We start from the raw sequence: 57,671 nt of genomic DNA on the forward strand, positions 1-57,671 counted from the left end.
CGCTCTTCGAGCGGGTCCGTATACGGCGACCTGACCCACCAGCCACAGCACCAGCATACCGATCGGGATGTAATACCAGTTCATCGGGTTCATCTCAAAGGTATTGACCAGCAAGATATTCAGGCCAATGGTTAAACCGGCACCGAGTACCACGCCAACGGAACTGATCAGGAAGTTTTCCAGCATAAAGTAACGCAGAATTGCCCCCTGACTGGCGCCCAGCGCCCGACGGGTACCGATTTGCTTGCGACGGCGGTTCACGCTGAAACTGGCCAGACCGACAATACCCAGCGCGGTGACGATGGTGAGGATCACCATTACCGTGGTCAGAATTTTGATCATTGCACTGTCTCCCCGGTAGCTGCGTTCGCGGTCCTCTTCGACGGTACGCATGCCCCTGATCACCCGCTGCTTGTTGCTGCTGGCAAGCATTTCTTCAACCTCAGGCATCAGGCGATCGCGCTGACCCGGTTGGGTGCGGATCAGGTATCGGGTCGCAGTGAACTCCATGCGTTCCGGTGACAGCATGGCATTTTCAACGTTATCCCAGCCGACCCACGGGGCCTGCAATTTGTCGATAATACCGCTGATGATCATCGGATCGTTGTCATTGATGTACACGGTTTTACCGACCGCATCCGCCCAGGGACTGTCCGGAAACAATTTCTCAACCATGGCTTTGGTCAGGATCACTTTGTTAGGCCAGGTCGGCGAACGGGACGCCCGCCAACGGATATCACTGGGCGCAAAGTTTTCGCCGGCAATCACTTCAACATCCAGTGCATTGATGCCGTGTTCATCGACCATGTAGACCGCCACGCCTGTACCGTCATGTTCAGCGCCAGGCTCGGTCTGCAGGCCCATCGACCAGCCGCCACCACTAATGGGTAAGGCGTTGATCTGGATGGCGTCCACGACTCCGGGCAGCGCCCGCAGTTGGGCGAGATCAGCTTCGACGGTGCTTCTGGGGTTAAAGCCCTCACCAAACCCAACACTGCTGATGTGAAAGGTGTTGGCTTCGTCCAGGCCACTCTGACGCTGCATTTTTTCATTGCGTTCGACGATCATGAACACCGAGTTGACGATGATGGTCATGGTGATGGCGATTTGGATCGCGATCAGCACTGCACCAACCTTGTTGCGCATCAATGCGCGGAAAATGGGGCCAATTTCTAACATGTCAGACTCCTATTGGCTTTTCAGTTGGCTGGACGGTGCGATGTTGCATGCCCGCCAGGTTGGATACAGACCCGCGGCGATACTGGACACCAATGCCAATAACAAGCCCACGATGACCAGGGTTATATCGAGGCTTGCCAGGTTGTCGACAAAGTTGCCGTACAGGGATTTGATCCCTTCCAGCCCCAGAAGCGCCAGTCCCAGGCCGAACAAACCACCGAGCACACCGATCAGGCCGGTTTCGACCAGGTGTTGGGCAAACAGATCTCCCTTGGAAGCGCCAACCGCACGACGCAAGCCAATCTCAGCGGATTTTCCGGTGAATTTGGCCAGCAGCAAGCCGATGGTATTGAGCAAACATACTGCCAGGAACATGAATGACAGCCACATCATCATGCGCGCATCGTCGGCAACCACTTGTTGATTTTCCATCCACTCCATCACATTGGACAGACGGTTATTCAGTGGGCGAGGGAAGCGGCCCAGCGCCTTTTGTTCCTGCGCATAGTTGTCCAGAAAGGCCAGATAGTCTGCTTTGTCAGCCTGAGTAGGTAACTCCACCCACATCTGGAAGTTGATGCACTCGGATTGCAGGAATGCTTTGAAACCTTCACCTTCCGGGCTCTTCCAGCAATTGGTATTGCCCCAGTTGGGGAGCTCAAGTTCTTCTTTGAGGTAGAAGGGCATATACACTTCTTCCACTTCGTCAAACGCACCGTTGTTAACGTCATAGAATTTTGGCGTTGGTTGCCAGTTATCCATGACACCGACAACACGGAAGGTTTTACCGGCCATCACCATTGAACGTCCAACCGAGTTTTCACCACCAAACACCTTGTCATTGATGGCGCGGGTCAGCACGATGACCTGCTGGCGCTCGTCGTCAGCGACGTCACTCCAGGCATTGCCGTACAGGAAGGGTACGTTAAACATGCTGAAGAAATCGTTAAATGCCAGACGAATGGACGCTTCGAACGGTTTATCATCCTGATTCACCGGTTCAATGATGCCGCCTGATTTGGCCATAGCGGTTTGCGCCGGTGCCTGTTTGGCGCGCATCAGGTTGGTGGCATCAGTCCAGGTCAGCTGATTGGGAGGATCGTTACTTTCATCATCATACGGATTGTTGGGATCCCAGCTGTCGACCTGAACGTAATATAATTGGTCACTTTTTTCCGGAATGGGATCCGCTGACATCAGGTAATTCACCGTAATGGTGGTCATACTTGAGCCGATGCCCAGCGCGATGGCTGCCACCATCAACGCGGATAAAATCGGGTTTCGACGCAGGCTTTTGAAGGCCAGGCGCAAATAATAGCTAAACATGACCGCTCCTTAGGCGTTAGCCGCGTCAGGAAGCTCCTGACCCACAGAATGTAATTCGCTGACCTTGCCGTCGCGCACATAGATGTTGCGCTTGGCATCGCGGGCCAAGGAAGGATCATGGGTCACCATGACAATGGTGGTGCCGGCCTGGTTAATTTCCTTCAGCAACTCCATCACGCTGTGGGCCATCTTGGTATCCAGGTTTCCGGTCGGCTCATCGGCGAGCAGGAAGCGTGGTTCGCCGGCCAATGCACGGGCAATCGCCACACGCTGCTGCTGACCGCCGGACAATTGTGCCGGCAGGTGCTTCATGCGGTTGGCCAAGCCGACCATTTCCAGGGCCGATTCGATGCGACGTTTGCGCTCGGCAGCGTTGAAACCTCGGTAACGTAAGGGCACATCCACATTGTCAAACAGATCCAGATCAGGGATCAGGTTAAAACTCTGGAAGATAAAGCCAATTTTTTCGTTGCGCAGTTGGCTGCGCGCCTTGTCATTCAGTTGGCTGACGTCCTGACCGTCGAGCAGGTACTGGCCGCCCTCAAAGGTTTCCAGTAGGCCAGCGATGTTCAAAAAGGTGGTTTTACCTGAACCGGAGGGACCGGTGACGGCGACAAAATCCCCCTCATCCACCTGCAGGTTAAAATCGCGCAGTGCATGGGTTTCAACCAAATCCGTTCGGAACACTTTTTTGATGTCGTTCATTACTAACATGTTGTTTTCCTTGAGTTCGTTGTCAGTGGGTAGTTCACTGGGTGAGCAGTACACGTTCGGCACCGTTAAACGGGTCTGTGCCGGACACGATAATGGTGTCGCCGACCGACAGGCCGGACATGATTTCGACGCTGGACAGGCTACGTGCGCCGGTTTCGATGGGGACCCGATGAGCGATGTCATCAATCACCCGGTAGGCGATGCGGCCACTGCCACTTTCCAGAAACTGGCCGCGCTGTACCATCAGTACATTGGCTTTGTTTTCCATTAAAATGCGGGTGGTTAAACGCTGATTCTGACGCAGGCCCTGTGGGCTGGTCAGGGCTGTACCCTGTGCATCATGGGTGGCGAATCGCACCCGACCGGTCACCTGATTGTTCTCAATCTCCGGGGAGATAGTGACCAATGTGGCCAGGTGCGTTTCACCATTGAGGGTTACCTGGGCATCCATTCCGATGGCCAGGTCGTCGGCGTAGCTTTCCGGAATATCCACTTCCAGTTCAAATTCACTCAAGTCAACCACAGACAAGATGGGTTGGTTCTTGGTCACCTGGTTTTTCTGTTCAACGGCCAGGTTGCCGACGATGCCGTTAACCGGCGAACGCAGTGTCAACTCTTCCACTTTGCGACTCAGTTCGTCCACCAACAGTGCCTGACGCTGCACCTGCAATTCGTTGGTCTGTATTTCGAACGCCAGGCTCTCCTCGTTCAGTTCGGCATCTTTGACCGCATGTTGATATACCAAACGGGCGTTCTCGAGGTCATCCTGGGCCTTTTCGTAGTCAATCTGGCTGATGGAGTTGTGTTCGTAAGCTTTGTCTGCACGGCGTTTTTCACGGTCGGCGGCAGTCAGTGCCACTTTGGCCAAATCAACCGCTTTCTGGTTTTCCAGGGTTTGTTTCTTGGCCTGTATTTTCTGGCGATCCAATGCCATGCGGGATTCCTGCAAACTGGCTTGTTCCTGCTGCAGTTGGTTGGTCAGTTCGGGGCTGTCAATGGTGGCCAGAACCTGATCTTTTTCGACCGCATCACCGGCATCGACGGTAAAGGTGATGGTGCCTTGTGCCGGGCTGTACAGCCGAGGACTGACGGCGGCAACTACCCGTCCCTGCACCGACAGATCGCGGGTCAGATCTCCCTGGGTGACCTGTGCCAGGCGCACGCGTTCGCGGCTGATGCTGACATCGGAATTTGACCAGTTACTGATCGCGGGGGCTAATGTTGTGTACAGCAGTGCACACAGAGCCACTGCCACGGCAGCAATGACATAGGGTTTCTTTTTGCGACTGGGTGCGATGACCACATCCTGTGCGCTGGTGTCTGCAATTTTCATCCGGTTTACCTTGCAAAATTTGAGAACAATCACCGCTTAAGTCGAGGCAAATGGGCAAAAGGTTTAAATCTCATGGGACTTTTTTTGTTGGCCGGATAAATTTGCGTGATGCTTGTCTATTTTGGACCTTGGCAGTAACGTGGTGATGTCAGGCAACAAAGGAAGTGATTATGTCCGCGCAATCCCATTACGCCACCTGTACGCTGTGCGAAGCAATGTGTGGTATCGAGGTACGCCACGATGGTGACCAGATCCTCAGTATTAAGGGTGACAAATTAAATCCCTTCAGTCAGGGGTATTTGTGTCCTAAAGCCTCTTCATTGAAAGATTTATATGAGGATCCAAAGCGCTTGCGTCAGCCCCATCAACGGGTCAACGGGCAGTGGCAGCCCGTGTCATGGGAAACCGCGATTGATAAAGTGGTCAGTGGGCTGTTGGCGGTTCAGCGCGCTCACGGTGATGATGCCGTTGGCGTATATCTGGGCAATCCGAATGCCCACAACATGGGCAGTTTGTTGTATGGGCCTGCGTTCTACAGGGCTCTGAATACCCGCAACCGCTTTTCCGCCACCAGTGTGGACCAGCTTCCTCATCATGTGGTCAGCCGACTGTTGTTCGGTCATCAATTGCAGATCCCGATACCGGATATTGATCACACCCAGTGCATGGTTATTCTTGGTGGCAATCCGCTGGCGTCGAATGGCAGCATCATGAGCGTGGCCAATGTGAGACAGCGCCTCAAGGCCATTCAGCAGCGCGGCGGTCAGGTCATTGTGATTGATCCCAAACGCACCGAAACGGCCCAGATGGCGTCGGATCACCTGTTTATCCGCCCCGGTGCGGATGTGTTGTTGCTGTTGTCGATGCTGTGCGACGTGTTTGAGCGTGACTTGGTCAATCCCGAACACCTCAGCGACTATCTGCCCGAATGGCAGTCGATTGGTGATTTTGTGGCGGCGTATCCGCCGGAACGCACAGCGATTCACACCGGCGTATCACCGGACAGCTTGCGTGCACTGGTCGATTGTTTTTGCCATGCGCCCAGTGCCGTGCTGTACGGGCGCATGGGCGCGAGTGTACAAGCGTTCGGAACCCTGAATCAGTACCTGATCATGCTGTTTAATATGTTGACCGGTAATCTTGACCGTCGCGGTGGAATGATGTTTACCCAGCCAGCCGCAGACCATTTGTCCCAAGGGGGGCACGGGGCTATGGCCCGTCATCACAGCCGTGTTCGTCAGTTGCCATCGTTTGCCGGTGAGTTTCCGGTAGCCTGTCTGGCAGAAGAAATTCTTACTCCAGGGGAGGGCCAGATCCGGGCGATGGTGATCGCAGCAGGAAATCCGGTTATTTCGACGCCGAATGCTGATCAACTGTCCAAGGCACTGTCACAACTGGATTTTCTGGTTGCCATCGATTTCTATCTGAACGAATCTAATGCGAATGCGGATATTATTCTGCCGCCGGTATCGCCCCTTGAACGGGATCACTATGATCTGGTGTTTCATAAGCTGGCAGTGCGCAACTTTGCTACCTTTTCGCCGGCCCTGTTCAGTACCAGCGAAGCGCACAAATCAGACTGGCAAATATACCTGATGCTGGCTGAAAAGTTGTTGGTCGAAAAATACGGTAACGCTGATCCGCTCAAGCCCTTACAACAGACAACGCCGAGCGGCATCATTGATAATTTGCTACGTCATGGTCGTTATGCCAACAGTCATGAGCTGAGTATTGATACCCTCAAAGCCAACCCTCATGGTATCGATTTAGGCCCGCTACAACCCGACTTACCCAACGCACTGTTCACAGAAAGCAACACCATTGAATTGCATCTGCAACACTTCTTTGCCGATTTGAAGCGGGTAGAAGAGGTCTTTTTTGACACGCCCTATGAGCCCCCGCACCATCTGTGGTTGATTGGTCGACGTCATCTGAAATCGAATAATTCCTGGCTGCATCACGTGGATCGTCTGGTTAAGGGCAACAACCGCTGTGATGTTCAGATGCATCCCCATGACGCTGCCAACCTCGGCATCGAGCAGGATGAAACGGTGATATTGCGCAGTGAGCGGGGTGAGATCCGGCTACCGGTCGACATTACAGAAGACATTATGCCCGGTGTGGTCAGTGTGCCTCATGGTTGGGGCCATGATGTACCTGAAACCTGGGGAGGGGAGGCGTTTGCCGTGAGCGGCGTGAATGTGAATCGCCTGACTGACGATCGGGCAATTGATGCCTTGTCTGGCAATGCGGTACTCAATGGTGTTCCGGTGACCGCACATAAAGTGCGGGCACCGGCATCTTCTTAACGGGGGATCAGGGGCGGTTACGGCCCATTTTGTCGTGACTGCTGACCCAGTGGCCGGCAATGACAGCACAGGCCAGAGAGATATCACCGGCCAATACCGTGGCGGCGACAATCTCGGCAAACTTGTTGGCCTTGCCTTTACCATAGCAACCGAGCATCTCCAGACACTCTTTTTGAGTCGGTAATCCGGTGCCACCACCGTAGGTGGCAACGATCAGTGAGGGTAGGGTCACCGACAGGTAGAAGTCACCATTGGGTAACAGTTCGTGGGACAGTAACCCCGCATGGGATTCCACCACGTTTGCCTCGTCTTGGCCGGTGGCAATAAACAAAGATGCAATGCCGTTGGCAGAGTGGGGACCATTGTAGGCCGCGCCCGCCATCAACGCGCCAGTGTTGGCTAACACGGTGGCGCGGGCCAGCAGCTTGGTATCAACCTTCATGATTTTGGCCAACACGTCTTTTTTCAACACAATTTCAGCGATGACCCGTTTGCCGCGTGAGTGCAGCATGTTGAGGTGACTGTGCTTCTTGTCGGTATCCATATTGCCTGACAGCAGGTACTCGCAGGCGGATGGGTAGTTGGCTTTGATCCATTCGCAGGCTGCCAGGGTCGCTTTGCCGACCATATTTTGTCCGGCGGCATCGCCGGTGGTGTAATTAAAGCGCAGGTAGCGGGTTTTAGACACTGACCATTGGTGGATGTGGGTGAGCTTGCCGATGCTGGTGGTGGATTCTGCTGCGGCGCGAATTTTGTCGAGGTTATCGTCTACCCACTGGCCGAATTCGCGGGCTTGTCGGGCATCTTCAAAAATAAACGCCGGTGCCCGTTGCATGAAACCTTCAACCACGGTGGTTTTCACGCCTCCACACTCATTGATTACGCGCATGCCTCGGGAATAACTGGCGACCAGTGTGCCCTCAGTGGTGGCCAGTGGCACATAGAACAGGCCGTTGGCGTGTTCGCCGTTAATCTGTACGGGACCCGCGACCCCAACAGGCATCTGTACGATACCGATAAAATTTTCCACGTTGCCAGGCAACACTGCCGGGTCAATGGTGTAGTCCCCGGTATACTTTAACGGGGAGCCGGTCTTTTCGGTCAAGAATTCACGGCGTTTCTGGGCCATTTCATTGGAATGGTCGTCCATGGAATTACGTGGGATGCGGTTTTCATCTACCATTTGCTTCAGTCCTCTTAGTGCTCGTGCGGATCAGTGAGGTTAACCTCCTGATTATAGTCACGATTCTAATTTATACACGGTTACGGACGAATGACAATGGAAATGTCTAAAACTTCACCATGGTAAAATAATTAGGCGTCGGTGGGTTTTTTACGCGTTCGGTTGTTGGTGTCCCTGGTTGCCTGAACCCAGCCAACGTTGTCCACCGAACAGGGACGTTTGGCCAGACGATCGTATAGCAACACATTGACGGTTGCTGCCAAATTCATACAGCCGTTGGTGGGGATGTAGACCACAGCGTCACAGCCATCCAGGGTCGTTTGGTCTAGCGAGCCATCTTCCGGGCCGAACAGATAGTAAGCATTGTCAGGATGCTCAAATGCCGGCAGTGGCGTGGCGCCTTCTACCAATTCTACTGCCACGATGCTCGCGCCGCGAGGCCGCATTGCCAACAAGTCATCGCAGCCGACGGTGGGGATTTGCCGAGCGGCCTGCTGAGTGTCGGTGTTGAAGCGGCGTGCATAGTGAAAGCGCTGACCGGTGAACCATACCGCGCTGACCCCGTAACACTTGGCTGCGCGTAGCACACTGCCCATGTTTTCGGCGTTTTTCGGGTTACTGATCCCGAGACTGACGGTACCAGGATCTGGCAGGATTTTGTTGTTGTCTTCAGCCATTGTGGTCTAGAGTAATGTCTTGTCATGTTGCGATTAAATGATGGCATGCGCCGACAGTGCGGCGAGCGCAAGCCTATCAGTACATGACGGGAAACACCAGCGTGAAACCTCAATGGAGAAAAAGATGCGCTTTGCCAGTTTTATAGAAGCTCTGGATATGGGACGTTGCGAAGATCAATTGCAACGTCAGGCACTATTGGAATTGATCGTTTTGTTTGTACACATTGACGGTGTTGTCACCGAAGAAGAAACCCGATTTATGCACCAATGGGTGGCGGATATACCCTGGAGCGGTGAAGTGGATCGCGATGTTTATCTGTCTGAAACGGAAGAAAAGGTTGAAAATGCAATCTTGCTGGGTGAGGTCGATGACTATATCGCACACCGTGCAAGGCAGTTAATTGACCAGTCGATCAAGGATCAGGCGCTGGAACTTGCCGAAGCGATCAGCCATGCTGACGGTGAACTGGCTGAGCAGGAAGCCAAGGCTATTGAGCAACTGCGTCAGTTGCTGGTACCGGCGATGCCTTAGTCGCGACAGTTGATTCAAAAAAGGGGGCTGCAGCCCCCTTTTTTTATTGTCATCAGGCGGATTTTAACACCCGCGCCACCATCGCTTTACTGTCATTGATCATCGCCACAGTGTTGCGACGCAACTTCAGCAACAGTAAGTAAGCCAATGGCACCAAGAACAAACTGGTCAGGGTTGAGAACAATAACCCCCCGATGATGGCGATGGCCATCGGCGAGTAAGGGGGGCCGTCACCGCCGATCTGGGTGTTGCCCAGGGCCAGGGGAACCAGCCCCAGTACTGTGGTTGCTACGGTCATGAGTATCGGTCTGACCCTTGATGAACAGCCTTCCAGGATAGCGTTGGGCACTGTCAGGCCATCACTGATCAACTGGTTTATCCTGTCCACCAGCACGATGCCGTTATTCACCACTATCCCCATCAGGATCAACATACCTATCATGCCCATGATAGACATGGGCGTCATGGTAATGAAGAAGGCCCAGAACACCCCGGTAAAGGAGAACAACAACGACGTGATCACGGCGGTTGGTAATAACAGCGACTCGAACAGTGCAGCCATGACCACATAAATCATGCAGATGGCCAGGATCATGTTGGTCAGCATGACACCATTGGCTTCATCCTGACGACGGAATCCGCCGTCCAGGGTCCACTGATAGCCGCTGGGCAACTGAATGTGCGCAAGGGTCTGCTCAATGCGTTCACGGGCCTCACCCAATGTCGTGCCTTCTTCCAGGTTGGCGCCAATACTCAGGGCGGTCTGACGATAATTGCGACGAATTTGCGTTAACCGCGGTTTGACCACCAGGTCGGCGACCATGTCGAGGGTGACGTTTTGGGTCTCATCCCGCTTAATGGTCAGATTGCGCAATTGCTCCAACGAGGTCTGCACGTCACGATCGAACATCAGACGGATATCGACTTCACCGTTGTCACCGTGGCGGAAGGTACGCAGGTTGCTGCCGCGCAACGCAGTGCTCACCACATCTGCCACCTGACGGGTGCTCAGGTCAAAACGATAGGCTTTCTGACGATCAATCAATACCTGCAGTTCGTGCTTCTGACCTCCTGTGTCGGCCTTCACATCGGTCAATCCTTCGATGTCTGCCAGCACCGGAACAATATTGTCGGCAATTTCCAGCAGAGTTTCCGAGGACTGGCCCAGCAGGGTCAGACGCACGCCGCCACCGTTACCACTGTCCCAGCGGAACGAGGGCTTTGCACGTACAAAACTGGGCATGGCATCACGGATCTTTTTCTTCAGCTCAGCCACCGGCATGGGTAAGTCAGGCTTCAGTGTGAGCCCTGATACGGCATAACCCGGGGTGTAGTAGCTGTAGACCTGCTTTAGGTGGAAGGCATCCTGGTTAGCGTACAGGAAGTTCTCCATCTTGGTGACCGTTTTCTCCACCTCTTCCAGGGTGTAGTTGCCCTGAATATGGTAGTTCAGCCAAATCTGTTCTTTGTCGTTGTTGCCTTCGTCATCCATGCTGACAAATTGCATCGGGATGGCAGTGCTCAGCAGGATCGCGACTGCTATGGCCAGGGTTTTGCGCTGGTGGGCCAGGGTCCATGACAGGACACGACGATACAGCGACAGCCACTTGCCCGGCCCTTGATCGGTTGTTGGTGGACGTTGTTTGATCCGCGAGGCAAGCAGGGGGATCAAGGTCTGCGCCAGCAACAGGGAGGCAAACAGTGAAATACAGATCGCAATCGCAACGTGCTCCAAAAACACCGTCACATTGACTTTAATGCCAATAATGTTGGGCAGGAACACAATGGCGGTGGTGGCCGTGCCCGCGATCACAGCAAGGCTGACTTTGGCGACACCGGACTTGGTGGCCTGTACCGCATTGGGGTTGTGTTCTCGCTCCTGAAAAATGCTTTCCGTTACCACCACGGCATTATCGACCAGCATACCGACTGCCAGCATGAGTCCCATCAGGGACAGAATATTGAGGGTGTAACCCATCAAATACATACAGCCGAGTGTGATGCAGATGGAAAAGGGTACCGACAGCACCACGATAAGGGTTGTCGTCAGCTGACGCAGGAACAGGTACAGCACGATGATGGACAGCAATGCACCCAACAGACCGGCGTTGAGCAGATCACTCAGCGAGGAGGTCACACTGTCGGCTTCATCCTGCATGATGAACAGGTTAATGCCATTGAATGCGGGGTTTTGCTTGGCATCGTCAATCACATCAAGCACGGCCCGGGAGACTTCCACCAGGTTGGCGCCGCTTTCACGATAGATGTTAAACCCGACAGCGTAGGTTTGGTCGAGGTGACGGCCTTCGGTACGCCGTGGCGTTTCATACATGATCTGGGCGATGTCTTTGAGGCGGATACCGGCGCTGACATGCAGGTTTTCAATGTCCTGGACCGAACGATATTCACCCTGTGGATTGACCGTGATCTTACGGTCCATATCAAAGAACTGACCGGCGGTCATGGAGAAATTGGCGTCACGCAAGGTTTTCGCCAGTTGGTTGACATCCACGTGCAATGCCGCAATACGGGCAGCATCCAGACGAATGGCGATTTGTTTTTTCAACACTCCGTACAGTTCGACTTTGGACACGCCATGCACCCGCTCAATGGGCATTTTCAGGTTGCGGTCGAGCAAATCGTAGGCGTTGGATAAATCCCGCTCACTGGACACCCGCAACTGGAAAATGGGCATGTCATTGGTGTTGAATTTGAACACCAGGACACGTTCCACATCATCGGGTAGCAAGTGCCGGATCGCATCGATTTTTTCCCGCGCTTCGATGCTTTTGGCTTTGATGTTTTCTTCCCACGCAAACTCGATCATGATTTCGGCTTTGTCTTCTGTCGACTCCGAACGCAGCCGTTTGATCCCTGACATGGTGGCCAGGGCTTCTTCCACTGGCCGGGTGATCATTTTCTCGATCTCCGCTGGGGTTGAGTCCTTGTAGGGGATCTGCACAAACATTTGCGGAATATCGATGGCCGGCCACTGCTCAAGGGGCAGCAGGCGTCCCGATACCACGCCAAACATCAGCATGGACAGGAAGACCATGCACACGGTAACCGGGCGCTTCAGGGCGAAACTGGCAAGGGCAGCCCCTGCCGAGGCGAACTTATCCATACACGGTCTCCTCAGCGACGCCGTCTGGGGCCTGTGCAACAATGTGCTTGCGATCGAACACGCTGTACAGCACCGGGATCACAACCAGGGTCAGCACGGTGGCATACAGCAATCCGAAGATCACGGTGACAGCCATCGGTGTGCGGATTTCTGCCCCTTCACCCAGTCCCATTGCCATCGGCAACAGACCGAGGGTGGTGGTCAGGGTAGTCATCAGTATGGGGCGCAGACGAGACTGGGCTGCTTCGCGGATGGCCTGACCTTTTTCCATACCCTGGGTACGCAACTGGTTAATCCGGTCAATCAACACGATGGCGTTGTTAACCACGATACCGGCCAGCATGATAAGGCCAATGAACACCACCACGGACACATGGGTCTGGGTCAGGAACAGGCCATAAATCGACCCAGCACACGCCAACGGAACCGTAAACAGGATCAGCAATGGGTGCAGCAATGACTCAAACTGCGATGCCATTACCAGGTACACCATGAACACCGCCAGGGCCAGAGCAAAGTACAGTGACGCAAAGCTGGCTTCCATTTCCTCACTTTGACCGGTCACAACTGCACGCATACTGAGGGGGAGTTGCAGGGTTTTAAGCAGTGCATTGGCTTCCGCCACCGCTTCACCCAGGTCACCGTAACGCAGGTTGGCTGAGACAATTGCCACCCGTTGCTGACCGATACGGCTGATTTCACTGGGGCCCGTGGTCATGGACAGTTCGGCAACCGCATTCAACGGAATCGACGGTGTCGAACCGGGATTAACAATGATTTGGCCGATGTCGCTGATGGAATCCCGCTGTTGCTCCTGGCTACGCACCAGTACATCCACTTTACGGTCATCGATGGCATATTGGGTGGCTACTTCGCCACCGACTTTGGCGGACACCAGTTTAGACACGTCCGGTGCGGTCAGGCCCAGTTGTGCCAGTTTGCTGTGATTAAACTGGATTTTGAGCTCAGGGCTGCCCGATTGCAGGTTGGTTTTCACGTCGGCGAAGCGGTCATTGCTTTCCAACAGGGACACCACCTGTTCACTGGTCTTTTTCAGGATGGCCAGATCATAACCACTGATTTCGATTTCCAGCGGCGTCGCAAAGGTAAACAAGGCGGGTGTACCAAACTTTGAGGTGACACCGGCTTGTTGGGAAAGAAAGTCACGTAATGCGTTGACGACTGTCTGTTGTTGGTCCTTCGTGGCGCCAGACGCCATGACCACGTTCAGCTTGCCCCAGTTTTCGCCACCCTGGTTGGGTGAAGCATTCATCAGTGCACCCGTTCCGGCCAGGGAGTAAGAGCGGCTTACGCCAGGTTGTACATCTGCCTTTTCGGCCAATGCCGCCAGTACCCGATCGGTCTCTTGCAAGCGGGTACCGCTGGGCAAGGTCACTTCGACAAAAAACTCGCCTTGTGCCATATCCGGGATCAATTCCATCCCCAGACGAGGGATTAGCATGACAGATGCGGCTGACATCACCACCACCAGGCCGAGAACCATCATTCTGGCCGACAGCGCGGCATTGAGCAGCGGCGTGTACAGGCGTTGGACAGCGGTGAAGACTTTGTCAAACCCCCACAAGATAGGTGAGAACAGTGCGCCCAACGCCTTTTTCAGCAATCGCGCAATAAATACCACCACTGAGACCACCAGCATTGGCAGGGCGTAGAACAAACCCTTAAACAACAGGCGCACGGGCATCACGGCGTAATAACCCACACGGGCCATTTTGCCATTGGGTTTCACTCGGGCCGGGCTGCGAGGGCCCAGATCCAGCTGTTGGGCGTTGGGGTCTTTGCTTTCCCGGGCCGCCAGCATGGGGATCATGGTCAAAGCGACAAGCAACGAGGCGCCCAACGCAAAGGTGACCGTTAGGGCCTGGTCACGGAACAGTTGTCCGGCAATCCCTTCCACAAACACTAATGGGAAGAACACTGCCATGGTGGTCAGGGTAGACGCCACGATGGCGGTTGACACTTCCTTGGTGCCTTCGGCAGCCGCCTGCCATTGAGACATACCACGTTGTTTGTGTCGGTCGATGTTTTCCAATACCACGATACTGTTGTCGACCAGCAAACCAATCGCCAGTGCAATACCACCCAGGCTCATGATGTTGAGCGAGATGTCATTGCCGTACATCAGATTGAATGTGGCAATGATAGAAACGGGGATCGAAATCGAGATGATCAGGGTCGGCCAGATGTTTTTCAGGAACAGGTACAACACCAGCATCGCCAGAATACCGCCGATAATACCGGCTGATTTGACATTGCTGATGGCATTGCTGATGAACACTGACTGATCGTAAACCGGCTGCAACTGATAATTGGCCGGCAACTCTTTTTGCAACGCATCGAGTCGTTGCTGGACGTTTTTGGCGACTTGAACAGTGTTGGCATCACCCTCTTTGTAGATGGCAATTTCAACCCCTTCGAAACCGTTGAAACGGGTAATTGAACTGCGGTCTTTGTGGGCGTCCTGCACTTCGGCGATGTCACCCAGACGAATGTGCTTGCCGTCGCGGGTGGCAATGAACAGATCTCGCATGTCATCCAGACTGCGGAATTCATTCAGCGTACGCACCAGATATTCCTGACTGCCATCTTCCACACGTCCGCCGGACGCGTTAACGTTCTCGGCTTCCAGACGGCTAATCACGTCATCCACGGAGATGGCTAACTGGCCGGTGCGCTGCTGGTTGATAAGAACTTGCACTTCGCTTTCCAGACCGCCACCCACTTTCACCGAAGCGACACCATCGACTGATTCCAGTTTGCGCTTAATTTGCTCTTCTGCATAAATGCGCAGGCGCTTCATGCCCTGAGTGTCCAGGGTGACAGGGGTCGCATCGATGGGGGCTGCGGATGATTCGCTGTTAACCGGCGTTTCGACGGCAACAAAACCAAACCGTAACACAGGATCCAGACTGGGATTAAAGCGTAACAGTAACGGCTTTTCGACATCCAGTGGCAGTTGCAGGACGTCAAGCTTTTCCCGTACTTCCAATGAGGCCAGATCCATTTCTGTACCCCATTCAAATTCCATGATGACATCGGATTGTCCGGCTTTAGACAAAGAGGTGACCTGCCGCACGCCTTTGACCACGCCGATGGCTTCCTCGATCGGTTTGGATACCAATTGCTCAATTTCGCCCGGTGCTGCACCCGGATAGTCGGTGCGGATCGTCAGCGTCGGGTAGGACAATTCAGGTAGCAAATTGATGGCCAGGCGGGACAGTGACACCATGCCAAAGAGCAAGATGGCAAAGGTGAACATCCACACCGTGACCGGCCGTTTAACGGCAATGTCGACTAGTCGCATGACAGACTCCTTAACCGTTAACGACGTCTACGGGGGCTTCGTCTTTGAGGTTTTGATGACCCGCAATCACCACTTTTTCATCACCTTGCAAACCGCTCAGAACTTCCACTGATTCACCTTCCTGATAGCCAACTGTGATCGAGACTTTGCGTGCTACGCCTTCATCGACAACGAATACATTGGTTTGATTGTCAATCGACAGAAGGGCTTTGCGAGGCAACAGGGTGGCGTTGGCATGGGTATCATAGTTAAGCGCTACCTGGGCAAACATGCCGGCTTTCAGTTGATGCTGTTCGTTAGGTACCCGTAACGTCACTTTGAAGGTACCGGTCTTGGCGTCAATTACCGGTGAAATGCGCTCAACAAAGGCGCGCACGTTTTCATCACCCAATGCGGTCATGGTCAGACGCGCTTCCTGATCGCGGTGCACCCGAGCCAGTTCTTTTTCCGGCAAATGTACGATGCCATACAGGTCTTGCTGAGACACAATGTGGAACATTCTTGCCCGTTGGAAAGATTCCGTCAGGTTACCCACTTTGGCGTTACGTTCGGCAATGTAACCGCTGATTGGTGCCCGGATGGTGGTTTCTTCCAAATCCAGTTCTGCCAGAGCTAAGCTGGCTTTGGCTGCTTCATACTGGGAGGTCAGTTTGTCATAGGTGTCATCACTGACCAGTTTCTTGTCGTAGACTTTATTGATCTTCTCCAGCTCTTTCTCAATGCCTTCCAGCTCGGCTTGCGCCCGGGCTAGGTTTAGGCGATAGCGGGACTGTTCCAGCTGCGCCAGTATCTGGCCTTTTTCGACAAAATCACCTTCTTCGACATTGATGGTCTGGATAATGCCCGATGCACGGGCGACCACAAACGCTTCATCTTTGGCTTCAAGCACGGCGGTAGTGGAGTAGTTGGATGATATGTCACCTTGTGACAGAGCGGCAACTTCGACCGGAATGGCGATGACCGCTTCTTTTTTCGCTTGTTCTGTGTTGGCACTGGCGCCTGCTTCTCCGCAGCCTGACAGTAAGGCACTTAGTGACAGAGCGGTACCGACCACTAACAGCTTCATTGTGGTTGTTGTTGGTGTGATCCGTGGCATGTTGGTTCCCCGATGAATTGTGATTGAAAACAACCCATACAAAGCAGAGTGTGTGCCACGTTTAAAAAGTCTTTAAAAACAGATAGATACACTATGTTGGTGAAATTGACGACAGGTCGTTGGTAAATCGTTTAGCGAATTTCACCACATAGTTGTGAGAATGACCAAAGCAGGTGTTCACCTGCCTTGGTTGGGTTTACTCGATAGTATAGCGGGTGTTTATGGTGACATTGCCGCGCAGCATCAGCATCACTGAGCAATATTTCTCAGCCGACAATTCAACCGCCCGGGCGAGGTGTTTCTCGCTGATATCATTGCCGGACACAATATAGTGGGCATCTATTTGTTTGAATACCCGCGGGGCATCGTCAGCTCGGATGGCTGACATTTCACAGCGGCAGGCTTGAATGTCCTGGCGGGCTTTTTTCATGATCTCAACCACATCGATGGAAGAGCAGGCCCCAGCTGCCAGCAAAACGGCCTCCATGGGACTGACGGCATTACCTTCGCCATCCATATCGATGTGATGTCCGGTGTCGGTGGTACCGCGAAATTGCATGGCTTGTTGCCATGAGACTGTTGCTTTCACTGATTTCTCCGTTTACGTCAGGGTTCGATCAAGGTGATCCGATCCTTTTCCAGGCGGATCCGTTGTTGTTTGTAGAGGTTGCCCAGGGCTTTCTTGTAGGCGCCTTTGCTTACCCCGAATCGCTGCAAAATGTCGTTCGGTGCACTTTTGTCGGTCAGGGTAGAGATACCGCCATGGGCGCGAAGGTCATCAATGATAGCCTCGCCCAGATCCTGACGTGCCTGTTCGTCGTGTAACTGCAGGCTAACATCAATTTTACCGTCATCGCGGATGCGTTTTATGAATCCATCGCAGCGCTCGCCGACCGACAATGGCTTGATCAGCTCATCTTTGAACAGCAATCCAAGGTGGGTGTCATTGATGATCACTTTCATGCCCAGATCAGTGCGCGCTACGGCGGTCAGTGTGACAGCCTGACGGGGGCTAAAATCCTGGCCTTTTTCGGACAGAAACCGGTGTAACCGGGTACTGCCGATCAGGCGTTCTCGCTGTGCGTCGAGTGTGACGTAGACCATGTAGGCCAACCCCTGTTGCAGAGGCTTGTCTTGCTCTTTGTGGGGCACCAGTAAGTCTTTGTCGTCCAGCCATTCGACAAACGCGCCAGCATCACTGATGTGTTTGACGGTCATCAGGGCACACTGATCACGCAGTGCCGTCGGGGATGCCTGGGTGGCAACCAACTGACCCTCTTTGTCATGATACACCAGCACATCAAGGCTATCGCCGATGGCCAGCGATGCGGGTGCAGCGTCTCGCGGCAACAGTACCCACTCGGGATCATCGCCTTGCAGGTAAAAGCCAAAAGGCAACGCATCAATGGCCCGTAATGTATTAATTTTTCCGATATGTAACATACTGTTAGGTAGGATCCGTGGTTAACAACCCTGGGTCGAATTCTGTTATAGTAACGACATCCAACAACGGGGGTGGTGACAGAACACCATTGTATCGAAAATGTCTGACACAGAGAAACAAAGCCTGCGATTAAATTGTGACTTGGGTGAAAGTTTTGGTCCATGGCAAATGGGCGATGACGATCGGATCATGCCATTTGTGGACATGGCCTCCGTCGCCTGTGGTTTTCATGCCGGCGATCCGTTGGTCATTCAGCGCGCAATCCGCTTCAGCAAGGTGCACGGTGTCGGTTTAGGTGCGCACCCTGCATATCCTGATTTGCAAGGTTTTGGACGACGTAGCATGCAACTGAGTCGCTCAGAGTTGATTGCCATGCTGCATTATCAGGTTGCCGCGCTCGACGGCATGGCCGCTTGCCAGGATGTCAGTCTGCAATACATTAAACCCCATGGTGCACTGTACAATGACATGATGCGCGATGAAGCCATTCTGCTCAGTGTGTTACAAGCCGTCGCCGACTACCATCGACCTCTGCCGCTGGTGGTGCAGGCCACAGAACAATGGCAACACCATCAGAGCCTTGCGCAGCCACTTGGGGTCATGTTGTGGTTTGAGGCATTTGCTGATCGCCGTTATGGTGATGATGGCCGGCTGTTGCCCCGTCATCAACCTGGTGCAGTACTGGGAATTGAACAAATGCTGGGGCAGGTTCAGCAACTGATGACAACACAGACCATCACCAGTCTGTCCGGCCGTACCTTGCACGTTAAAGCCGATACTTTGTGCGTACACGGGGACAATGATGATGCTATCGCCGGGGTTAAGGCCATTCGTGAGCTGTTGGCCAGTTCATGACCGTGAAGATAGTGACAGCGGGTGTCGATGGCGTGATAGTTTACGCCGCGGTGGATGGCCTGGAACAAGCCCATCAACAGGTGTGTGGATGGCAGCATACCCTTGAACAAGCGGCCCCTGCCTGGCTGCAGGACAGTGTGGTGTCGTACCGTTCCTTGTACCTTCAGTACGATGTGCAACGGGTGGACCATCTGTTTGTCAGGCATTGGCTGATGCAACATTGTGTGGGCACCGAAACAACGCCCGCTGCAAACGCGCCGCCTCCAAAAGTGCACACATTGCCGGTCTGCTACAGCTTGCCGGATGATCATGACAGAGCTCGCATTGCCGAGCATCACGGGATTAGCGAACAACAGGTCATCGATCGTCACTGCCAACAGGAATACCGGGTCTATGCCCTGGGCTTTGCGCCTGGTTTCGCTTTTCTCGGCGAAGTGGAGCCGGGGTTGGCCATGCCTCGCTTGCCAACTCCCCGGCAACGGGTTCCGGCTGGTGCGGTGGCGATAGCCGATCGTCAAACCGCTATCTATCCGACCCAATCGCCAGGGGGCTGGAACATTATCGGCCGATGTCCGGTGACCCTATTCAATGCTGGGCGCAATCCACCGGCATTGCTACGTGTGGGTGACACGGTGCGCTTTAAGGCTATCACGGCCGACGATTTTGAGCGTCTGTGGTCAGAGCGAGGGAACCATGACTGACAAGGCAGTGTTGCGTATCACCCAGGCCTCAATGCAGACCTTATTGACCGATCGCGGACGACAAGGGGCCGGGCGTCAGGGACTGAGTCAAGGTGGGGCTGTGGATGGCTACAGTTTTGATTGGGCTTCACACTTGGTCGGACAAGCGGCTGATAGTGCCGGTCTGGAAATCCTGATCGGACCTTTGGCACTGGATGTTCTGCAGGACTGTCAGGTTGCGATAACGGGCGCACCGGGTGACATATTGCTCGACGGCGTTGCCCAACCGTCGTGGCAAACCCTGTCACTCAAGGCTGGCCAACACCTGGTGATCGGCCAGTGTGATGCTGGTTTACGTCGCTACCTGGCGGTCGGTGGTGGTTTCCAGGGGTGCATTCAGTTTGGCTGTGTCACAACGGTACCCAGAGAACACTTGGGCGGCTTATGCGGAGATGGCGCTGCCCTGCAGCAGGGCGATGTCCTGACCCTAGCCCGGCAACCGACGTTTATCCCTCACTTGTCAGTGCCCGAGGCCGCACGGCCGGACTTTCCCGATCAGCTATGCGTGCAAGTGGTGATGGGGTATCAGTATGATCTGTTCAGTTCGAGTGCGGTGCGGCAATTTGGCCTGTCGCAATACACCGTCAGTCAGCGCGCTGATCGCATGGGGGTCAGATTGACAGGACCGGCGATTGAGAGCCCGGTGACGCAGATGGCATCGGAAGGCATCGGTCTTGGTGCGGTGCAGATCCCCGCGGATGGACAACCCATCGTGATGCTCAATGATCGGCAAAGCATCGGTGGATATCCTAAAATAGGCAGTGTATACCCGCGGGATTGTCAACGTCTGGCCCAGTTGGCACCAGGCGCTCGGCTACGCTTTTCAACCTGCAGTGTTTTTGACGCCGACAACCGGTTTCACCTCGAACGGGCACAATGGCAGCACTGGTTAGCTCAGATGATTTCAACGGCGGGAGAAAAGTAATGACGGATGTGTACCTGAACGGGACCTTTTTACCGCTGTGCGAGGCACATCTGTCACCACTGGATAGGGGATTCTTATTCGGTGACGGTGCTTACGAAGTCATTCCTGCGTTTGCGGGTAAACCTGTCGCTACTCGTTTGCACCTGCAACGGCTGGCCAACAGTCTTGCCGCACTGCGTATCGACATGCCTTTGTCACCCAGCCAATGGCAGGATATTATCGAACGCCTGTTGGCGGCCCATGGTGCAGAGGATGTGGCCATCTACCTGCACGTGTCCCGTGGCGTGGATAGTCGCCGTTACCATGGCTTTTCCAATCAACTGACGCCGACGGTGTTTGCGATGACCTACGCGCTGCCACCAAGACTGGCCGAGGGACAAGGGCTGCGAGTGATCACTGAACAAGATCAGCGCTGGCGGCATTGTCATATTAAATCGACCTCGTTATTGGGCCACGTGTTGCATTTTCAGCACGGCAAAGATCAGCACGCGGATGAAGTGTTGTTGTTCAATCAGCAGGATGAACTGACCGAGGCTGCCGCTTGTAACGCGTTCGTGGTGATAAAGGATGAAATCTGGACACCGGCGCTGGATCAACAGAAACTGGCCGGTATTACCCGACAGGTATTAATTGATTGTGTGCGCAAGGATGGCGTGTTTACGGTAAGAGAGGGTACAATCACCCGCCAGCAGGTGATGGAGGCCAACGAAGTGTGGCTTACCAGTTCAACCCGCAATGTTCAGCCGGTGATCAGCATCGATGATCAGCCCGTCAATGACGGTCAGGTGGGTGATATCTGGCGCGTGGTTTCGTCATTGTTTGAACAACATAAATTTTCCTATTGAGTGCCCACAGCGAGGGCGTTGATTGCCCCGGAGTAAAGCAGTTACCGATGAGTCGACCCACTGAAATTACCATCGATCTTCAGGCCTTGAGTCACAATGTCACCCTGACCGAAGGGTTGGCCCCAAACAGTCATCATATGGCCGTTATCAAGGCGGACGCATACGGTCATGGCGCCTGTGATATCGCCCGTGCGTTAGAGGGAAGGGTGCGGCTGTTCGCGGTCAGTAGTCTTGACGAAGCCGTTGTGCTGCGTGATGAAGGCATTCACACTCCCATTTTGCTGCTGGAAGGCTGCTTTGATGACGGTGAGCTGAAAACGGCCAGCGCGTTGGGTTTCCACACGGTACTGCATAACGAAAGCCAGTTGACGGCGTTGCAGCGGGTGCCCCTGAACAGCCCCATGCATGTGTGGCTGAAAGTGGATACAGGGATGCATCGGCTGGGCATTCCCAGTGAACGGGTACATCAGGTGTTTGAAAAACTGCGCGGCTGTGAAAACGTGGAGGATATTACTCTGCTGACCCACCTTGCCTGCGCCGACAGTGTTGATACGGCAATGACAGTGCGTCAATTAGACCGTTTCAGGCAGGTGATGTCGTCATTACCGACCGGACTGCCGCGCAGCATCGCCAACTCTGCAGCGATTCTGGCCCATCCACAGTCCCACACGGAATGGAATCGGCCCGGGATCATGTTGTATGGCTTAAGCCCATTTGAGCATGCACATCCTGCAGCCGACCGCCTTAAACCGGTGATGACCTTTCACTCTGAAGTGATCGCCGTTCGAGACATTCCCCGGGGTGAGTCGGTGGGTTATGGTGCCGTATGGACAGCCACGCGCCCCTCAACCATCGCGACCGTGGCAGTTGGGTATGGTGATGGCTACCCACGCAATGCGCGTAATGGCACGCCGGTGTTAGTCAAAGGCCAGCGGGCGTCGTTAGCGGGTCGTGTATCGATGGACATGATCACCGTTGATGTGACCGAGATAGGCGATGTGAAGGTCGGTGATCCCGTTGAACTGTGGGGCCAACAGCTCAATGCGAATGAGGTTGCCCAATGGGCAGATACAATAGGTTATGAATTGGTGACGCGGATGCCAAAGCGCACGCCGCGTCGTATAGTGACTTAGTTTTCGTCGCAGTTGCCGTCGGTGCATTCGCCGTAAAGATACAAGCTGTGGTGGGTGAGCTTCATTTTGTTCTGCGCAGCCACCGCTTCCTGACGTTCTTCAATCAGCGGGTCTTCAAACTCAATCACTTTGCCACACTTCAGACACACCAGATGATCGTGGTGTTCTTTGTGGCTGATTTCAAATACGGATTTACCACCTTCGAAGTGGTGACGGTTAAGGATCCCGGCATCATCGAACTGGTTGAGCACTCGGTACACCGTTGCCAGACCGATTTCTTCGCCTTGCTCAATCAGGATTTTATAAACGTCTTCCGCGCTAATGTGCTGGTTCTTGGGCTCCTGAAGGATCTCCAGGATTTTCAGGCGGGGAAGGGTGACCTTAAGGCCGGCTTTTTTCAGCTCTTTATTTTGATCCATGGGCATACACTTAACAAAAATGTGACGGTTATTATAGGGAACTGACACAGATTTAAAAGACAAACCGGCAGAAATTGCCCATCGCAGAAGTAGACTAAAGACGTGTTGTCTGTCGTTGCCGTAGGCGTTTCAATATTGAGGGTGTACAAATCATCAACAATTCGCCGCATTTTTCGCTAAGAACGCGACATTATTCAGTTTTTTTGCCGGAAAATGTTAAAAAATCGTTGCTTTGGGGCGATAATGAAAGCAAAGAAAAATGCATAAAAGTGGTATGAAGATTTCAGTTGTCGGAAAAATCATTTCGGGATTCGCGGTGTTGGGCTGCTTGCTGCTGTTCACCAATGTTATCTCTTATTTCGGTCTGGCAGACATTCGCCAGTCAGCGATTTCTGTTGTCGAACAGAAAATGCCGGTGCAGAGCCAGATGCTGGCGGTACAAACGGGCATCCTGTCACTTGCCAAAACCACCACCAATGGCTATTTCAAAAACCATTCCCAGGGCTTGCGTGAAAACCGAACTTTATTTGACCAGCAGGCCACAGCATTCGAGCAAGAGCTGGATACCCTGGGCGGCCTGATTGATGGCACAAACGGTGACTATTCGACCGGCAAGGAACAGGCGCAACGCTATTTGCAGTTCAGTCGGCAAATGTATCAAGCGCGACAACAACAGCTGGCCTTGTCCGAACAGATCCAGGCCCGTTCTCAGGACCTGCTGGCCATCGCCGATGAAGCCAGTGCGCTGGTGCTGGATTTGACCTATCTGGAAAGCGACTCTCCAAGCCTGGAGACCCTGATTGGTACTGGAACCAATATCGACAACAAAATCCTGCCGATTTTTAACTCCATCAAAGAATACGTCAAAGTCACCGATGCTGAGCTCAGCCAAACCATCCAGGGCGACATCGAATTTGCCCTGAGCAACATTGATGCAGATGCGCAGTACCTGAACCGTTTGGGCGAAGAAATCGAAACCGATGGCATCATCGACAGTTTTAACCAGCAGTTTGAGGCGCTAAAGCAAGGGTTTAGTGAGGCTCAGGGCCTGTTCGCTCTGCAGCAGCAGAAAATCCAGCTGATTGCAGAAGCCGAGCAGCATATGCTGGAGGCGGAGCAGGCCATGGACGGGTCGATTGACGCGTTTTCTGCTTTGTTTGGCGATATCAATACCGATACCTTGGCCGGCCAGAACGCCATTCTGGATGCGGTACAAAGCAACATTTGGAAAGGCGTTGTCATCATGGTTGTTGCCCTGGCGGCAGTGGTTTTGCTGGGGTCATTGGCGGCTCGAAGCATTGCCAAGCCATTGGCGAGAATAAACCGCAGCTTACGCATTATCTCCAGTGGTGATTTAACCCATAAAGCCCGCGATGACGGCAATGATGAGTTTGCGGTATTGGCCGGCAGTGTAAACCAGTTGTCAGACAGTCTGCATCAGGTGGTGAGCCAGATCATCACTCAGGAAGCGGAACTGGAAGCGGCAACCCGTGAAAGTGTTGCGTTGGGCGATAAAACCCTGCAGCAGGTAGATTTGCAGCGTGAGCAGGTTAATACCACCGCACGCAATACCGAAGCGATCCGCAGCAAGAGTCAGGGCAATTTGCAACAAATTCAACATGCCATGGAGCAGTTGGATGATGTGTCCCGCCAAAGTCGGGCGGTATCTGAACAGGTGCAACGGTGCCGACAGCAAATTGAACAGCAAAGTCAGCAATCAGAACAGTCCTCTGAGATTATTCATCGTCTGGAAGATAACAGTCGCAAAATTGGCAGTATTCTGGATGTGATCAAAACCATCGCGGAACAGACCAATTTGCTGGCGTTGAATGCCGCAATTGAAGCTGCCAGGGCGGGTGAGCAGGGCAGGGGGTTTGCGGTGGTTGCCGATGAAGTCAGAACCCTTGCCAATCGGACGCAAAACTCCACCGAAGAAATTGAAGGTATGATTGATTCGTTGCAAGCAGATGCGCAACAGGCGGTCAATGCCATAGGCCTGGGCACTGAGCAATCGCGGGAAAGTGTCGAACAGATCAAGCAGGTCAACGAGCAAGTCAATACCATCGGTAAGGTCATCTCACAGCTCAACGACGTGAATCAGCATATCGTTTCCGATACCCACGAACAGGATGACCTGTTGCAAAGTGTCGCTGACAGCCTGACCCGCATCGTCGAACTGGCCGAAGAGAGCGCCACAAGCACCCAGCAATCCACTCAGGGCGCCAAGCAAGTCGACAGTCTGATGCGTAATCTGAGCGAAGCGGTGAAGACGTTTAAGCTGTAATCGTTAGATGAGGCAGTAAAGCAAAAAGGCGCCAAAGGCGCCTTTTTTAATGTAATGATGTTGGCCAGTCAAATCAGGCAAGCTCAGACAGGCACATTTCATCGAACACTTGTTTGCACCATGCTTTTACCCGTTGCTCGGTAAGTTCAGGTTGACGGTCTTCATCAATGCCCAAACCGACAAAATGGTTGTCATCGGCCATTCCTTTCGACGCTTCAAAATCGTAACCATCGGTCGACCAGTGACCAATAATGATGGCGCCACGGGCTTCAACAATGTCACGGATCATACCCATCGCATCGAGGAAATATTCAGCGTAGTCTTCCTGATCACCACAACCAAAAATGGCCACCAGTTTATCGGTGAAATCAATTTCTTCCAGCTCAGGAAAGAAGTCGTCCCAATCGCACTGGGCTTCGCCGTAGTACCAGGTGGGAATACCAAACATCAATAAGTCGAAGTTGGCGATGTCTTCTTTGCTGCTTTTGGCGATGTCATGAACGTCTATCAGGTGTTTACCCAGTTCTTTTTGGATCATCTTGGCAACATGCTCGGTATTGCCGGTATCGCTGCCAAAGAAAAGACCTACGCTTGCCATGTGTGTGATTACCTCAAAGTTTGGTTAAATGGCGCTAACTGCCGATGCCACTGGATTGCCAGAACAATTGAATGATCCCTTTGGCGATAAAGCCCGCCGCACCTAAAAATAGCACGAGATATGCGACTGCGCGTCCCAGGGCAGGCACATCGTTCTTTTTCAGTACGTCATGAACGGCGAAAAACATCAGCACGAAAAGTGCGGCCATGGCCAGGTTCATAACGATGGCTTCGATCTGTTCGTAATGTTCGGCTAACACGGACAACGCCACAGTAATTAAAAACGGCGCGCACTATAGCACAACCGTGTGTTTTTGAGAATCAATGTCATTGATGCAATGTAAAAACCTTTGATGATGGGCGAGGGCTACCCAGTATCCTTCTCAGCCTTGCTCAACGGTGTCGATAAAACGTGACACGACACGGGCGAACGCCTCCGGCTTTTCGGCATGTAACCAATGGCCGGTTGCCGCGATAATTTTGGCCGAACTGTTGGGGAAGCGACGCTTGATATCGGCCTGATGTTGCGGTCCCAGGTAATCCGAGCGCTCACCTTTTATGAACAGTGTTGGACCCTCATACGGCTCCCTGTCGGGAATTGCGTCTGAAAGCAGGGCATAGTCACGCTGTAACAGGGAGAGGTTGAAGCGCCATTGCCAGCTATGATTGTCAGCATACAGGCTTTTGAGCAGAAACTGGCGTACACCGGGTTCGGTGATGTGTTGTTTGAGTTGCTGGTCAGCATCCTGTCGTCGAGTGATGGTATCCAGCGTAACGCCTGTGAGGGCGGCCAGCACATTCTGGTGCCTGGGCGAATAGGCAGTGGGGGCTATATCGGCGACGATCAGGCTTGTGGCCCGTTTTGGCGATTGCTGTGCCAATGTCATCATCACCTTGCCGCCTAATGAGTGACCAAGCAAGTGAGCTTGTTGAATATTCGCCTGGTCAAGTACCGCTTCTACCCGCTGTGCCCAGTCTGTAAAACTAAACCTGTCGGTACGGGGAGACAAGCCATGATCAGGCAGATCGATATTGACAATATTGAATTGATTCTGCAGGGCTCTTTTTACACCGTTAAGATTGTCCAGGCTACCAAACAAGCCGTGCAACAATACCAGCCATGGGGCATTTTCATCTGTCGTTGTAATTTCATGATTCAGCAACATCAATTCGCCTCATAATTTCAAGGTTCAATCATTAATTAAGTGGGCACAATTAAAATGATTGGTTATCGGATAAAAAAAAAGCCGCGATGCGACTTTTTTAAAATGTAGCAAATTTGCGACTATATTTTGAAATCAGAAAGTTGTTTTCCCTCTGCCAGAGCGTGGGAATAAACTTTCGGCATTCTACCAATTCCAGTCCAGGGATGTTCTTTACCCTGGTCGTCTTTTAAAATGTATTTAACCGGACGTTTTTGTCCGCTTGCTTTACCCTTTTTGAGACCTTCCAGACCTTGTAAATCATCAAGGCCCAGGCCTGCAGCTTCCATTTGCTCGCGGATTGCGTCGATTTTAGCCTGTTTTTCCTGCTCGCGCTTTTGCAGCTCAATTTCGCGTTCTTTACGCTTGGCAATAATGTTATCCAGTTTTTGTGCAACGCTTTCTAATTCATCAACGGACAATTCCTTTACCGCACCTTGTAAACGTCGTCCATGGGTAAAGATTTCCAGAAAATCACTCATTAATGAATACCTTATTGATTATAGTTAATTCGAGCTAAAGATAGCGATTGATCAACAGCTTGGCAATATAAAAGGTCACAATATGACGTAAAAAAAGGCGGGAACCAGTCCCGCCTTAATGATAGTGACCAAAATGTGGATTTCATTACATATTCGGGTAATTTGGACCACCTGTTCCTTCCGGAACAACCCAAGTAATATTCTGGCTCGGATCTTTAATATCACAGGTCTTACAATGCACACAGTTTTGTGCATTTATCTGCAATTGAGGGTTACCGTCATCACCGTCGACAATTTCGTACACGCCGGCCGGACAATAGCGCTGTGCGGGCTCATTGTATTTCGTCAGATTGACGTTGACCGGGATATCCGCATCCGTAAGGCGCAGATGGCAAGGCTGGTCTTCTTCATGATTGGTGTTTGACAGGAAAACCGACGACAGCTTATCAAAACTCAGCACACCGTCAGGTTTGGGGTAGTCGATGCTCTGGTGCTCACTGGCCAGACCGAGTTGTTCATGATCGCGATGGTTGTCCTGTAACGTCATGAACATATTACCAGCAAAGAAGTTCTGCTCCAGTGTATTGAACGCGCCGCCCCAGAAGCTGCCAAACTTGTGCATGGCAGGTCCGAAGTTGCGTGAACGGAACAATTCGTCGTACAACCAGGAATTTTTAAACCGCTCGGTGAATCCGGTCAAATCCTCTCCGCCGCTATGCTCGGCATCCTGTAATTTTTCATACAGGGATTCCGCGGCCAGGATCCCTGACTTCATGGCGGTGTGATTGCCTTTGATTTTGGCAAAGTTCAGCGTTCCGGCATCGCACCCAACCAGGATACCGCCAGGGAAGGTCATTTTCGGCAGCGAGTTAAAACCCCCTTTAGCAATTGCCCGGGCACCATAGCTGACCCGCTTACCGCCTTCGAGGTATTGTTTTAGCACCGGGTGGTGCTTGAGTCGCTGAAATTCATCAAACGGAGACAGATGGGGATTGGCATAATTTAAATCCACGATCAGCCCGACCAGCACCTGATTGTTTTCGGCATGATACAGGTAACTGCCGCCGCTGGCATCGCTCAACGGCCAGCCCGCCGTGTGCACTACCAGTCCTTCCTGATGCTTGGCAGGATCAATGTCCCAGATTTCCTTGAACCCAATCGCGTAATGTTGCGGAGATTTTCCTTCGTCGAGCGCAAATTTTTCAATCAACTGTTTGCCCAGGTGTCCTCGACAGCCTTCAGCAAACACGGTGTACTTGGCCCGCAACTCCATGCCAGGCATGAAACTGTCTTTGGGTTGGCCATCGGCGCCAATGCCCATGTCGCCGGTAATGACACCCGCTACGCTACCGTCGTCATTAAACAGGAGTTCTGCTGCAGGGAAGCCCGGGAAAATTTCCACGCCCAATTGCTCTGCCTGTTCCGCCAACCAGCGGCACAGGTTACCCATACTGACAATGTAGTTACCTTTATTGTGCATGGTTTTGGGCGTGCTGAAGCCGGGTAAACGGGTGGCCGCCTGTTCATTCTTGAGCAGATAGATGTGGTCTTCGGTTACCTGGGTGGTCACCGGGGCGCCCAAGGTGGACCAGTCCGGAAACAGTTCGTCAAGCGCGCGGGTTTCGAACACCGCGCCGGACAGGATATGGGCGCCGACTTCCGAGCCTTTTTCAACCACACAGACCATCAATTCCTGGTCATTGGCTTTGGCCTGCTGCATTAATTTGCATGCGGTGGACAGTCCCGCTGGGCCTGCACCGACTATGACGACATCAAACTCCATCGATTCACGTTCCACGGGGGTCTCCTAGCTGTTATGATTATCTATTAATAAAAGAAATAAATATTTAGTACGTCTATAAACGTATTCTATTTTGTACACGGTACTGCAACGCTGGCATCGGAGCAATGCTCCGGATACACAAAAGCATTGCAGACGGCGTTACTCCGAATTGACAGGCAGTGCCTGATGATGACGCGTAACATGTTGAATATATAGCTTTTTTATCGTTCTGTTTATTCGCTATTCAGCCTGCTGTCATTCACAACTTCAGGATACAGACTAGGTGAACTTTGGTTAAATGCCATGTCAATGGAATGTAAACTGAAGTTGGCGGGCAAGAGTAGTGTTGGTTGACGCTTACGTCAACAGAAAGTAAATTGACGCCACCCTACCGAAACGCGTCGGCGTTGCCGAGCGTCGAGTTAAACGCCTGAATATGAGGTGACAATGAAAATTTTAGTGCCGGTAAAACGTGCCATCGATTACAACGTGAAAGTCCGCGTTAAACCCGATAATTCAGCGGTCGATCTGACCAATGCCAAAATGGCCATTAACCCATTTTGTGAAATCGCGGTTGAAGAGGCTGTACGCCTGAAGGAAAAAGGCACCGCCAGTGAAGTGGTGGTTGTTTCCATCGGTGAAAAAGCCTGCCAGGAACAGATCCGCACCGCGTTAGCGCTGGGCGCCGATCGGGGTCTGCACATCGAAACCAGTGACAGCCTGGATTCATTGCAAGTCGCCAAACTGCTGCAAAAAGTGGTGGAAGAAGAGGCTCCGCAACTGGTTATTCTGGGTAAGCAGTCTATCGATTCCGACAACAACCAAACCGGACAGATGCTGGCCGCATTGACCGGTATGCCACAGGGCACCTTTGCCTCTGAGGTGCAGGTTGAAGAGGGAAGCGTTGCTGTCACCCGTGAAATCGACGGTGGTTTGCAGACGGTTAAACTGTCATTGCCAGCCGTGGTTACCACGGATTTGCGATTGAATGAGCCCCGTTATGCGTCGTTGCCGAACATCATGAAGGCTAAACGTAAGCCATTGGATGTGAAAGCCGCTGCGGATTACGGCGTTGATCTGACGTCCAAGGTGAAAACCCTGAAAGTTGAGGCCCCAGCACAGCGCCAAGGCGGTGTTAAAGTCGCCGATGTGGCGGAACTGGTTGAGAAACTGAAAACTGAAGCGAAGGTGATCTAAATGGCCGTACTCATTTATGCAGAGCACGATAATCAGCACTTAAAGCCTGATACGCACAAGTTGGTGACAGCTGCCAGTCAAATGGGCGACGAACTGCATGTTCTGGTCGCCGGTGAGGGCGTCGACGCCATTGCCAAGCAGGCTGCTACCATCGCCGGTGTTAGCAAAGTGATTGTGGCTGACAATGCCGCTTATGCGCACCAGTTGGCTGAGCCGGTCAGTGCGTTGGTCGCCGACTTAGGCAAAGACTACAGCCATGTATTGGCTGCTGCCACGACTACGGGCAAGAACTTTATGCCCCGTGTAGCGGCGATGCTTGATGTGGCGCAAATTTCGGACATCATTCGTGTCGACAGCGCCGATACCTTTGTGCGCCCTATTTATGCCGGTAACGCCATCGCGACAGTGCAAAGCGAAGACGCGATTAAAGTGCTGACGGTACGAAGCGCGGCATTCGATGCCGCAGCAGAAGGCAACAGTGCCTCGATTGAAAACTCCGACGTGGTGAAAGCCATGGACATTTCCGGCTTTGTTGGTGAAGAGCTGACTGAGTCAGAGCGACCTGAGCTTACTGCTGCAGATGTGATCATCTCCGGCGGCCGCGGCATGCAAAATGGCGAAAACTTTGCCTTGCTGGAAGGTATTGCCGATAAGTTGGGTGCTGCAATTGGTGCTTCACGAGCGGCGGTTGACGCCGGTTTTGTTCCTAATGATATGCAAGTCGGCCAGACCGGTAAAATTGTTGCGCCTCAGCTCTACATTGCAGTGGGCATTTCCGGCGCCATTCAACATCTGGCGGGGATGAAGGATTCCAAGATCATTGTTGCGATCAACAAGGACGAGGAAGCACCGATATTCCAGGTTGCTGATTACGGCCTGGTGGGTGATTTGTTCGACATTCTTCCGCAACTGGAAGCCGCATTATAAATTGTGCTTCGACACACTGCTGTGAATAAAAAACGGGGAGCTGAACAGCTCCCCGTTTTTTTATTGCTTACACCCGTATCAATGAATTGTCTTCATTGCCGACACCACTTGGCACGTAATCATCTGCCGACCAGTCGTTTTCCCAGGCACTGTCGTTCAACAGATAGCGGAATTGGTACTCGTTGTCTTTTGGCAACTCGACGGTGGATGTAAAAGCACCATTTTTGAGCTTTTTCATTGGCGCCGTGTTGCTGTTCCAGTCATTAAAATCGCCCACCAGTTTGACACTGTCGGCCTGCTGAGCCTCCTGTGCACTGAGTTTGAAAGTCACTTTGCACACGGGACGGGACTTTAGGTATTGCTTTTTGACACTCATGTCACTCTCCTGAAATTAAATTTCACAAAATTGTCACAAACTGCGCATAAAGAACAAATAAACAGCAATATATGTAATAAAATTACATTTTGGCGGGCATAAAGTCTACTTTTTTTGATGTTTTACTGCTCTGACCTGCAAAGCATTGGTGCACAACGGCCCCCATAAGCTCACAGGTGGTGCATGGCTGATTTTCAATCTGGCCATCGCGCATCGATTTGCTCGCCCGACCGCTGTGATCTGCAACAGAGATGCCAATGTATATAACGATGTAATAAAGTCGCGTCGCGCGGGACTGTACCTGTGTGTGCTGCTTGTCACACTTTTTAACATTTTGGCAAGACAATACCGGACCAATGTCGCTACAATCGTGCGGTCATCCGTCTACAACTATAAAAACAGACAGTCACATATCACTTCATAGTACAGGAAGAAGGGAACGTCCATGTTAGCAGTCCTGAAAAAAGCAGGTATACCACTTATTATCGTCTTGATTGCCATTGTCGTGGCAGCCGCCATGATTAACATGCGACAACCGCCTGAAAAAGCTGAGGTTGAAGAGCGAGCCTTTTTGGTCAATGCCATACCGGTAAGCAGCGAGGATTTGCAGTTTGTGGTCAAATCCCAGGGCACGGTGCAACCAAAGATTCAAACAGTACTCAGTGCACAGGTGAGCGGTCGTGTGACGTCTGTTGCCGAGGCCTTTATCGAAGGCGGCATGTTCAAAAAAGGTGATGTGTTGGTTCAGTTGGAACAGGCCGACTACAACACCGATTTGAAAACTGCCCAGGCTGAACTTGCCCGTGCCCAGGCAGCGCTTGAAGAGGAGCGCGCGCGCGGCAAGGTGGCTGAAGAGGAGTGGCGTTCGGTGAAAGGCAGTGTTGCGCCAGAGTTGGGCTTGCGTAAGCCGCAACTGGCCAAAGAGCTGGCCAGTGTTCGCGCCGCGGAGGCACAACTGGAACGGGCGCAACGTAATCTGGAACGCACCACCATTCGTGCACCCTACGATGGATTGGTGCGTAGCAAAGACATCGATCTCGGTCAGTTTGTGACGGTCGGAAAACAGCTCGGTGTGATTTACAACACGGATGTTGCAGAAGTCCGTATGCCGTTGAGTGATAACGATTTGGCTTATCTGCAACTACCGGGAACCGACGGACAAAGCAGTCCGGTTGAGCTCACCGCCACGGTGGCCGGAAAGGTGGTGCAGTGGCAGGGCATGCTGGCTCGGGATGAAGGCATTCTGGACGAGCAGCGCCGTGTTATTTATGCGGTGGCTGAAGTGAAAGACCCTTATCAACGTGCAGACAATGCGCAGGGTGTGGCATTGAAGTTTGGACGCTTCGTGCAGGCGCGTATCAGCGGAAATCGTGGTGACGACATGATTGTCTTGCCCCGCCACGTGCTTCGTCTGGATGGCACTGTGCTGGTTGTTGGCGAAGACCGCAAACTGGAAATCCGTGATGTTGTGGTGCAGCGGGCCGACGAAAACAGCGTCTATATCTCCGCCGGTTTGCGCAGTGGCGAGCAGGTTATTACCAGCGCGGTTCCGAACCCTTACAACGGCATGGCGCTTCGTCTTCCTGGCGATGAGCAGGATCCGGCTGTGGAAAAGGACGTGGAAGAGAGCAAAGACACCGCGATTGCAAAAACGGAGCGTGATGCATGAGTAAAATAGACACCCACAGCGGCATCATCGCGTGGTTTGCGCGAAACAGTGTCGCAGCCAATCTGTTGATGTGGATATTGATTGTTGGCGGCTTGTTTGGTGCCAACACCATACACAAGCAGGTTTTTCCTAATTTTGAATTCAAAAACATCATTGTTCGTGTTCCTTATCTTGGTGCTGCACCACAAGAGGTTGAAGAAGGCGTTCTGGTTAAAATCGAAGAAGCCGTAAAGGATCTGGAAGGGATCAAGAAGATGACCGCCACAGCCGTCGAGGGTATGGGTACGGTCAACATCGAAGTAGAAGAAGACTACGATGCCCAGCAATTGCTGGATGAAGTCAAAGTGCAGGTCGATGCGATCCCCAGTTTCCCGGAAAACACCGAAAAGCCGGTGGTGTATCGCCAGAAAGCGACTCAGGATGTGCTGTGGGTTGCCGTGTACGGTGATGCGTCGGAGCGTGAACTTAAAGAATTCACCAAAGACATGCGCGATGACATCGCCAACTTACCGGGCGTGTCACGGGTCTTGGTGGTCGGCACCCGCGACTATGAAGTGTCGGTCGAAATTTCCGAAGCCAAATTACTCGAATACAACCTGACCTTTAGTGAATTGGTCAGTGCGGTCAGACGTTCATCGATTGATTTACCCGGCGGTTCAATTCGCTCGGAAGATGGCGATATTCTGTTGCGCGCCAAAGGTCAGGCCTACACTGGGCAGGATTTTGCCAATCTGGTGTTGTTGACCCGTGAAGACGGTACCCGTCTGATGTTGGGGGATATTGCCGAGATCCGCGACGGCTTTGTCGAAGATCGCAATTACGCCATGTTTGATGGCAAGCCGGCGATGAACATTCGCGTACAGGCGGTCGGGGACCAGAACGCGTTGGAGATTTCTAAAACGGTTAATGCGTTCATTGATGAGCGCAAAAAGACCTTACCGCCCCATATCAACGCGGATACCTGGGGTGACAGTTCGTTTTACCTGGCCGACCGATTAAATATGATGCTGAGTAACATGTTTTTCGGCGCGCTGTTGGTGTTTCTGGTGTTGTCATTGTTCCTCAAGTTGCGACTGGCAGCCTGGGTAATGGTGGGTTTACCGGTTTGCTTCCTGGGCACGCTGTTGTTTATGCCGATGGAGTTTTTCAATCTGTCGATCAATATGATCAGTCTGTTCGGCTTTATTCTGGTACTGGGGATCGTGGTTGACGATGCCATTATCATGGGGGAGTCAGCCTACTCTGAGATCGATAAAAAAGGTCACAATATCGACAACGTGATCACCGGTGTGAAGCGGGTCGCGATGCCGGCCACGTTTGGCGTATTGACTACCATCGCGGCGTTCACGCCGATGCTGCTGGTACCCGGCACCTTCGGTGTTATCTGGAAAACCATTGGCTGGGTAGTGATCATTTGTCTGGTGTTCTCGTTGATCGAATCGAAGCTGATCCTGCCGGCGCATTTGGCGCACATGAAGGTAACGCCCTATGATCCGAGCAAAGCAAACGCCTTGCAACGTTTCCGAGACTTTTTCAGTGAAGGGATCAAATGGTTCGTTCAGGAGCGCTATCTCCCCTTCCTGCAAAAAGCCATTGCCCATCGGTATGTCACGCTGGCGTCGTTTCTGGCCATGCTGATTTTAACCATCGGCCTGTTCGGCGGCGGCGTGGTGCGTTTTGTGTTCTTCCCCAATATCCCCAGTGACTTTATGACGGGCACCATTGAGCTGGAACCCGGCTCGTCGATTGCTCAGCGTGATCAAAGCATGGATATTCTGTACGCCGCACTGACCCGAATGGACGAAAGTGTCAAAAATGAGTTCGGTGAAGGCGTCGTTAAGCACACGATTGCTTTTGATCAGAGCAATACCAGCGGACAGATCCTGGTGGAAATGACCAAGGGTGAAACCCGTGATATCGACGCCTTTACCATTCATCAGCGCTGGCGTGACGAAATGCCGGAAATCCCAGGCGCACGTTCCGTGGAGATTGGCACACCTCAGGGCGGCCCTGGTGGCGGGTCGGATCTGACCTTTGAGTTTAACGGTGACAAGTTAGATGAACTGCGTCGCGCCACCAATGAGCTCAAAGCGCACTTACGTACTTATGATGGTGTGGCAGACATCGCTGATTCGTTCAGTGGTGGCAGTGATGAAATCCGCCTCAATATCAAACCTCAGGCGGAGGCCCTCGGTCTGTCACTGGATGCATTGGCAACGCAGGTTCGCTATGCCTTTTATGGCGCTGAAGCGCAGCGGATACAACGGGGTGACGAAGAAGTCAAAGTCATGGTCCGTTATCCAAAAGAACAGCGCAATTCGATAGGCAATCTGGAGAACATGCGTATCCGCACGCCACAAGGGCTGGACATTCCTTTCTCTGAAGTGGCAGAACTGGATATGGGCAAAGGCTATGGTTCGATCATTCGTGTTGACGGCAACCGTAGCATTACCGTAACCGCGAAAGTCGACAAAGGCCGCATCGACCCCAATGAAATCGCAACCACGGTGCAAAGTGAGTTTATTCCTGACCTTCTGGCCCGTTATCCCAGTGTTGATTTTCGCCTGGAAGGCGCGTCCAGGGAGCAGGGCGAAGCACTGGTTAGCCTGATGCAGGGCTTTTTGTTTGCCATGTTTGCGATATATGCGTTGATGGCAATCCCGCTACGTTCTTACTCACAGCCGTTTATCATTATGTCGGTGATCCCGTTTGGTATCGTCGGCGCGATTGCGGGTCATTTACTGTTGGGCCATTCGGTCAGCGTGTTGTCACTGTGCGGGATCATCGCATTGTCCGGGGTCGTGGTGAATGACAGCCTGATCATGGTTGATTTTGTTAACCGCGCACGGGCAGAAGGACATGGCATCAAAGAAGCGGCGATTCAGGCCGGTAGTCAACGTTTCAGGGCGATTATCCTGACATCCTTAACCACCTTTATGGGCTTGTTGCCGATCGTGTTCGAGCGCAGTTTGCAGGCGCAAATTGTCATCCCGATGGCGATCTCGCTGGCATTCGGGATCCTGTTTGCGACGGTGATTACGCTGTTACTGGTGCCATCGTTGTATTTGATCCTGGACGACATAAAAGGTGTGTTCAGACGCAAACAGCCTGCCGGTGTGCCGGTATCGGATAACGCTTAGGTTAATCTGCGTGCATAAAAAAGCCCCGCTTGGCGGGGCTTTTTTTTAGCCAGCTCGTCGTTGGCGAGCTGGCTTGGGACGTGCTTCATTGACCACGATGGTCCGGCCGGCCAGCTCTTTGCCATTCAGGCTTTGCATCGCGCTTTCGGCGGCTTGTTTGTCGCTGAACTCCACAAAGGCAAAGCCTTTTGAACGCTGGGTTTCCCTATCCAACACGATGTGCGTTGACAGCACATCGCCATAGGCAGAAAACGTTTTGTTAAGCTCGTCGTTGGTCATACGATAGGACAGGTTGCCAATGTACAGTTTCATAAATCGCTCGTCGTCAGGGCAGTCAGGCGTTCCAGACTGCCAGCCATTATTGTTGAGTGTTTAGTGTGGCCAACCCCGCCGTTGTAATCCATTGCGGTTTTGTGAAGAGTTGATGACAGGCAAAAAAATACCCCGCATCAAGGCGGGGTATTGTCAGTACGTGACGGTTGGTTTAGTAGAAGCTGATTTTCGCTTCGATACCCCAGATCCGGGGGGAGTTCACGATACCGGTCAGGTTGTTAAAGTCGATGGCACCTTTGACGTTTTCTTCGTCGGTGATGTTACGACCAAACAGCGCGATGGTATAGGCGTGTTCAAAGTTCTCGTAACCGATGCGCAGACCGCCTTCAACATTGTTGTTGGTACGGAATTCTGCCGCGTGGTACAGGAACAGGTTGGTTTTACCCTGCCATGCCCAGTCGGTGAAGATAAAGAACTCACCATCATCGCCCATCGGTGTCGCGTAACGGGCCGTTACGTTAAAGATGGTTTCTGGCGCCTGTGGGAACGGGTTACCGTCGATGACTGCGCGGTAACCATCCGGACGCGGGTCAAACACGGTACAGTTGCCTGTGAACTCATCTGCAGGGCTGGTTCCACATGGCAGCACCGTCAGACTATCGTCTTTGATCTCCGTCTTGTTGTAGCTGTAGCCTGCTGTCAGGGTCAGGTAGTCATTGACCAGCCACTGGGAGTCGATTTCAAAGCCGTAACCTGTGCCCTTGTCAGCATTGATCAGGGCGGTGTTGTTGGCATCACCACCGATGGCCGAGAACTGCATGTCATCAATGGTGTAGTGGAATACTGCACCGTTCAGGCGCAAGGTGTTGTCCAGCAAGTCGGCTTTAAAGCCGGCCTCGAAACTCAGGATGGTCTCAGCATCAGCCACAGAAGGTGCACCTTCAAAGGCAACGTCACGGCCCTGAATGGTCTGGGCGCGGAAACCGTCGGCAACCCGGGCGTAGACCGAAACATCACTGTCGATGCGGTAATTGGCGCTCAGCTCCCAGCTGACCTGGCCATCGTCGACATTGATATCATCGTAGTCGCCAGTGAAATTCACAGCACCAACGTTTTGCTGTCCCACGCGCAAGGTTTTTTCATCGTGGGTGTAACGAATACCACCGGTGACGTTCAGTTTGTCGTTGACTTGATAAGATGACTGACCGAACACCGCCCAGGTGGTGTTTTCATGAAACACTGTGGTGGCACCGAAGAAGCCATCGATACTGGTGACGTTAAACGATGAATCAAAGTAGAACGCACCCACCTGCCAGTTCATCGCATCGGCGGTGTCGCTGGCCAGACGGATTTCCTGGGTAAATTGTTCCAAATCGTCCAGATTATCTTGCGTTACAGCACCAAACGGTATGGTTCCTGGGAATGAGTTTTCTACAGTGCCATCACCGTTCATATCTACCGCAGGACCAAACGTTTGTACACCGCCGTCGATGTCGCCCAGGCTGTAGCCATCGGTTTTTTCCAGCGCGGTGATGGAGGTCAGGGTCATGTCTTCCAGGCCAATGTCCAGCTTCAGTGAAGCACCATAGCCTTCGTAGGCCTGGGGATTACGATCCTGTGCGTACGGCGTGGTTTCGTCTAAACTGTTGGACAAATCCGCGTCGTAGTACACTACGTCACGGTCAAAATTGCTGTTCAGGTCGTTACTGCCTTTATCAAAGATATTGGCACGAAACATGGTGGAGGTGCCTTCCAGATCGCGGCCATGCACGTTCAGCAGGGCAGAAAAATCGTCACTGGGGCGATACAACAACTGGGCGCGCCAGGCTTTTTCATCGAAGCCGCCCATGGCATCTTTTTGTTTGGCTCCTGTATAACCGTTGTCAATCCAGTCATCACGCTCCTGCGACAGGAACGAGAAACGACCTGACAGGTCATCACTCAATGCGCCACCGACGGCACCTTCAACATTGAATGTACCTAATGTGCCGACTCCGGCTTTCAGGTAGGCATCAAAATCATCCCGGGGTTTGACCGAGTCAAATTTGACAATACCGGCGGTGGTGTTGCGACCAAACAGGGTTCCTTGGGGGCCGCGAATAACTTCGACCTGTTCGACATCAAACAGGGGGAAGCTTTTCAGGATTACATTTTCCATCACCACTTCGTCCATCACGATGGAGACGGGTTGGGAGGCGGCCAAATCGAAGTCGGTGTTGCCCAGGCCACGGATATAAAACCGCGGCGCAACACGTCCGTTGGACGATTCTGCATACAAGCCAGGTACACGTACCGCCAGTGCCAGGATATCTTCACCGCCGGAGAACATGCTTTCGAAGCGTTCACCGTGTAACGTGGCAATGGAGATCGGTACTTCCTGAATGGATTGGGTACGTTTCTGTGCTGTTACGGTGATCTTTTCAAGACCAGCCTCTTTGGCAGCCTGAGTGGGTTCAGTAGCATCTTGTGCCAGTGCGAACTGACTGAACAGAGCGGATTGAACACAAAGTGCCAACGCCGTACGTTTTAATTGTTTCATAGTGTCACCAATTTGTGGCTTGTGTTGTTATTGCGTGTGCATGTTGTGATCGTGCTGAAATGCCCACGTGAGTGTGTCTGTTGTGCAAGGCATAACCAGTCTAAACATATGTTTCATTAACATCAATATTGAAACATATGTTTCTTTTATTTCAGCAAAATCAGATACTTATAGTAGCAGGTATTCCGTAAAACGTGATCACACAGAAGCTAAAAAACCACAAATACAACAACTGGTTAACTATTCATTGATGGTTCGTTTAAATTTGCTGCGGTATTGTCCCGGGGTCAGGCCGGTGTAGCGCGAAAACAGTCTGGAGAATGAAGCAATGTCGTCATAACCGACCTGGTTTACCACTTGCTCGATGGGGCCGGCGGTTTGTTCGAGCCATTGTTTGGCCGCGTCCACTCGCACCCGTTGCAGATAATGCAGCGGCGTTTCACCGGTTGCCTGTTTAAAACGACGCACAAAGGTGCGGGGGGTGAAGTTAAATCGTTGCGCCACCGTCTGCAGGTTAACGGGCTGGGCATACTCTCGCTCCAGCCAGTCTTGCACGGCGAGAATATCCTTGTCCTGATGGTACTTCTTGCTGCGCACCTCACCATAAGCTGCCTGCTCACCGCGGACCATGTCGATCACATGGGCGCGGGCGGTGCTACGGGCTATGTCGTGACCACAGAATCGCTCAATGAGCAGCAACACCAGGTCAAACCATGCCATGCCGCCACCGGCACAGTAAATACGGTCCTGTACCGTGATCAGCTTGTCCGGTTGCAGGTTGACCTCCGGGTACCGTTGCTTAAACCGTTGTGCATACCCCCAGTGTGTGGTGGCCTGCTTGCCATTAAGCAACCCTGCCTCGGCGAGGAAAAATGCCCCCGAACAATTGCTGGCAATGTCAGCACCTTGCTCATAATGCTGGCGAATAAAGGGCAGCAGGCGTCGGTTATCCGATAAAACCCGGTCAGGATCGCCTCCGATGGTCGGGATCAGCAGGACATCCGTGTGGCTGACATCCTGGATGGCGACCTGACTTTGTAGCGTCAGTTGATTGATACAGCGTACCGGTTGCTTTTGCCATGCCGCGATTTGCACCGAGAACAGTGGTGTGACCGGCTGACTGGCCATTCGCTGGGCACTGACCCCCGCCAGTGCAAAAAGATCCAACGCGCCGGTGATGGCACTGGCATACGCTTGATCAAAGCCGACAATGGTTACCTGATGCACAATAAATGGCCTTCTATAATTGGCACTTACCCTGAGCTATTCAGCCCAGTGATGGTTGGCGTAAATGACCATAATAATGTCATATATGACAGTTAAACGCGAAGGCTTTGTTGTGTCACTCTAGGGCCTCAACTGCAGGATGAAATACCATGACCGAACCTTTGATTGCCCCTCTGGAACTGCCGTTTCAACTCTTTGACGTGCAGGACACAGAAACGTTATTGCAGCGGCAACGCTTTAGCGAACATTCGCGGGAAACCCTGGATGCAGTTCTTGATACCGCCGAAAAGATTGCCACCGAGCACTTCGCCACCCACAACCACAAAGCGGATCAGCAGGAACCGACCTTTGACGGTCAGTCGGTGAGCATGATCCCCGAAGTGAAAGCTGCTTTTGACGCCTACTGTGAGGCTGGCTTTCTGGCCGGGCGCGCCGATTTTGACGCCGGTGGCATGCAGTTACCGGAGACCATCATGACCGCCTGCTCCGGCTACTTTATGGCGGCCAATCCTTCAACCGCCGGGTACCCTTTCCTGACGGTGGCGGCAGCCAATGTGATACAGACCTTTGCCAGCGAAACCCTACAACAGCGTTTTGTGCCTCCGATGCTCACCGGTCGTTTTACCGGCACCATGGCGCTGACAGAACCTCATGCCGGTTCTTCGCTGGCCGACATTCGCACCCGTGCAGTGCCGGCAGGAGATGGTACCTATCGGGTAAAAGGCAGCAAATTGTACATTTCTGCCGGCGAGCATGAATTGTCCGACAACATCGTCCATCTGGTACTGGCCAAGCTGCCGGATGCGCCGTCTGGCGTGAAAGGCATTTCCCTGTTTGTGGTGCCCAAGTTCCGTCTTGACGCACAGGGCGAACCTGCCGAGCGCAACGATGTGGCACTGGCCGGCCTGATCCATAAACTGGGTTATCGGGGAACCACGTCCACGGCGCTAAGTTTCGGTGACAACGATGATTGTCATGGCTACCTGGTCGGTGAGCCACACCAAGGGCTACGCTACATGTTTCAGATGATGAATGAAGCCCGTCTCGGGGTCGGCTTTGGCGCCGCCATGATCGGCTATCGTGGGTATCGGTTATCGTTGGCCTATGCCAAAGACCGGTTGCAGGGGAGGCCCACAGGTGCCGGGCCTGATACGCCAGCAGTACCCATCATCGAGCACGGTGACGTGAAACGTATGTTGCTGGCTCAAAAAGCCTACACCGAAGGCGCCATGGCGTTGTGTTTTTATGCCGCACGACTGGTCGATGACGTGCATTCTTTGCCTGACAGTGAGGAGCGGGAACAAACCCGGGAGTTACTGGATCTGTTGACACCGGTTGTCAAAGCCTGGCCGTCGGAATTCGGCGTCAAGGCCAATGATTTGGCCATTCAGGTACTCGGCGGTGCCGGATACACCCGTGAATACCCGGTCGAGCAGTGCTGGCGGGACAACCGCTTAAACCCTATTCACGAAGGTACCAACGGCATCCAGGCGCTGGACTTACTGGGACGTAAACTGTGGCAGGCCAATGGTGCCGGATTACAGGTGTTGCAACAGCGGTTGCAACAAGACCTCGCGCAGATGAAAGGGGAGGTGTGCCAGAACCTGAGCGCGCAAGTTGCTCCCTACCTGCAGCAATTTGCCGAACTGATGACCACCCTGCAGAAAGATTTGCGCACCAGTGCATTACCGGTACACCTGACTAACGCCCAGTGCTTTATGAATATCTTCAGTTCGCTGGTGGTCAGCTGGATGTGGTTGCGTCAGGCCCACGGGGCTGAGCGACGTCTGGCACAGGGAGCCGACAGTGAACAACACGCCGATTTCTATCAGGGCAAATTACAGGCGGCAGCCTACTATATCGAGTGGGAGTTACCTTTGGTAAGCCGCGATTTCGCCCTGTTGCAACAAACCAATACCACCTGTCACAACATGAAGACAGACTGGTTCTAACGCACATAAGGACACACTATGCAAAGCAGACAATTCCGTTTAGCCAAACGCCCCGTTGGGGAGCCAGACCAGCAATGCTGGGAGCGCGTGACCGAAACCCTGCCAGGCCTTGAAGCCAACCAGGTATTGGTCAAAGTCAAATATATCTCCCTGGACCCTGCCATGCGCGGCTGGATGAACGAAGGGAAATCCTATATCGAGCCAGTTGCGATTGGCGCGGTGATGCGAGCCGGTGGTGTCGGAGAAGTGCTGGAAAGTACCGATCCCAATTTTGCCGCCGGTGATCATGTGTATGGAACCTTGGGTGTGCAGGATTACGCCGTGATTTCCACGCAGGGATTGCACAAGGTTGACCCTTCACTGGCACCACTGGAGCGCTATCTCGGTGTGCTGGGGATGCCGGGTATGACCGCTTACTTCGGCATCCTGGATACCGGACAACCCAAAGAGGGCGAGACGGTGGTGGTGTCCGGTGCTGCCGGTGCGGTTGGCACCGTGGTTGGGCAGATTGCCAAGATCAAAGGTTGCCGGGTGGTGGGCATTGCCGGTGGACCGGATAAATGCCAGTACCTGATTGATGAACTCGGCTTTGATGATGTGATTGACTATAAAAATGAAGACGTAAAAGCGGGCCTCAAGCGAGCGTGTCCGAACGGCGTCGATGTTTATTTTGACAATGTTGGTGGCGACATTCTGGATGATGTTCTGACGCGGATTAATTTCAAAGCCCGGATTGTGATTTGCGGGGCTATCAGTCAGTACAATAACACCACCGCCGTAAAAGGGCCGTCAAACTACCTGTCACTGTTGGTTAACCGTGCCCGTATGGAAGGCATTGTGGTGTTCGATAACGTGAAAAACTACGGCAAAGCAGCGCAGCAGATGGCGACCTGGATTGCTGAAGGCAAACTGAAAGCCAAAGAGCATGTGGTGGAAGGACTCGATACCTTCCCAGACACCTTGATGATGCTGTTCCGTGGTGAAAACTTCGGCAAGCTGGTGCTGAAAGTGGATCATGATCAATGAGTGCGGCCGATGTATCCGCTAAGGGCATCCTGATCACCGGTGCAGCCTCCGGCATTGGCGCTGCTAGCGCCCGTGTGCTGGCTGAGCGCGGTGCGCGGGTTTTCCTCGGTGACATCGATGCCGCCGGTGGTGCTCAGGTTGTTGAGGCGATCAGGGCCGCTGGCGGACAAGCCGAGTTCCGGCAACTGGATGTCACCGATCCTGTGGCGGTCAATGACTTTGTCGAGGCCGCTGTGGCGCATCTGGGCTCAGTGCAGGTGGCGTTAAACAATGCCGGCATTGATCACGCACCGGGGCCCATGCACCTGGTCAGTCAGCAGGATTATGATCGCAACATTGCGGTCAACCTGACTGGTGTCTGGCATTGTATGCGCGCCGAGCTTGGCCACATGCTGTCCCAGGGGGGCGGCCATATCATCAACCTGGCTTCCGTCGCTGGCGTGAAGGGGGCTCCCAGCATTGCTGCCTACGGTGCCGCCAAGCATGGCGTGATCGGTCTGACCAAGTCTGCGGCGGTTGAATATGCCAAAGCCAGTATTCGCATCAATGCGGTGTGTCCCAGTTTCGTTGATACACCCATGGTGCAGAACACATTGGCCAAGCTGGATGAGAAACAGCAACGTCACATCACTCATGCCAATCCGATGAAGCGCTTGGGTCATGTCGATGAAATCGCCAAGGCAATCGCCTGGCTGTGTTCTGACGAGTCCAGCTTTATGACCGGACAATCGGTGGTGTTGGACGGTGGTCTGACAGCCTAATCCTCAGGAGGTGAATGTGAACGAAAACCTGTTTGATTTAAGTGGGAAAGTGGCGCTGGTGACCGGCGCCAGTCGGGGCATTGGTGAGTCCATTGCGCGCTTGTTGGCCCGTTATGGCGCCCATGTCATCGTCTCCAGTCGCAAGCTGGATGGCTGCGAAGCGATAGCTTCGAGTATTCGCGATAATGGTGGGAAGGCTACTGCTATGGAATGTCATGTGGGTGATATGGGGCAGATTGACGCCTTGTTTAATGCCATCGACAGCCAGTTCGGACGGATTGATATTCTGGTTAACAACGCAGCGGCGAACCCGTATTTTGGCCACATTCTGGATACGCCATTATCGGCCTATGAGAAGACGGTCGATGTGAATATCCGTGGCTATTTTTTCATGTCAGTGGAAGCGGGCAAACGAATGAAAGCGCAGGGCGGCGGCGTGATCCTGAACACCGCGTCAGTGAATGGGTTGTCACCCGGCGACATGCAGGGCATATATTCCATCACTAAAGCTGCGGTGATCAGCATGACCAAGGCCTTTGCCAAAGAGTGTGGAGGATTGAATATTCGTTGCAACGCACTGTTGCCGGGATTGACCGATACCAAGTTTGCTTCGGCACTGACCAGCAATGAAGGGATCCTCAAACAGGCGCTCAAGGTCATTCCGATGGGACGGGTGGCGAGTCCCGATGAAATGGCAGGTACCGTACTGTATCTGGTGTCTGATGCTTCCAGTTATACCACCGGCGCTACCGTAGTGGTTGACGGTGGCATGATGGCGTGACCTTTTCGGAACACTAAAAAAAGGGCCCCATGGGCACTAAAAAGGGCCCATGGGGCCCTTTTTAGTGCCCGTAACTGACCACGCGGCGAATTTTCCAACCTTCAGGCGTGTGTTGCCAGATATGGACAAAATCAAATGTTCCGCAGTCCTGTTTACCGTTCTCCTCATGACAAAAACGGTGTTTTCCGGTTTGTATGGCACCAAAGTCCTGGATGGGATAAACGGCCATGCTTCCTTCTACCAGGGTACGGGTAGGATGATGGGGGCTGGCAAACATTTGCTGCAGGCTGTTGCGGGTTTGCTGGTAGTCACCCAAGCCGCCGGTATCATGATAAAACTCCAAATCATTGCTGAAGTAGTCCATGACCCTGTCCAGTTGACCGGCATTGGCGGCGCTGAACAGTTGTGTGTCCAGTTGCGCGATGGTGTCGTACAGGCTTTGTTTGGCATGCAACGACGCACAAACCATCAGACTGCCAATCAATAATATGCTACGCATAGCGTCCTTCCAGTGTGGTTCTATAGCGGTACTGTAGCGCCGATTTGTTTGTCATGGCGTGTCAAATCGTAAGCAACGGTTAACATTGTCCCCTGAACGGACTTTTCGCTGCAGCACAGTGCTGGCACAATGGTGCTTTGAAGGGAGGCTGACGTAACGTGAAGTGGGTAATCTGTAGCGATATATTTGGCGTAACAACGCGGCTTACGCAATGGTTATCGGGCCTGTTTGAGCAACAATTGCCGTTGGTGATGTCGGCGCATCCGGACAATGCCACGTTCTGTGACGAAACTCTGGCTTATCAGGCATTTGTTCAGCAAGGTGGTGTTGAGCGCTATGTCGCCCGCTTACGAGACGCCTTGGTTGCGTGCAAAGAGCCAGTGACGTTGCTGGGCTTCAGTGCCGGTGGTGCCGCAGCCTGGCATATGACAACCCACGGCCGTCCGGCCTGTGTAGAAAGGGTCATCACCTACTATCCGGGGCAGATCCGTCACGCGCTGGACATCTGTCCTCAGGTGCCCTGTGATGTGGTGTTTGCCCATCGGGAAAGACATTTTGATCAGCAAGCAGTGATCGGGCATCTCGCGCGCTATCCTCAGGTCAACGTGCGCTCACAAACCGCGCCTCATGGCTTTATGAATCCGCTATCGGGAGGCTATGACGCTGTGGCTGCACAACAGGAAAGTGAATGGCTTGTGGAAATGATACAACGGTGATGGGGTTAGGCGCTTTCATTTACACAGTCTGATTCAGCTTCTATGCTGGCAAACAGGCAATGACAAAGGATAACTGACTTCATGGCAATGGAACCTGTTGTACTGCTGGTTTTAATCGGCTTGTTGTCGATCATCTGTCAGCTACTGGCACACCGGATTAAGCTGCCGGCGATCCTGCCGTTGCTGATTGCCGGCGTCGTGATGGGGCCGATGACGGGGATCCTGGACAGTGATGCCTTGTTTGGCGATTTGTTGTTTCCTATCGTGTCGTTATCTGTCGCGATCATCTTGTTCGAAGGGGCGCTGTCGCTCAACTTCACGGATTTAGGTACCCATGGCCGCACGGTCAGAAATCTGGTGACGCTGGGGGTGGCGGTCAGTTGGCTGGTGGTGGCACCGGCCGCTCACTGGCTGCTCGATATGCCCTGGGCATTTGCATTTTTGTTCAGTGCCATCGTGACCGTAACGGGCCCAACCGTGGTGATCCCTATGTTACGGGCGGTCAGGCCTAACAAACACATTGGCCAAATCCTGCGCTGGGAAGGGATCATTATCGACCCCATCGGCGCGATACTGGCGGTATTGGTGTTTGAGTTTCTTGTCTCGTCACAAAATGCACTGGCGCACACGTTAATGGCATTCGGCAAAACGGTATTAGCAGGGACATCGTTGGGAATACTGTGTGGCTACCTGCTGAGCGCTACGCTACGTAAAGGCCTGATCCCTGGTTACCTGGTCAATACCGCAGTGCTCACCGTGGTGTTGGGGGTATTTGAGGGCGCCAATCTGGCGGCACACGAGTCAGGGTTGCTGGCGGTGACCATCATGGGCGTGTGGTTGGCCAATGCCAAAGACGTCGACGTTGAAGGGATCCTGGAGTTTAAAGAAACCCTCAGTGTGCTGTTGATCTCCGGCCTGTTCATTATCCTTGCGGCACGGGTGGACTTCGATCAATTGTACGCCATCGCAGGTGGGGCGATTGGCGTCATTGTGGTGATGTTGCTGGTCGCCCGACCCATCGGCGTGTTTTTGTCATCCTGGGGCTCCTCACTGACCTGGCAGCAAAAGGCGTTAATTGTTTGGATGGCGCCGCGGGGGATTATTGCTGCTGCGGTGTCTGCATTGTTTGCGCTGAAACTGGAACAGCAAGGCTATGACAACGCCAATCTGCTGGTGTCGTTAGTGTTCTTTGTGATCATTTTTACCGTGGTTGTGCAAAGCCTGACCTCCAAACGGTTAGCCAAAATGCTCGGAGTAAGGGAGCCTGCGCCGGTGGGTTTTCTCATCTTTGGCGGCAACGAGTTTTCACGCATGCTGGCAAAAGAGCTGATGGCGGCTGATGTCGCCGTGAAGCTGGCGGACACCAACTGGGCATCGATATCCGCCGCCCGCATGGAAGGGATCCCCACTTATTTCGGTAACCCTTCTTCGGAGCACGCTCAGCGTACCCTGGATTTAACCGGTATCGGTTATGTACTGGTTTTGTCACCCTATAAGCAACTGAACTCTCTGGTGACCCAGCACTTTCAGGACGTGTTGGGCAGTGAACGGGTGTTTGGTCTGAGCCTGGCAGAGCAGAAGCGTTTTGAGGGCCACCAACCGAACGAACGTTATCTTAAAAGCCTGGGTATTTTTGGTAATGCCACCTACGGTAAACTGGCCAGTCTGGTGGCTAAAGGTGCGCGATTGAAGAAAACGCCACTGACTGAAAGCTACCGCTACGAAGATTATCAACAGGCCAACCAGGGCACGTTTACGCCACTGTTCATGGTTGACCCTCAGGGCAGGGTGAAACTGTTTCGTGATGACGTCTCGACACCACCGACGCCCGGCGCACAGATCATCAGTTTGATCCGTCCGGAAGACGAAGGCTGACGTCTCCTATTGTACTTGTTACCCAATGCCCCCATTTACACCGGAGTATTGGGAACAGGAGATCCACATGTTACGTATCGGTTTGTTTCTGGCCACCAACCTGGCCATTCTGGTGTTGCTTGGGGTGATGTTTCGCCTGCTGGGCTTTGAGGGACTGTTAGCGCAAAACGGTGTTGATTTAAATCTTCAGGCCTTGTTGGTGTATGCCGCTGTAATTGGATTTGCGGGGGCGTTTATCTCATTGGCGCTGTCAAAGTTCCTGGCCAAAAAAACCATGGGGGTGCAGATCATTTCCCAGCCCACGGATCGCACCCAGCAATGGTTACTCAGTACCGTTGCAAGACAAGCTGAGCAACTGGGGGTAGGGATGCCCGAGGTGGGTATTTTTCATCACCCCAGTTCTAATGCCTTTGCTACCGGCTGGAACCGCAATGATGCGCTGGTTGCGGTAAGCACGGGCTTGCTTAGCAGCATGAATGAGGATGAGGTCGAAGCAGTACTGGCACATGAAATGAGCCACGTGGCAAACGGCGATATGGTGACCATGGCACTGATCCAGGGCGTGGTGAACACCTTTGTGGTGTTCCTGTCACGGATTGTTGGCCATGTGGTAGACCGTGCTGTGTTCAAAGTCGAGCGTGGACATGGACCGGCATTCTGGATTGTCTCAATGATCAGTGAAATCATTCTGGGCATCCTGGCCATGACCATCGTCATGTGGTTCTCCCGCCAGCGTGAATACCGTGCCGATGCCGGTGCTGCTGCGTTGGTCGGTCGTCATAAGATGATTGCGGCATTGCAGCGTTTACGGCAGGCCAGTGGACAGGCGGAATTGCCGGATGAGATGGCAGCCCTGGCAATCAATGCAGGTAAGCTACATGCCATATTTGCCAGCCATCCACCGCTGGAAGACAGGATCCGTGCGTTGCAGTGAGCTGTTGGTGAGCCGAGTGTTTGGTAATCTCGTCAAAGATAGCAGCGGGGATGTCCCCGCTGTTGTCACTATTTTTTAACCCACTTACCGTCTACCTGCACATAGTGGCCCGGTTCTGTTTTACTGTAGGCTTTTTTGGCCGCTAAGGCTTCTACCTGGGCCAGGGTAATTCCATTGGCGTTGGCCAGTTCCTGGTATTTGCTGCGCCGTTTTGCATTGATGTCTGCCACCAGTTCACGGACTTCGGTTGAGTCAACCACAACCCCCAGATAACCATCCATTTGTTCACCCACCAAGCCATTTTGTTTGGCGCTGTCGATGTCCATTGCCAGTGCAACTGCAGACACCAGTAGTCCGGCCAATGCCAATCCTTTTAACCATGTTTGCATACTAACTCCCTAGAAAATGTCGCTATTTTCGCTGAAAAGATCGTCAAGTTCCTTGTCTACCTTGACCCGTATTTCGTGATCAACTTTGACATTCAGGTTGATCGTGATTGGCTCTTTGGTTTCCACCTCAACCCGGTGTGTACAACCACACAGCAGCAGTACCATGGCCGTTAACGTGCAATATCCTCTCACTGCAAAGCTCCTTGAAGTCAGTGTTGACGTCGTTGGGTGGCGTTTTCACCGACGGTTTTTTCAATCTGATCTGCCAGCCGTAAGGCGCGCATCAGGGTGTACAGGTTTTGTTCATGGGTATAGTTGAAATTTACCGGCACCTGCTGTTCCGGATTTTGCCCCTTAATGGCAACCGCCAAGACCATATTGCCACTCGGTGCCAAGTTTAGCGTACTGGTGAGTGAATCGATCTGCAATGTTTCCAATACGCTTAACTGTTTAGCCAGTGACGGTTGTTGTTGCTTAATGCCTTCAAATGCGGCGTTATCGCGAATAGTGAGTCGACCGGTCTGCTCGCTGTTCAGCGTCGCGTCCTGCACCTGCGCTTGCCCGCCTTGCAAAGACACCGGAATGTTCCCACTGATGTTTCCGGTTAATTCGAAGCCTGCACCCTGCACTCCGGCAGCCTGTTGCATGGCCATCATCTGTGGCAATGACAAGGCATCCAGGGTCAGGTTGAAACCTTGATCCCGTTGATCCAGATACACACTATCCACGTTCAATCGGCCTCCCAGCACCTGGGCATCTATGTTCTGTACCCGCAAGGATTGTTCGACACTGTCCAACTGCGCAGTGAGGTCAGTCAGCATGACACCGACATCGACGCTGTCGATTTTTACTGTAGAGGGTACTAGCTGAAAGGACGCTGAATCAAAATAGACCGTTGGCTTGAGTGTAATACCCTTGGCGATGTACTCCTGATAGCGCCCTGACAGCGCGGCTATGCGTGGCACCATTAACCCCGTACGGGTACTGGTGTCATACATGGCATCGAAGCTGATATTGCCGCCGGTGATCCTCGCTGAAGGGAATTCAGACTGGAGCAGGGGGGCCAACAAGGTCGCTTCCTGTTCCGGGACCGTCAGTTCCCAGCGGTGACCCTGCTGCACGGCCTCACCGTGCAAACCAGTCGGGAGTTGCCACTGGTGATGGGACGTATAGTGATTATCGTCAACGGTAAAGTTCAGGCTGTGGGTGAGACTGATGGCCGGCAGCGCTCGATTGGCGACAACAAGCTTGGCGATGTGTGACGTACCGGTTGCGCTTATCTCCTCTGTTGGCGTGTAGACCAACTGCCACCGGGCGTCGCCGCTGAGTGACAGCTCCGACACGTCAAGGTGGTCAATGGTTGGTGCGATGTTCAGCGTTACTTGGGTGTCGGCAGTTCCCTTGAGATCAAGTGTTGCGGTCAGGCCTTGCCCTGCCAGCGACTGACTCTCGAGGCGATTGATGTGTATGTCGCCTTGTAGGGTAAGGTCTTCTTTGGTCGCGTTGCCCCGTAGGTTTAGCCGGCTGTCAAACAGTGTCATCCCGTCCTGCGCTAGTCGTTGCGCGGTCATCGTCAGTGGCGCGAGGGATAGGTTAAGTTTGTCCACCGATGGCCCTTCGATGGTGCCTTTTAAGACAACAGCAAGCTGCTCTGCCTGTATCGGCAGGTTGAGCAGCGAGGCTAGATCACGGGATTGGCCCTCCAGCGCGGCTGATAACGCACCGCCAGGTTGCCAGGCAATGTCATGAACTACCAGTGTGCTGTCTGGCAGTTCAGTGGGACTGACGACCATCTGTGGTACTGACAAGGTGTTCGCGCTGAAGGTGACAGGGTCTGGCAACGTGACGGCCACGGCTGGAGGGGAAGCATCAAGTGCGGTCATCTGACAGCCTTGCCAATGCCACTGGTTTTCGAGCGAGGCGGCATTCGCCACCACTTGGGTCGCAGCCCAATCGGCAGTGATGGCAACTGTTCCGCTGAGGATGGCCTGGACCGTACAACGCTCGTTAAGGGCATGGTGGAGCGCTGCATCAATGTTCACTGACGCTTCAATGCCCTGGTCAGACAGTGCTGCTGTTACCTGCCAAGGGGCTTTTTCCTGTATGCCGGCTAGATAGGGCAGGGCGTGCTCAGGCAACCAGGGGAGCCATGGCGCTGTGGAGGAAGTCAATTCCAGCTCAACCCCATCTGTCCGCCAGTTGACCATGGCCTTCCAGTCTTGTTGCAACTGAAAACCAAACTGACCATCGTGTTGGAGGCTAAACGTTAATGGCGGCGTATCGGGACTGAGCTGGACGTTTACCTGTTTGGCCACAAAGGGGGGGAACTGCGACGGACGATTGGGAAGACGCAAAGGTGTGTCTGGGGAGTTGTCGGCGGACACAGGTCTTTTTTTGATACCCACAGCCGCAATTTCCCAACGGGACAAGTGCTGATCATAGCGAATACCCCGGGCGTCGACGTCAAATGACGGAGTACTGACACAGACACGCTGAAGGTGCTTTGACAACAGCGACTCGGGCGAGTACTCAAGGCAGTGGATGATCAGGTCATCCCCCAACCAGCGTTGCGCCAGCCAGCGGCTGCTGGCGGGGCTGAAAAGCAGCCACAGTATGATCAGCAGCAGGAAAAAGGCGATAGCACCGAAAATGCGTTTCATGATTTCTGTAGTTAGCGCAACGATGGGCAAAGCCTGTCATGGCATTTGGACAAATGCAATCGTGGGTTCAAAACAAAAACACCGCCTGTCAGGCGGTGTTTGGTGTCAATTTCAAAGTGGCGTGACAGCTTACAGCTTATCCACCAGTTGAATGGCCTGACCAATGTAGTTGGATGGCGTCAGGGTTTTTAACTCGGCTTTCACGTTGTCAGGCAGTGCCAGGGTATCGATGAAATCGGCCATTACCGCCTGATTGACCTTTTTACCACGGGTCAGCTCTTTGAGCTTCTCATAAGGCTTCTCAATGCCATAGCGGCGCATAACGGTTTGGATAGGTTCTGCCAGCAGTTCCCAGTTGTTGTCCAACTCGTTGGCCAGGCTCTGGGCATTAACTTCCAGTTTGCTGATCCCTTTCAGGGAGGCCTGGTAGGCGATCACCGCGTAACCGACGCCGACACCGAGGTTTCTCAGTACCGTGGAGTCGGTCAGATCCCGCTGCCAGCGCGAAATCGGCAGCTTGGTAGCAAGATGGGCGAACATGGCATTGGCCAGTCCCAGATTACCCTCCGAGTTTTCAAAGTCGATAGGGTTGACCTTGTGCGGCATGGTTGAAGAACCGATCTCGCCAGCGACGGTTTTTTGTTTGAAATGCCCCAGTGCAATGTAGCCCCACACATCACGGTCAAAATCGATCAAAATGGTGTTGAAACGGGCAATGGCGTCAAACAATTCGGCAATGTAGTCATGGGGCTCGATTTGCGTGGTATAGGGGTTCCAGCTAAGGCCCAGAGAGGTCACAAATTGTTCGGACAAAGCATGCCAGTCGAGGTTGGGGTAAGCGCTCATGTGCGCGTTGTAGTTACCCACTGCACCGTTGATTTTACCCAGCAATTCTACATTGGCAATTTGATCCCGCTGACGGGACAGGCGCATCATGACGTTGGCCATTTCTTTACCCATGGTGGTCGGTGACGCCGGCTGACCGTGGGTGCGTGCCATCATCGGGATGTCACGGTATTCAGCGGCCATGCGACGTAACTCACTGATCAGTTTGTCACAGTAGGGCAGGATAACGGTGTCACGGGCTGCTTTTAACATCAAACCGTGAGACAGGTTGTTAATGTCCTCGGAGGTGCAGGCAAAATGAATGAACTCACTGACGGCGGCCAACTCGGGAAGCGCTTCGACATTTTCCTTGAGGAAGTACTCTACGGCTTTAACGTCGTGGTTGGTGGTGCGTTCAATCTCTTTGATACGCTCAGCGTGTTGCTCGTTGAAATTTGCAACAATGCCATCCAACACTGCATGGGCCTGTTCACTGAACGGTGGAACTTCATCAATGCCATCGGTGCGGGACAGCATTTGCAGCCAGCGCACTTCGACTTCAACACGATATTTCAACAAACCAAATTCACTGAAAATGCCACGCAGTTCAGTGGTTTTACTGCCGTAACGGCCATCAACGGGGGACACTGCAGTCAATGCAGAAAGTTCCATGGGGGGCTCCTACTGGGTTGGTTGTACCGTGCCGAGCAACATGCGGGCACTGGACAGAATTTTACGTCGGTTAAACAGAATTTGGCGGCGTTTACCGCCAAGCTGGCGCCACAATACAGCAGCCCTCACACCGGCTAGCAACAAAGCCCGGACCTTGTCCTGGTTATTGGCTTGCTTGAGTAACATGGGATTGCCGGCAACCTGGATTTTGGGACCAACCGGCGACACGGCGTCACTGTAAACGCTGGCCAGGTTATGTAACATTTGTGAGGAAAACAAATCCATGTGTGCTTGCTGGCGCTGGATATTATCGATCCGCTGGCCCAATTCATTCATGCGTTTTGGCTGGCTGGCCAGTTTTCGCTCCAGGCCAAGGATACTGGCCACATAGCGGGTAACTTCCGCATCTTTTTCCTGTGGGGTATTGCCCAATTGCTGGATAAGCGTTGCCAGACCGACTTTGACGCCATTGACGCCACCAAAAACGTCTGCGGCAGTATCGGGATTGGTCACCACAATGCTGTTCAGGGACGCGCTAAAACCGGGCTCATCGAGCTTACCGGTACGGGCCAGTTGTTGCACCAGCGCAGCTGCCTGGCTGACACCCGCAAGTGCAAGGGTTTTCTGTTGCAAACTGTCGAGGAGATCAGCGGATATAGTGTTCAATGATCCCGCCTCCCAGACATACATCATCAGCGTAAAAGACAGCAGACTGTCCGGGCGTAACCGCCTTCTGCGGCGTGTCGAACATCACTTCAACACTGCCATCGGGCTTTGGTGTGACCTGACAGGGGATGTCCTGTTGGCGGTATCGGGTCTTCACCGCACAGCGCAGAGGTTGTGCTGGCCCCTGACGGTCGACCCAATGCAACTGGTTGGCGACCAGGCCTTTGGAATACAGGCGAGGGTGATCGGCGCCCTGGCCAACGATCAGCGTATTGCGCTCGACGTCTTTATCCACCACGTACCAAGGGGCGTCACCAAAGTCTTTCATACCGCCGATGTGCAACCCTTTGCGCTGTCCCAAGGTGTGATACATCAGGCCTTCGTGTTCGCCGATGACCTCGCCTTCCGCAGTTTCTATCGGGCCAGGTTGCGCGGGCAGGTAACGGGCCAGAAAATCTTTGAACTTGCGTTCACCGATAAAGCAGATGCCAGTACTGTCTTTTTTGTCATGGGTGATCAGGCCCTGTTGCTCGGCAATTTCACGCACCCGGGGCTTTTCCAGTTCGCCCACCGGAAACAGGGTTTTGGCAATGTGTTGTTCGCCCAGGGTGTAGAGGAAATAACTCTGATCTTTATTGGCGTCCAAGCCGCGCAGCATTTGCCAGTGACCATCCCGGTTGGTGCGACGCACATAGTGACCGGTGGCGATGTAATCGGCGCCAAGATCCTCTGCGGCGAACTCCAGAAAAGCTTTGAACTTGATCTCTTTGTTGCACATGATGTCGGGGTTTGGCGTGCGCCCGTTTTTATATTCCTCGAGGAAGTACTCAAACACATTGTCCCAGTATTCGGCGGCGAAATTGATGGTGTGCAGCTCAATACCCAACTTGTCGGCGACCGCTTGCGCATCAGCCAGATCTTCAGCCGCAGCGCAATACTCGTCGTCGTCGTCTTCTTCCCAGTTTTTCATGAACAGGCCTTCAACCTGATAGCCCTGCTGCAATAACAGGTAGGCGGAGACAGAGGAATCGACACCACCAGACATACCTACGATGACTTTTTTGGCGGCATTGTCGGAGGGATTTAACGGGTTTTGGGTCATGACAACGAATGCAAACAATGAGTGGTGAAAAAACGGACGCGAATTCTAGCAGAGTTACCCGCACAAATCACCTTCGTCGCGGGAATAAATCATGCAATTCAATCGATTTGCATCGCTCGGTATTCGCCGCTTTGCAGTCCGTCCAGTGTCCATTGTCCAACCCGGTAGCGGATCAGGCGCAACGTCGGATAGCCGACGTGTGCCGTCATGCGACGCACCTGACGGTTACGACCTTCAGTAATGGTCAATGATAGCCAACTGGTGGGGATGGATTGGCGAAACCTTACCGGTGGATTGCGCGGCCACACGTCAGGGGCGGGGATGGCCTCAACCTTGGCAGGGGCTGTTTTGCCGTCTTTCAGTACCACGCCTTTGCGCAACGCGTCGAGCGCAACGCTGTCCGGAATGCCTTCAACCTGAACCCAATAGGTCTTTTCGGTCTTGTGGCGGGGGCTGGCCAGGCGGTGTTGTAGTTGGCCGTCATTGGTCAGCACCAGCAAGCCTTCACTGTCCCGGTCCAGTCGGCCGGCCGGATAAACATCTGCGACCGGAATATAATCCTTCAGGGTTGCGCGGCCTTCCTGATCAGTAAATTGAGTCAGCACATCAAAAGGTTTATTGAACAACACCACTTTGGGATGCAGTGGTCTGGGGCGACGGGTTACACTGCGCTTTTTTTGTGGTGTGCGCTTGTCCGGCATATTTTTTGTCCTGGTTTTCATGGTTTACACAATTTTTTAAGCAATCACCGCGAGTTATTTTGCACTTAACGGTGAATTGTTTATTATCCTTCATCACATTTTGGCGATCCACCGTCTTTCATCCTATCAAACGCACAGGACCGGCAAACAAGACCGGGACTGTTTTGACAATGCAACCGTGGATGACAAGGGTGGGTGTCACTCACTAACCGGCAGAGACTGCCGTTAATTCCGAGGTACACAATGACAAGCAAGTCAACGATTATCTACACCAAGACCGACGAAGCCCCGATGCTGGCAACCTACAGCCTGTTGCCCATTGTGCGTGCGTTTGCGTCCACCGCTGATATCGATGTGGAAGTAAGTGATATCTCCCTGGCCGCGCGAATCCTGGCGCATTTTCCGGAGTATCTGAGTGAAGAGCAGCGGGTGCCCGATGCCCTGGCTGAATTGGGTGCAATGACTCAGGATCCCAATGCAAATATCATCAAACTGCCTAACATCAGTGCCTCTATCCCGCAGTTGAAGGCCGCAATCAAAGAACTGAATGCCAAAGGCTTCAATGTGCCGGCCTTTCCAGATGAAGCCAAGACTGATGAAGAAAAAGACATTGCAGAACGCTACAGTAAAGTCCTTGGTAGTGCAGTAAACCCGGTATTGCGTGAAGGTAACTCTGACCGTCGTGCACCGACCGCGGTGAAAAACTACGCGCGCAATCATCCCCACTCCATGGGTGAGTGGAGCCAGGCATCCCGCTCTCACGTTGCCCATATGCGTGGCGGTGATTTCTATTCCCGTGAAAAATCAGTCACGGTAGAAAAAGACGGTTTTGTACGCATCGAATTCACCGACAAACAGGGCAATGTGAAAGTATTGCGCCCACGCATCGATTTGCTCGCCGGTGAAGTGATTGATGGCATGTTCATGAGCAAGAAGGCGTTGTGCAAGTTCTTCGAAGAACAAATCGAAGATGCCAAAGAAACCGGTGTGTTGTTCTCGCTACACGTAAAAGCCACCATGATGAAGGTGTCACACCCAATCGTCTTCGGTCACTGCGTAAAAGTGTTCTACAAACAACTGTTTGATAAGTACCAGGACTTGTTTGATGAGCTGGGCGTAAACCCCAACAACGGTCTGGGCAGTGTGTATGACAAGATTGCCAGTCTGCCTGAATCACAACGTTCAGAAATTCAGCGTGACATTAACGCCTGTTATGCGGATCGTCCGCCCATTGCAATGGTGAATTCCGACAAAGGC

Annotated in this window: 49 protein-coding genes (2 of these 49 running past the window's edge); 20 read left to right on the forward strand and 29 right to left on the reverse strand. The window is 53.0% G+C overall.

What is annotated here, in order from left to right; genetic code table 11:
* The 4 genes in view from LJ739_RS03750 to LJ739_RS03765 are tightly spaced (at most 34 nt apart) and all read right to left on the reverse strand, a layout consistent with a single transcriptional unit that may run on beyond the window.
* Positions 1 to 1,179, reverse strand: partial view of an ABC transporter permease gene (locus LJ739_RS03750; protein WP_229157257.1) — the 5' portion only. 39 nt of this gene lie to the left of the window's left edge; the window shows 1,179 of its 1,218 coding nt (coding positions 1–1,179); it begins with the start codon at positions 1,177 to 1,179; its stop codon lies beyond the left edge, outside the window.
* 9 nt (positions 1,180 to 1,188) lie between these two features.
* Positions 1,189 to 2,505, reverse strand: coding sequence for an ABC transporter permease (locus LJ739_RS03755; RefSeq protein WP_229157258.1), 1,317 nt, complete (start codon positions 2,503 to 2,505; stop codon positions 1,189 to 1,191).
* 9 nt (positions 2,506 to 2,514) lie between these two features.
* On the reverse strand, positions 2,515 to 3,219 hold the full coding sequence (locus LJ739_RS03760) for an ABC transporter ATP-binding protein (protein ID WP_229157259.1): 705 nt from the start codon (positions 3,217 to 3,219) through the stop codon (positions 2,515 to 2,517).
* Positions 3,220 to 3,253: 34 nt separating this feature from the next.
* Positions 3,254 to 4,552 carry an efflux RND transporter periplasmic adaptor subunit gene (locus tag LJ739_RS03765; protein WP_229157260.1) on the reverse strand — a complete coding sequence of 433 codons (1,299 nt, stop codon included), beginning with the start codon at positions 4,550 to 4,552 and terminating at the stop codon, positions 3,254 to 3,256.
* Between the two features lie 170 nt (positions 4,553 to 4,722).
* Here LJ739_RS03765 and LJ739_RS03770 point away from each other — a divergent pair, with 170 nt between their 5' ends.
* Positions 4,723 to 6,861, forward strand: coding sequence for a molybdopterin-dependent oxidoreductase (locus tag LJ739_RS03770; protein WP_229157261.1), 2,139 nt, complete (start codon positions 4,723 to 4,725; stop codon positions 6,859 to 6,861).
* A 7-nt stretch (positions 6,862 to 6,868) separates the two neighbouring features.
* Here the strand turns inward: LJ739_RS03770 and LJ739_RS03775 are convergent, their stop codons facing one another.
* Complete coding sequence (locus LJ739_RS03775) at positions 6,869 to 8,044, reverse strand: hydroxymethylglutaryl-CoA reductase (RefSeq protein ID WP_229157262.1); 1,176 nt, start codon at positions 8,042 to 8,044, stop codon at positions 6,869 to 6,871.
* A 131-nt stretch (positions 8,045 to 8,175) separates the two neighbouring features.
* Positions 8,176 to 8,721, reverse strand: a complete 546-nt coding sequence (locus LJ739_RS03780; RefSeq protein ID WP_229157263.1) for an RNA methyltransferase — start codon at positions 8,719 to 8,721, stop codon at positions 8,176 to 8,178.
* 112 nt (positions 8,722 to 8,833) lie between these two features.
* On the opposite strand from LJ739_RS03780, the gene LJ739_RS03785 reads away from it, so the two are divergent.
* Positions 8,834 to 9,253, forward strand: a complete 420-nt coding sequence (locus LJ739_RS03785; RefSeq protein WP_229157264.1) for a tellurite resistance TerB family protein — start codon at positions 8,834 to 8,836, stop codon at positions 9,251 to 9,253.
* A gap of 52 nt (positions 9,254 to 9,305) precedes the next feature.
* Here the strand turns inward: LJ739_RS03785 and LJ739_RS03790 are convergent, their stop codons facing one another.
* The 5 genes from LJ739_RS03790 to LJ739_RS03810 form a co-directional block, all read right to left on the reverse strand.
* Positions 9,306 to 12,377, reverse strand: coding sequence for an efflux RND transporter permease subunit (locus tag LJ739_RS03790; protein ID WP_229157265.1), 3,072 nt, complete (start codon positions 12,375 to 12,377; stop codon positions 9,306 to 9,308).
* Positions 12,370 to 15,702, reverse strand: coding sequence for an efflux RND transporter permease subunit (locus tag LJ739_RS03795; protein WP_229157266.1), 3,333 nt, complete (start codon positions 15,700 to 15,702; stop codon positions 12,370 to 12,372). The genes LJ739_RS03790 and LJ739_RS03795 overlap by 8 nt, the downstream gene beginning before the upstream one ends.
* A gap of 10 nt (positions 15,703 to 15,712) precedes the next feature.
* On the reverse strand, positions 15,713 to 16,768 hold the full coding sequence (locus LJ739_RS03800; protein WP_229159398.1) for an efflux RND transporter periplasmic adaptor subunit: 1,056 nt from the start codon (positions 16,766 to 16,768) through the stop codon (positions 15,713 to 15,715).
* Positions 16,769 to 16,994: 226 nt separating this feature from the next.
* Positions 16,995 to 17,387 (reverse strand): OsmC family protein, encoded by a 393-nt coding sequence (locus LJ739_RS03805; RefSeq protein ID WP_229157267.1) that lies wholly within the window; start codon positions 17,385 to 17,387, stop codon positions 16,995 to 16,997.
* 17 nt (positions 17,388 to 17,404) lie between these two features.
* Positions 17,405 to 18,241: a CvfB family protein gene (locus LJ739_RS03810; RefSeq protein ID WP_229157268.1), complete on the reverse strand. Its 837-nt coding sequence runs from the start codon at positions 18,239 to 18,241 to the stop codon at positions 17,405 to 17,407.
* A 100-nt stretch (positions 18,242 to 18,341) separates the two neighbouring features.
* Between LJ739_RS03810 and LJ739_RS03815 the strand changes: the two genes are divergently transcribed.
* From LJ739_RS03815 to alr, 5 genes are read left to right on the forward strand one after another with little or no spacing between them, the layout of a single operon-like run.
* Positions 18,342 to 19,097 carry a 5-oxoprolinase subunit PxpA gene (locus LJ739_RS03815; RefSeq protein ID WP_229157269.1) on the forward strand — a complete coding sequence of 252 codons (756 nt, stop codon included), beginning with the start codon at positions 18,342 to 18,344 and terminating at the stop codon, positions 19,095 to 19,097.
* Positions 19,094 to 19,798, forward strand: a complete 705-nt coding sequence (locus LJ739_RS03820) for a 5-oxoprolinase subunit B family protein (protein WP_229157270.1) — start codon at positions 19,094 to 19,096, stop codon at positions 19,796 to 19,798. The genes LJ739_RS03815 and LJ739_RS03820 overlap by 4 nt, the downstream gene beginning before the upstream one ends.
* Positions 19,791 to 20,762, forward strand: a complete 972-nt coding sequence (locus LJ739_RS03825; RefSeq protein WP_229157271.1) for a 5-oxoprolinase subunit C family protein — start codon at positions 19,791 to 19,793, stop codon at positions 20,760 to 20,762. The genes LJ739_RS03820 and LJ739_RS03825 overlap by 8 nt, the downstream gene beginning before the upstream one ends.
* Positions 20,762 to 21,607: an aminotransferase class IV gene (locus LJ739_RS03830; RefSeq protein ID WP_229157272.1), complete on the forward strand. Its 846-nt coding sequence runs from the start codon at positions 20,762 to 20,764 to the stop codon at positions 21,605 to 21,607. The genes LJ739_RS03825 and LJ739_RS03830 overlap by 1 nt, the downstream gene beginning before the upstream one ends.
* Positions 21,608 to 21,654: 47 nt before the next feature.
* Positions 21,655 to 22,740 (forward strand): alanine racemase, encoded by a 1,086-nt coding sequence (alr, locus tag LJ739_RS03835; protein ID WP_229157273.1) that lies wholly within the window; start codon positions 21,655 to 21,657, stop codon positions 22,738 to 22,740.
* Here alr and fur read toward each other — a convergent pair.
* Complete coding sequence (gene fur / locus LJ739_RS03840) at positions 22,737 to 23,159, reverse strand: ferric iron uptake transcriptional regulator (protein WP_229157274.1); 423 nt, start codon at positions 23,157 to 23,159, stop codon at positions 22,737 to 22,739. The genes alr and fur overlap by 4 nt on opposite strands.
* Positions 23,160 to 23,433: 274 nt before the next feature.
* Between fur and LJ739_RS03845 the strand changes: the two genes are divergently transcribed.
* Entirely contained in the window at positions 23,434 to 25,443 is a 2,010-nt protein-coding gene (locus tag LJ739_RS03845) for a methyl-accepting chemotaxis protein (RefSeq protein WP_229157275.1), read from the forward strand.
* A 73-nt stretch (positions 25,444 to 25,516) separates the two neighbouring features.
* Here LJ739_RS03845 and fldA read toward each other — a convergent pair whose 3' ends face one another.
* The 5 genes from fldA to LJ739_RS03870 all read right to left on the reverse strand — a co-directional run bounded on the left by fldA (position 25,517) and on the right by LJ739_RS03870 (position 29,522).
* Positions 25,517 to 26,041 carry a flavodoxin FldA gene (fldA, locus tag LJ739_RS03850; RefSeq protein WP_229157276.1) on the reverse strand — a complete coding sequence of 175 codons (525 nt, stop codon included), beginning with the start codon at positions 26,039 to 26,041 and terminating at the stop codon, positions 25,517 to 25,519.
* Between the two features lie 34 nt (positions 26,042 to 26,075).
* Positions 26,076 to 26,300: a DUF2788 domain-containing protein gene (locus tag LJ739_RS03855; RefSeq protein WP_229157277.1), complete on the reverse strand. Its 225-nt coding sequence runs from the start codon at positions 26,298 to 26,300 to the stop codon at positions 26,076 to 26,078.
* Positions 26,301 to 26,423: 123 nt separating this feature from the next.
* On the reverse strand, positions 26,424 to 27,206 hold the full coding sequence (locus LJ739_RS03860) for an alpha/beta fold hydrolase (protein ID WP_229157278.1): 783 nt from the start codon (positions 27,204 to 27,206) through the stop codon (positions 26,424 to 26,426).
* A gap of 119 nt (positions 27,207 to 27,325) precedes the next feature.
* Positions 27,326 to 27,724, reverse strand: coding sequence for an H-NS family histone-like protein (locus LJ739_RS03865; protein WP_229157279.1), 399 nt, complete (start codon positions 27,722 to 27,724; stop codon positions 27,326 to 27,328).
* 145 nt (positions 27,725 to 27,869) lie between these two features.
* Complete coding sequence (locus LJ739_RS03870) at positions 27,870 to 29,522, reverse strand: electron transfer flavoprotein-ubiquinone oxidoreductase (protein WP_229157280.1); 1,653 nt, start codon at positions 29,520 to 29,522, stop codon at positions 27,870 to 27,872.
* A 432-nt stretch (positions 29,523 to 29,954) separates the two neighbouring features.
* Between LJ739_RS03870 and LJ739_RS03875 the strand changes: the two genes are divergently transcribed.
* Together LJ739_RS03875 and LJ739_RS03880 are read left to right on the forward strand one after the other, a co-directional pair.
* Positions 29,955 to 30,704 (forward strand): electron transfer flavoprotein subunit beta/FixA family protein, encoded by a 750-nt coding sequence (locus tag LJ739_RS03875; RefSeq protein ID WP_229157281.1) that lies wholly within the window; start codon positions 29,955 to 29,957, stop codon positions 30,702 to 30,704.
* Positions 30,705 to 31,631: an electron transfer flavoprotein subunit alpha/FixB family protein gene (locus LJ739_RS03880; protein WP_229157282.1), complete on the forward strand. Its 927-nt coding sequence runs from the start codon at positions 30,705 to 30,707 to the stop codon at positions 31,629 to 31,631.
* Positions 31,632 to 31,698: 67 nt separating this feature from the next.
* Here the strand turns inward: LJ739_RS03880 and LJ739_RS03885 are convergent, their stop codons facing one another.
* Entirely contained in the window at positions 31,699 to 32,007 is a 309-nt protein-coding gene (locus LJ739_RS03885; RefSeq protein WP_229157283.1) for an isoamylase early set domain-containing protein, read from the reverse strand.
* Positions 32,008 to 32,452: 445 nt separating this feature from the next.
* Here LJ739_RS03885 and LJ739_RS03890 point away from each other — a divergent pair, with 445 nt between their 5' ends.
* The gene (locus LJ739_RS03890) at positions 32,453 to 33,676 is read left to right on the forward strand and encodes an efflux RND transporter periplasmic adaptor subunit (protein ID WP_229157284.1); all 1,224 of its coding nucleotides are present in this window, start codon (positions 32,453 to 32,455) and stop codon (positions 33,674 to 33,676) included.
* Positions 33,673 to 36,816, forward strand: a complete 3,144-nt coding sequence (locus tag LJ739_RS03895; RefSeq protein ID WP_229157285.1) for an efflux RND transporter permease subunit — start codon at positions 33,673 to 33,675, stop codon at positions 36,814 to 36,816. The genes LJ739_RS03890 and LJ739_RS03895 overlap by 4 nt, the downstream gene beginning before the upstream one ends.
* Before the next feature lie 45 nt (positions 36,817 to 36,861).
* Here LJ739_RS03895 and LJ739_RS03900 read toward each other — a convergent pair whose 3' ends face one another.
* From LJ739_RS03900 to LJ739_RS03910, 3 genes are all read right to left on the reverse strand, one after another.
* On the reverse strand, positions 36,862 to 37,128 hold the full coding sequence (locus LJ739_RS03900) for an RNA recognition motif domain-containing protein (protein WP_229157286.1): 267 nt from the start codon (positions 37,126 to 37,128) through the stop codon (positions 36,862 to 36,864).
* Positions 37,129 to 37,300: 172 nt separating this feature from the next.
* Complete coding sequence (locus tag LJ739_RS03905; protein WP_229157287.1) at positions 37,301 to 39,628, reverse strand: TonB-dependent receptor; 2,328 nt, start codon at positions 39,626 to 39,628, stop codon at positions 37,301 to 37,303.
* Between the two features lie 240 nt (positions 39,629 to 39,868).
* On the reverse strand, positions 39,869 to 40,855 hold the full coding sequence (locus tag LJ739_RS03910; RefSeq protein WP_229157288.1) for a GlxA family transcriptional regulator: 987 nt from the start codon (positions 40,853 to 40,855) through the stop codon (positions 39,869 to 39,871).
* 149 nt (positions 40,856 to 41,004) lie between these two features.
* Here LJ739_RS03910 and LJ739_RS03915 point away from each other — a divergent pair, with 149 nt between their 5' ends.
* The 4 genes from LJ739_RS03915 to LJ739_RS03930 are packed head-to-tail and all read left to right on the forward strand — an operon-like array spanning position 41,005 to position 45,375.
* Positions 41,005 to 42,807, forward strand: coding sequence for an acyl-CoA dehydrogenase (locus LJ739_RS03915; RefSeq protein WP_229157289.1), 1,803 nt, complete (start codon positions 41,005 to 41,007; stop codon positions 42,805 to 42,807).
* An 18-nt stretch (positions 42,808 to 42,825) separates the two neighbouring features.
* Entirely contained in the window at positions 42,826 to 43,833 is a 1,008-nt protein-coding gene (locus LJ739_RS03920; RefSeq protein ID WP_229157290.1) for an NADP-dependent oxidoreductase, read from the forward strand.
* A complete protein-coding gene (locus LJ739_RS03925; protein WP_229157291.1) occupies positions 43,830 to 44,594 on the forward strand; it encodes an SDR family NAD(P)-dependent oxidoreductase in 765 nt (254 codons plus the stop codon). The genes LJ739_RS03920 and LJ739_RS03925 overlap by 4 nt, the downstream gene beginning before the upstream one ends.
* A 16-nt stretch (positions 44,595 to 44,610) precedes the next feature.
* On the forward strand, positions 44,611 to 45,375 hold the full coding sequence (locus tag LJ739_RS03930; protein WP_229157292.1) for an SDR family oxidoreductase: 765 nt from the start codon (positions 44,611 to 44,613) through the stop codon (positions 45,373 to 45,375).
* A gap of 61 nt (positions 45,376 to 45,436) precedes the next feature.
* On the opposite strand, the gene LJ739_RS03935 is transcribed toward LJ739_RS03930, so the two are convergent.
* Positions 45,437 to 45,874 carry a nuclear transport factor 2 family protein gene (locus tag LJ739_RS03935; protein WP_229157293.1) on the reverse strand — a complete coding sequence of 146 codons (438 nt, stop codon included), beginning with the start codon at positions 45,872 to 45,874 and terminating at the stop codon, positions 45,437 to 45,439.
* Positions 45,875 to 46,032: 158 nt separating this feature from the next.
* Between LJ739_RS03935 and LJ739_RS03940 the strand changes: the two genes are divergently transcribed.
* From LJ739_RS03940 to htpX, 3 genes are all read left to right on the forward strand, one after another.
* A complete protein-coding gene (locus LJ739_RS03940; RefSeq protein ID WP_229157294.1) occupies positions 46,033 to 46,590 on the forward strand; it encodes a dienelactone hydrolase family protein in 558 nt (185 codons plus the stop codon).
* A gap of 81 nt (positions 46,591 to 46,671) precedes the next feature.
* Positions 46,672 to 48,465: a cation:proton antiporter gene (locus LJ739_RS03945; RefSeq protein ID WP_407646737.1), complete on the forward strand. Its 1,794-nt coding sequence runs from the start codon at positions 46,672 to 46,674 to the stop codon at positions 48,463 to 48,465.
* Positions 48,466 to 48,532: 67 nt separating this feature from the next.
* Positions 48,533 to 49,399: a protease HtpX gene (gene htpX / locus LJ739_RS03950; protein WP_229157295.1), complete on the forward strand. Its 867-nt coding sequence runs from the start codon at positions 48,533 to 48,535 to the stop codon at positions 49,397 to 49,399.
* Between the two features lie 68 nt (positions 49,400 to 49,467).
* Here the strand turns inward: htpX and LJ739_RS03955 are convergent, their stop codons facing one another.
* The 7 genes from LJ739_RS03955 to LJ739_RS03985 form a co-directional block, all read right to left on the reverse strand.
* A complete protein-coding gene (locus LJ739_RS03955; protein WP_229157296.1) occupies positions 49,468 to 49,788 on the reverse strand; it encodes a YdbL family protein in 321 nt (106 codons plus the stop codon).
* A 9-nt stretch (positions 49,789 to 49,797) separates the two neighbouring features.
* Positions 49,798 to 49,953 (reverse strand): YnbE family lipoprotein, encoded by a 156-nt coding sequence (locus LJ739_RS03960; RefSeq protein ID WP_229159402.1) that lies wholly within the window; start codon positions 49,951 to 49,953, stop codon positions 49,798 to 49,800.
* 44 nt (positions 49,954 to 49,997) lie between these two features.
* Entirely contained in the window at positions 49,998 to 52,448 is a 2,451-nt protein-coding gene (locus LJ739_RS03965) for an intermembrane phospholipid transport protein YdbH family protein (protein WP_229157297.1), read from the reverse strand.
* Between the two features lie 129 nt (positions 52,449 to 52,577).
* Positions 52,578 to 53,945: an adenylosuccinate lyase gene (gene purB / locus LJ739_RS03970; RefSeq protein ID WP_229157298.1), complete on the reverse strand. Its 1,368-nt coding sequence runs from the start codon at positions 53,943 to 53,945 to the stop codon at positions 52,578 to 52,580.
* A gap of 9 nt (positions 53,946 to 53,954) precedes the next feature.
* The gene (gene hflD / locus LJ739_RS03975; RefSeq protein WP_229159404.1) at positions 53,955 to 54,635 is read right to left on the reverse strand and encodes a high frequency lysogenization protein HflD; all 681 of its coding nucleotides are present in this window, start codon (positions 54,633 to 54,635) and stop codon (positions 53,955 to 53,957) included.
* Positions 54,592 to 55,713 carry a tRNA 2-thiouridine(34) synthase MnmA gene (gene mnmA, locus LJ739_RS03980; RefSeq protein ID WP_229157299.1) on the reverse strand — a complete coding sequence of 374 codons (1,122 nt, stop codon included), beginning with the start codon at positions 55,711 to 55,713 and terminating at the stop codon, positions 54,592 to 54,594. The genes hflD and mnmA overlap by 44 nt, the downstream gene beginning before the upstream one ends.
* A gap of 98 nt (positions 55,714 to 55,811) precedes the next feature.
* On the reverse strand, positions 55,812 to 56,414 hold the full coding sequence (locus tag LJ739_RS03985) for a pseudouridine synthase (protein ID WP_229157300.1): 603 nt from the start codon (positions 56,412 to 56,414) through the stop codon (positions 55,812 to 55,814).
* A 243-nt stretch (positions 56,415 to 56,657) separates the two neighbouring features.
* Between LJ739_RS03985 and LJ739_RS03990 the strand changes: the two genes are divergently transcribed.
* Positions 56,658 to 57,671: the 5' end (the start) of an NADP-dependent isocitrate dehydrogenase gene (locus LJ739_RS03990; protein WP_229157301.1), read on the forward strand. It continues 1,218 nt past the right edge of the window; the window shows 1,014 of its 2,232 coding nt (coding positions 1–1,014); it begins with the start codon at positions 56,658 to 56,660; its stop codon lies off the right edge, out of view.

Source organism: Fluctibacter halophilus (assembly GCF_020687825.1).
GTDB classification, from domain to species: domain Bacteria; phylum Pseudomonadota; class Gammaproteobacteria; order Enterobacterales; family Alteromonadaceae; genus Fluctibacter; species Fluctibacter halophilus.

What these genes read in the sequence shown, in the direction of transcription:
- LJ739_RS03755 (WP_229157258.1), bottom strand. Translation starts at nt 2,505, where the DNA reads ATGTTTAGCTATTATTTGCGCCTGGCCTTCAAAAGCCTGCGTCGAAAC.
- LJ739_RS03760 (WP_229157259.1), bottom strand. Translation starts at nt 3,219, where the DNA reads ATGTTAGTAATGAACGACATCAAAAAAGTGTTCCGAACGGATTTGGTT.
- LJ739_RS03765 (WP_229157260.1), bottom strand. Translation starts at nt 4,552, where the DNA reads ATGAAAATTGCAGACACCAGCGCACAGGATGTGGTCATCGCACCCAGT.
- LJ739_RS03770 (WP_229157261.1), top strand. Translation starts at nt 4,723, where the DNA reads ATGTCCGCGCAATCCCATTACGCCACCTGTACGCTGTGCGAAGCAATG.
- LJ739_RS03775 (WP_229157262.1), bottom strand. Translation starts at nt 8,044, where the DNA reads ATGGTAGATGAAAACCGCATCCCACGTAATTCCATGGACGACCATTCC.
- LJ739_RS03780 (WP_229157263.1), bottom strand. Translation starts at nt 8,721, where the DNA reads ATGGCTGAAGACAACAACAAAATCCTGCCAGATCCTGGTACCGTCAGT.
- LJ739_RS03785 (WP_229157264.1), top strand. Translation starts at nt 8,834, where the DNA reads ATGGAGAAAAAGATGCGCTTTGCCAGTTTTATAGAAGCTCTGGATATG.
- LJ739_RS03790 (WP_229157265.1), bottom strand. Translation starts at nt 12,377, where the DNA reads ATGGATAAGTTCGCCTCGGCAGGGGCTGCCCTTGCCAGTTTCGCCCTG.
- LJ739_RS03795 (WP_229157266.1), bottom strand. Translation starts at nt 15,702, where the DNA reads ATGCGACTAGTCGACATTGCCGTTAAACGGCCGGTCACGGTGTGGATG.
- LJ739_RS03800 (WP_229159398.1), bottom strand. Translation starts at nt 16,768, where the DNA reads ATGAAGCTGTTAGTGGTCGGTACCGCTCTGTCACTAAGTGCCTTACTG.
- LJ739_RS03810 (WP_229157268.1), bottom strand. Translation starts at nt 18,241, where the DNA reads ATGTTACATATCGGAAAAATTAATACATTACGGGCCATTGATGCGTTG.
- LJ739_RS03815 (WP_229157269.1), top strand. Translation starts at nt 18,342, where the DNA reads ATGTCTGACACAGAGAAACAAAGCCTGCGATTAAATTGTGACTTGGGT.
- LJ739_RS03820 (WP_229157270.1), top strand. Translation starts at nt 19,094, where the DNA reads ATGACCGTGAAGATAGTGACAGCGGGTGTCGATGGCGTGATAGTTTAC.
- LJ739_RS03825 (WP_229157271.1), top strand. Translation starts at nt 19,791, where the DNA reads ATGACTGACAAGGCAGTGTTGCGTATCACCCAGGCCTCAATGCAGACC.
- LJ739_RS03830 (WP_229157272.1), top strand. Translation starts at nt 20,762, where the DNA reads ATGACGGATGTGTACCTGAACGGGACCTTTTTACCGCTGTGCGAGGCA.
- alr (WP_229157273.1), top strand. Translation starts at nt 21,655, where the DNA reads ATGAGTCGACCCACTGAAATTACCATCGATCTTCAGGCCTTGAGTCAC.
- fur (WP_229157274.1), bottom strand. Translation starts at nt 23,159, where the DNA reads ATGGATCAAAATAAAGAGCTGAAAAAAGCCGGCCTTAAGGTCACCCTT.
- LJ739_RS03845 (WP_229157275.1), top strand. Translation starts at nt 23,434, where the DNA reads ATGAAGATTTCAGTTGTCGGAAAAATCATTTCGGGATTCGCGGTGTTG.
- fldA (WP_229157276.1), bottom strand. Translation starts at nt 26,041, where the DNA reads ATGGCAAGCGTAGGTCTTTTCTTTGGCAGCGATACCGGCAATACCGAG.
- LJ739_RS03860 (WP_229157278.1), bottom strand. Translation starts at nt 27,206, where the DNA reads ATGTTGCTGAATCATGAAATTACAACGACAGATGAAAATGCCCCATGG.
- LJ739_RS03865 (WP_229157279.1), bottom strand. Translation starts at nt 27,724, where the DNA reads ATGAGTGATTTTCTGGAAATCTTTACCCATGGACGACGTTTACAAGGT.
- LJ739_RS03875 (WP_229157281.1), top strand. Translation starts at nt 29,955, where the DNA reads ATGAAAATTTTAGTGCCGGTAAAACGTGCCATCGATTACAACGTGAAA.
- LJ739_RS03880 (WP_229157282.1), top strand. Translation starts at nt 30,705, where the DNA reads ATGGCCGTACTCATTTATGCAGAGCACGATAATCAGCACTTAAAGCCT.
- LJ739_RS03885 (WP_229157283.1), bottom strand. Translation starts at nt 32,007, where the DNA reads ATGAGTGTCAAAAAGCAATACCTAAAGTCCCGTCCCGTGTGCAAAGTG.
- LJ739_RS03890 (WP_229157284.1), top strand. Translation starts at nt 32,453, where the DNA reads ATGTTAGCAGTCCTGAAAAAAGCAGGTATACCACTTATTATCGTCTTG.
- LJ739_RS03895 (WP_229157285.1), top strand. Translation starts at nt 33,673, where the DNA reads ATGAGTAAAATAGACACCCACAGCGGCATCATCGCGTGGTTTGCGCGA.
- LJ739_RS03900 (WP_229157286.1), bottom strand. Translation starts at nt 37,128, where the DNA reads ATGAAACTGTACATTGGCAACCTGTCCTATCGTATGACCAACGACGAG.
- LJ739_RS03905 (WP_229157287.1), bottom strand. Translation starts at nt 39,628, where the DNA reads ATGAAACAATTAAAACGTACGGCGTTGGCACTTTGTGTTCAATCCGCT.
- LJ739_RS03915 (WP_229157289.1), top strand. Translation starts at nt 41,005, where the DNA reads ATGACCGAACCTTTGATTGCCCCTCTGGAACTGCCGTTTCAACTCTTT.
- LJ739_RS03920 (WP_229157290.1), top strand. Translation starts at nt 42,826, where the DNA reads ATGCAAAGCAGACAATTCCGTTTAGCCAAACGCCCCGTTGGGGAGCCA.
- LJ739_RS03925 (WP_229157291.1), top strand. Translation starts at nt 43,830, where the DNA reads ATGAGTGCGGCCGATGTATCCGCTAAGGGCATCCTGATCACCGGTGCA.
- LJ739_RS03935 (WP_229157293.1), bottom strand. Translation starts at nt 45,874, where the DNA reads ATGCGTAGCATATTATTGATTGGCAGTCTGATGGTTTGTGCGTCGTTG.
- LJ739_RS03945 (WP_407646737.1), top strand. Translation starts at nt 46,672, where the DNA reads ATGGCAATGGAACCTGTTGTACTGCTGGTTTTAATCGGCTTGTTGTCG.
- htpX (WP_229157295.1), top strand. Translation starts at nt 48,533, where the DNA reads ATGTTACGTATCGGTTTGTTTCTGGCCACCAACCTGGCCATTCTGGTG.
- LJ739_RS03955 (WP_229157296.1), bottom strand. Translation starts at nt 49,788, where the DNA reads ATGCAAACATGGTTAAAAGGATTGGCATTGGCCGGACTACTGGTGTCT.
- LJ739_RS03960 (WP_229159402.1), bottom strand. Translation starts at nt 49,953, where the DNA reads ATGGTACTGCTGCTGTGTGGTTGTACACACCGGGTTGAGGTGGAAACC.
- LJ739_RS03965 (WP_229157297.1), bottom strand. Translation starts at nt 52,448, where the DNA reads ATGAAACGCATTTTCGGTGCTATCGCCTTTTTCCTGCTGCTGATCATA.
- purB (WP_229157298.1), bottom strand. Translation starts at nt 53,945, where the DNA reads ATGGAACTTTCTGCATTGACTGCAGTGTCCCCCGTTGATGGCCGTTAC.
- hflD (WP_229159404.1), bottom strand. Translation starts at nt 54,635, where the DNA reads ATGTATGTCTGGGAGGCGGGATCATTGAACACTATATCCGCTGATCTC.
- mnmA (WP_229157299.1), bottom strand. Translation starts at nt 55,713, where the DNA reads ATGACCCAAAACCCGTTAAATCCCTCCGACAATGCCGCCAAAAAAGTC.
- LJ739_RS03985 (WP_229157300.1), bottom strand. Translation starts at nt 56,414, where the DNA reads ATGCCGGACAAGCGCACACCACAAAAAAAGCGCAGTGTAACCCGTCGC.